The sequence below is a fragment of the Klenkia taihuensis genome (genome assembly GCF_900112525.1).
Taxonomy (GTDB): domain Bacteria; phylum Actinomycetota; class Actinomycetes; order Mycobacteriales; family Geodermatophilaceae; genus Klenkia; species Klenkia taihuensis.
Genome location: NZ_FOMD01000001.1, coordinates 1415365 through 1473035, shown reverse-complemented (window position 1 = coordinate 1473035; position 57671 = coordinate 1415365). Strand labels below are relative to the sequence as shown.

The 57671-nt window shown below is 74.2% G+C and carries 45 protein-coding genes and 2 tRNA genes (2 of these 47 only partly in view); 9 read left to right on the top strand and 38 right to left on the bottom strand.

From position 1 onward, the window contains the following. The 8 genes from galT to BM158_RS07215 all read right to left on the bottom strand — a co-directional run. Positions 1–10, bottom strand: partial view of a galactose-1-phosphate uridylyltransferase gene (gene galT, locus BM158_RS07250; protein ID WP_091555865.1) — the 5' portion only. Its footprint begins 1064 nt before the window's first position; only the first 10 of its 1074 coding nucleotides appear in the window; the start codon lies at positions 8–10; its stop codon lies off the left edge, out of view. A 35-nt stretch (positions 11–45) separates the two neighbouring features. After that, entirely contained in the window at positions 46–837 is a 792-nt protein-coding gene (locus BM158_RS07245; protein WP_091555863.1) for an SDR family NAD(P)-dependent oxidoreductase, read from the bottom strand. Between the two features lie 72 nt (positions 838–909). After that, a complete protein-coding gene (locus tag BM158_RS07240) occupies positions 910–2088 on the bottom strand; it encodes an LLM class flavin-dependent oxidoreductase (RefSeq protein WP_091555861.1) in 1179 nt (392 codons plus the stop codon). Between the two features lie 129 nt (positions 2089–2217). Continuing rightward, positions 2218–2290 (bottom strand) — tRNA-Glu (locus BM158_RS07235). A gap of 45 nt (positions 2291–2335) precedes the next feature. Further along, positions 2336–2407: transfer RNA gene (locus tag BM158_RS07230), tRNA-Gln, on the bottom strand. A 65-nt stretch (positions 2408–2472) separates the two neighbouring features. After that, entirely contained in the window at positions 2473–3654 is a 1182-nt protein-coding gene (locus BM158_RS07225; protein ID WP_091555859.1) for a CPBP family intramembrane glutamic endopeptidase, read from the bottom strand. Further along, positions 3651–5129 (bottom strand): glutamate--tRNA ligase, encoded by a 1479-nt coding sequence (gltX, locus tag BM158_RS07220; protein WP_091555856.1) that lies wholly within the window; start codon positions 5127–5129, stop codon positions 3651–3653. The genes BM158_RS07225 and gltX overlap by 4 nt, the downstream gene beginning before the upstream one ends. Beyond that, a complete protein-coding gene (locus BM158_RS07215; protein WP_091555855.1) occupies positions 5126–5929 on the bottom strand; it encodes a fumarylacetoacetate hydrolase family protein in 804 nt (267 codons plus the stop codon). The genes gltX and BM158_RS07215 overlap by 4 nt, the downstream gene beginning before the upstream one ends. A gap of 54 nt (positions 5930–5983) precedes the next feature. Between BM158_RS07215 and BM158_RS07210 the strand changes: the two genes are divergently transcribed. Then, on the top strand, positions 5984–6379 hold the full coding sequence (locus BM158_RS07210; RefSeq protein WP_091555853.1) for a VOC family protein: 396 nt from the start codon (positions 5984–5986) through the stop codon (positions 6377–6379). Here BM158_RS07210 and cimA read toward each other — a convergent pair. From cimA to serA, 4 genes are all read right to left on the bottom strand, one after another. Then, positions 6369–7955, bottom strand: a complete 1587-nt coding sequence (cimA, locus tag BM158_RS07205) for a citramalate synthase (RefSeq protein WP_091555851.1) — start codon at positions 7953–7955, stop codon at positions 6369–6371. The two genes, BM158_RS07210 and cimA, sit on opposite strands and share 11 nt — an antisense overlap. 182 nt (positions 7956–8137) lie before the next feature. After that, a complete protein-coding gene (locus BM158_RS07200; protein WP_091555849.1) occupies positions 8138–9160 on the bottom strand; it encodes a 3-isopropylmalate dehydrogenase in 1023 nt (340 codons plus the stop codon). Between the two features lie 96 nt (positions 9161–9256). Further along, positions 9257–12712 carry a S8 family serine peptidase gene (locus BM158_RS07195; protein ID WP_091555847.1) on the bottom strand — a complete coding sequence of 1152 codons (3456 nt, stop codon included), beginning with the start codon at positions 12710–12712 and terminating at the stop codon, positions 9257–9259. A 451-nt stretch (positions 12713–13163) separates the two neighbouring features. Continuing rightward, a complete protein-coding gene (serA, locus tag BM158_RS07190; protein ID WP_091555846.1) occupies positions 13164–14765 on the bottom strand; it encodes a phosphoglycerate dehydrogenase in 1602 nt (533 codons plus the stop codon). Positions 14766–14886: 121 nt separating this feature from the next. Here serA and BM158_RS22010 point away from each other — a divergent pair, with 121 nt between their 5' ends. Together BM158_RS22010 and BM158_RS07180 are read left to right on the top strand one after the other, a co-directional pair. After that, entirely contained in the window at positions 14887–15678 is a 792-nt protein-coding gene (locus tag BM158_RS22010) for a hypothetical protein (protein WP_207506222.1), read from the top strand. A 10-nt stretch (positions 15679–15688) separates the two neighbouring features. Beyond that, positions 15689–16081 (top strand): hypothetical protein, encoded by a 393-nt coding sequence (locus BM158_RS07180; RefSeq protein WP_131801988.1) that lies wholly within the window; start codon positions 15689–15691, stop codon positions 16079–16081. A 55-nt stretch (positions 16082–16136) separates the two neighbouring features. Here the strand turns inward: BM158_RS07180 and ilvC are convergent, their stop codons facing one another. The 5 genes from ilvC to ilvD all read right to left on the bottom strand — a co-directional run bounded on the left by ilvC (position 16137) and on the right by ilvD (position 24315). Beyond that, positions 16137–17165, bottom strand: coding sequence for a ketol-acid reductoisomerase (gene ilvC / locus BM158_RS07175; protein ID WP_091555841.1), 1029 nt, complete (start codon positions 17163–17165; stop codon positions 16137–16139). 42 nt (positions 17166–17207) lie between these two features. After that, positions 17208–17732 carry an acetolactate synthase small subunit gene (ilvN, locus tag BM158_RS07170; protein WP_091065858.1) on the bottom strand — a complete coding sequence of 175 codons (525 nt, stop codon included), beginning with the start codon at positions 17730–17732 and terminating at the stop codon, positions 17208–17210. Further along, a complete protein-coding gene (locus BM158_RS07165; protein WP_091555840.1) occupies positions 17732–19627 on the bottom strand; it encodes an acetolactate synthase large subunit in 1896 nt (631 codons plus the stop codon). The genes ilvN and BM158_RS07165 overlap by 1 nt, the downstream gene beginning before the upstream one ends. 262 nt (positions 19628–19889) lie before the next feature. Beyond that, entirely contained in the window at positions 19890–22547 is a 2658-nt protein-coding gene (locus BM158_RS07160) for a putative bifunctional diguanylate cyclase/phosphodiesterase (RefSeq protein WP_131801987.1), read from the bottom strand. A 70-nt stretch (positions 22548–22617) separates the two neighbouring features. After that, positions 22618–24315: a dihydroxy-acid dehydratase gene (gene ilvD / locus BM158_RS07155; protein ID WP_229827589.1), complete on the bottom strand. Its 1698-nt coding sequence runs from the start codon at positions 24313–24315 to the stop codon at positions 22618–22620. Positions 24316–24391: 76 nt separating this feature from the next. Here ilvD and BM158_RS07150 point away from each other — a divergent pair, with 76 nt between their 5' ends. Then, positions 24392–24754 carry a PH domain-containing protein gene (locus BM158_RS07150; RefSeq protein WP_229827590.1) on the top strand — a complete coding sequence of 121 codons (363 nt, stop codon included), beginning with the start codon at positions 24392–24394 and terminating at the stop codon, positions 24752–24754. Here the strand turns inward: BM158_RS07150 and BM158_RS07145 are convergent. Then, the gene (locus BM158_RS07145) at positions 24748–25698 is read right to left on the bottom strand and encodes a 2-hydroxyacid dehydrogenase (protein WP_091555834.1); all 951 of its coding nucleotides are present in this window, start codon (positions 25696–25698) and stop codon (positions 24748–24750) included. The genes BM158_RS07150 and BM158_RS07145 overlap by 7 nt on opposite strands. A gap of 69 nt (positions 25699–25767) precedes the next feature. On the opposite strand from BM158_RS07145, the gene BM158_RS07140 reads away from it, so the two are divergent. Next, positions 25768–26913: a PQQ-dependent sugar dehydrogenase gene (locus BM158_RS07140; protein WP_229827591.1), complete on the top strand. Its 1146-nt coding sequence runs from the start codon at positions 25768–25770 to the stop codon at positions 26911–26913. A gap of 153 nt (positions 26914–27066) precedes the next feature. Here the strand turns inward: BM158_RS07140 and gatB are convergent, their stop codons facing one another. Genes gatB through gatC form a run of 4 tightly spaced genes read right to left on the bottom strand, consistent with a single transcriptional unit; the run spans position 27067 to position 30573 of the window. Then, positions 27067–28569 (bottom strand): Asp-tRNA(Asn)/Glu-tRNA(Gln) amidotransferase subunit GatB, encoded by a 1503-nt coding sequence (gene gatB, locus BM158_RS07135; protein WP_091555832.1) that lies wholly within the window; start codon positions 28567–28569, stop codon positions 27067–27069. Next, complete coding sequence (locus BM158_RS07130) at positions 28566–28751, bottom strand: hypothetical protein (RefSeq protein ID WP_091065842.1); 186 nt, start codon at positions 28749–28751, stop codon at positions 28566–28568. The genes gatB and BM158_RS07130 overlap by 4 nt, the downstream gene beginning before the upstream one ends. Then, entirely contained in the window at positions 28748–30265 is a 1518-nt protein-coding gene (gene gatA / locus BM158_RS07125; RefSeq protein ID WP_091555829.1) for an Asp-tRNA(Asn)/Glu-tRNA(Gln) amidotransferase subunit GatA, read from the bottom strand. The genes BM158_RS07130 and gatA overlap by 4 nt, the downstream gene beginning before the upstream one ends. After that, complete coding sequence (gene gatC, locus BM158_RS07120) at positions 30262–30573, bottom strand: Asp-tRNA(Asn)/Glu-tRNA(Gln) amidotransferase subunit GatC (RefSeq protein WP_091555827.1); 312 nt, start codon at positions 30571–30573, stop codon at positions 30262–30264. The genes gatA and gatC overlap by 4 nt, the downstream gene beginning before the upstream one ends. Positions 30574–30769: 196 nt before the next feature. Between gatC and BM158_RS07115 the strand changes: the two genes are divergently transcribed. Then, positions 30770–31429 carry an ACT domain-containing protein gene (locus tag BM158_RS07115; RefSeq protein WP_091555825.1) on the top strand — a complete coding sequence of 220 codons (660 nt, stop codon included), beginning with the start codon at positions 30770–30772 and terminating at the stop codon, positions 31427–31429. On the opposite strand, the gene ligA is transcribed toward BM158_RS07115, so the two are convergent. From ligA to BM158_RS07055, 12 genes are all read right to left on the bottom strand, one after another. Further along, a complete protein-coding gene (gene ligA, locus BM158_RS07110) occupies positions 31426–33714 on the bottom strand; it encodes an NAD-dependent DNA ligase LigA (protein ID WP_207506220.1) in 2289 nt (762 codons plus the stop codon). The two genes, BM158_RS07115 and ligA, sit on opposite strands and share 4 nt — an antisense overlap. A 36-nt stretch (positions 33715–33750) precedes the next feature. Beyond that, positions 33751–34791, bottom strand: coding sequence for a methionine synthase (locus tag BM158_RS07105; RefSeq protein WP_091555823.1), 1041 nt, complete (start codon positions 34789–34791; stop codon positions 33751–33753). After that, positions 34772–36991 (bottom strand): bifunctional metallophosphatase/5'-nucleotidase, encoded by a 2220-nt coding sequence (locus tag BM158_RS07100; RefSeq protein WP_191328626.1) that lies wholly within the window; start codon positions 36989–36991, stop codon positions 34772–34774. Before BM158_RS07100 ends, BM158_RS07105 begins: the two co-directional genes overlap by 20 nt. Positions 36992–37193: 202 nt before the next feature. After that, positions 37194–38291, bottom strand: coding sequence for a tRNA 2-thiouridine(34) synthase MnmA (mnmA, locus tag BM158_RS07095; RefSeq protein WP_091555821.1), 1098 nt, complete (start codon positions 38289–38291; stop codon positions 37194–37196). After that, positions 38288–39484 (bottom strand): cysteine desulfurase family protein, encoded by a 1197-nt coding sequence (locus BM158_RS07090; protein WP_091555820.1) that lies wholly within the window; start codon positions 39482–39484, stop codon positions 38288–38290. Before BM158_RS07090 ends, mnmA begins: the two co-directional genes overlap by 4 nt. Further along, positions 39481–40857, bottom strand: a complete 1377-nt coding sequence (locus BM158_RS07085; protein ID WP_229827592.1) for an MFS transporter — start codon at positions 40855–40857, stop codon at positions 39481–39483. Before BM158_RS07085 ends, BM158_RS07090 begins: the two co-directional genes overlap by 4 nt. Then, the gene (locus tag BM158_RS07080) at positions 40854–42389 is read right to left on the bottom strand and encodes an ATP-dependent DNA ligase (RefSeq protein WP_091555818.1); all 1536 of its coding nucleotides are present in this window, start codon (positions 42387–42389) and stop codon (positions 40854–40856) included. The genes BM158_RS07085 and BM158_RS07080 overlap by 4 nt, the downstream gene beginning before the upstream one ends. Before the next feature lie 120 nt (positions 42390–42509). Continuing rightward, a complete protein-coding gene (locus tag BM158_RS07075) occupies positions 42510–43472 on the bottom strand; it encodes an electron transfer flavoprotein subunit alpha/FixB family protein (RefSeq protein ID WP_091555816.1) in 963 nt (320 codons plus the stop codon). Positions 43473–43499: 27 nt separating this feature from the next. Then, positions 43500–44279 (bottom strand): electron transfer flavoprotein subunit beta/FixA family protein, encoded by a 780-nt coding sequence (locus tag BM158_RS07070; RefSeq protein WP_091555814.1) that lies wholly within the window; start codon positions 44277–44279, stop codon positions 43500–43502. A gap of 86 nt (positions 44280–44365) precedes the next feature. After that, complete coding sequence (gene cds1, locus BM158_RS07065; protein ID WP_091555812.1) at positions 44366–45496, bottom strand: L-cysteine desulfhydrase Cds1; 1131 nt, start codon at positions 45494–45496, stop codon at positions 44366–44368. Further along, positions 45493–46278, bottom strand: coding sequence for an enoyl-CoA hydratase/isomerase family protein (locus tag BM158_RS07060; RefSeq protein ID WP_091555810.1), 786 nt, complete (start codon positions 46276–46278; stop codon positions 45493–45495). Before BM158_RS07060 ends, cds1 begins: the two co-directional genes overlap by 4 nt. A gap of 53 nt (positions 46279–46331) precedes the next feature. Beyond that, a complete protein-coding gene (locus BM158_RS07055; RefSeq protein ID WP_091555809.1) occupies positions 46332–47132 on the bottom strand; it encodes an ABC transporter ATP-binding protein in 801 nt (266 codons plus the stop codon). A gap of 59 nt (positions 47133–47191) precedes the next feature. Between BM158_RS07055 and glgX the strand changes: the two genes are divergently transcribed. Continuing rightward, positions 47192–49336, top strand: a complete 2145-nt coding sequence (glgX, locus tag BM158_RS07050) for a glycogen debranching protein GlgX (protein WP_229827593.1) — start codon at positions 47192–47194, stop codon at positions 49334–49336. A gap of 7 nt (positions 49337–49343) precedes the next feature. Here glgX and BM158_RS07045 read toward each other — a convergent pair whose 3' ends face one another. The 4 genes from BM158_RS07045 to glgP all read right to left on the bottom strand — a co-directional run bounded on the left by BM158_RS07045 (position 49344) and on the right by glgP (position 55513). Continuing rightward, on the bottom strand, positions 49344–49523 hold the full coding sequence (locus tag BM158_RS07045; protein WP_091065790.1) for a YbdD/YjiX family protein: 180 nt from the start codon (positions 49521–49523) through the stop codon (positions 49344–49346). Continuing rightward, on the bottom strand, positions 49520–51727 hold the full coding sequence (locus BM158_RS07040) for a carbon starvation CstA family protein (RefSeq protein WP_091555806.1): 2208 nt from the start codon (positions 51725–51727) through the stop codon (positions 49520–49522). Before BM158_RS07040 ends, BM158_RS07045 begins: the two co-directional genes overlap by 4 nt. Positions 51728–51765: 38 nt before the next feature. After that, positions 51766–52755: an FHA domain-containing protein gene (locus BM158_RS07035; RefSeq protein ID WP_091555804.1), complete on the bottom strand. Its 990-nt coding sequence runs from the start codon at positions 52753–52755 to the stop codon at positions 51766–51768. A gap of 208 nt (positions 52756–52963) precedes the next feature. Then, positions 52964–55513 carry an alpha-glucan family phosphorylase gene (gene glgP, locus BM158_RS07030; protein ID WP_091555802.1) on the bottom strand — a complete coding sequence of 850 codons (2550 nt, stop codon included), beginning with the start codon at positions 55511–55513 and terminating at the stop codon, positions 52964–52966. Positions 55514–55608: 95 nt separating this feature from the next. Between glgP and BM158_RS07025 the strand changes: the two genes are divergently transcribed. Next, the gene (locus BM158_RS07025) at positions 55609–57612 is read left to right on the top strand and encodes an alpha-1,4-glucan--maltose-1-phosphate maltosyltransferase (protein ID WP_091555800.1); all 2004 of its coding nucleotides are present in this window, start codon (positions 55609–55611) and stop codon (positions 57610–57612) included. A 38-nt stretch (positions 57613–57650) separates the two neighbouring features. Beyond that, on the top strand, positions 57651–57671 hold the 5' portion of the coding sequence (gene treS / locus BM158_RS07020; RefSeq protein WP_091555798.1) for a maltose alpha-D-glucosyltransferase. Its footprint extends 1812 nt past the window's final position; the window shows 21 of its 1833 coding nt (coding positions 1–21); it begins with the start codon at positions 57651–57653; the stop codon falls past the right edge of the window.

The following is a 57671-nucleotide window of genomic DNA, read 5'->3' as shown; positions in this document are numbered from 1 at the left end:
TGCTGATCACGATTGTGAACGTTAACAGCCCCACCCGGCCCGGCCTCAGATCGTGGCGACCGACCCGCTGTCGACGCGGTAGTTGCTGCCGTTGACGAAGCTGGCCCGCTCCGAGCAGAGGAACGCGATGACCGAGGCGACCTCCTCGACCCGGCCGCGGCGGCCCAGCTCCATGCCCGGCCGCTCCTCCTCCAGGAAGGACTCGACGGCCTCGTCGAAGCTGGTGCCGTTCTCGTCGGCCCGCTTCTCCATCATCTTGTCCGTCATCGGGGAGGCGATGAACGCCGGGGACACCGCGTTCACCAGCACGCCCTCGGACCCGTAGGTCTTGGACAGGCCCTTGACCAGCGACAGGACGGCGGCCTTCGCCGCGCAGTAGGGCAGCTCGTCGACGTAGGGCTGGACGGCGTCCTCGCTGGCGAGCAGGACGACGCGGCCCCAGCCGGCCGACCGCATGCCGTCGACGAAGGCTCGGACCACGCGGACGGCGGCGAAGAAGTCGATCTCGAGGGTGTCCCGCCACCCCTGCTCGTCGATCTCGTGGAACAGGCCCTGCGCGCCGGTGATCCCGGCCGCGTTCACCAGGATGTGCGGGTCGCCGATCGCCTCGGTCACCGCCGCCCTCAGCCGCTCCACGTCGGCGGCGTCGGTGAGGTCGGCGGCCACCGCGGTGACGTCGCCGACCAGCTCGGCGGCGGCCTTCTCCAGGGCATCGGGGTCCTGGTCGCTGATGACGACCCGCACCCCCTCGGCCAGCAGGAGACGCGCGGTCTCCTTCCCGATGCCGGAGTCGGCTCCGGTGACGAGGGCCGTGCGTCCGCTGATGCCGAGGTCCACGAGTTGCTCCCGAGGTGTGGGCACCCGGGTTGGGTGCGTCCGGGGGCTCCTCTGCCCCCGGACGCAGGGGTCTCAACCCTTCGCGGCCACCTCGGCCTGGTAGCGCTCGGTCATCGTCGCCACCGCCTGCAGCTGGGCGGCGGCGTAGTCCTCCCGCTTGCCGGCGGCCCGCTCCTTGGCGTCCAGCGTGGCCCGGGCATGGGTGACCTGGCCACCCTGGAAGTGCGGGAACACGTGCTGGGCGATGAGCTCGTAGGAGCGCCTGGTCGCCTCGGGGTTGGCCCACTCGTGCGCCAGCAGCAGCATCGCGCCGAACCCGCCGGACTGGTCCCACAGCTTCTGCACCTGGGCGCGGGCGTCCTCGACGGTGCCGATGGCGCCGATCCCGGCGTCGTTGATGAAGTCGATCATCTCCTTGACGTCGCCGCCCTCGACCGCCATCTGCGGGAACGCCGCGGTCTTCTGGAAGTACCGGAACCACTGCTCGATGCCGTGCTGCACGTCGGCGTAGGCCTGCTCGCGGGTCTCGGCCACGTGCATCAGCCCGACCAGCCGCCAGTCGCGGCGGGACACCGTCTGCCCGTGCGCCGCAGCCCGCTCCTCGACCACGCCCCAGTGGTGGGCGAGGGCGTCGAAGCCGTCGGGGCTGAGCGTGGCGCCGATGGACAGCAGCCCGACGCCGTGCGTGCCCGCCTGCTTGGGGCCCGTCGGCGAGGCGACCGCGGCGACCGCGACGTCGAACAGCGGCTCGCTGTAGGGCCGCAGGTGCAGCCGGGCGTCGACGAGGGTGTGCGTGCGGGTGGTCGCGGTGACCGTCTCGCCGTGCAGCAGCCGCATGATGATGTCGAGGTTCTCGGCCAGCAGCTCGCGGGTGGCCGTGGGGTCCAGGCCCAGCATCATCGAGTCGGTGGGCAGCGAGCCCGGGCCGCAGCCCAGCATCACCCGGCCGCGGGTGAGGTGGTCCAGCAGCACCATGCGCTCGGCCACCCAGAGCGGGTTGTGGTAGCTGATCGAGGTGACGCCGGTACCCAGCTTGATCCGCCTGGTCCGTTCCGCGGCCGCGGCGATGAAGATCTCCGGCGAGGCGATGATCTCGCTGCCCGCGGAGTGGTGCTCGCCGATCCAGGCCTCGTCGTAGTCCAGCCGGTCGAGGTGGGCGACGAGCTCGAGGTCGCGCTGCAGCGCCGTCGTGGGGTTCTCCCCCGCCGGGTGGAACGGGGCCAGGAAGATGCCGAACCGGAGCCTGCTCATGGACGCCTCCGCGCTGAGGTGGGTGAGACGTCGATCACAGCCCACCGCACGGGACGGCGTCAACGCCCCGGGCAACCCCCCGCAACGCAGAGGACCCCCGGCCCTGGTGGGCCGGGGGTCCTCGTGGTGTAGCCCCGAAGGGATTCGAACCCTCGCTACCGCCGTGAGAGGGCGGCGTCCTGGGCCGCTAGACGACGGGGCCAGAACGTGCAGTGCAGATAGTACAGAGGAGGTGGAGCGTTCCTCGCTGGGGTACCAGGACTCGAACCTAGACTAACGGAACCAGAAACCGTCGGGCTGCCAATTACCCCATACCCCATGGGCTGTGCTGTTGTGCGGGCCTCGCGGCGCCGTCGGAGACACTACCCGATGCCCGGACGGCGTTCACGCACCCCCCTCGCGGGACCACCGCGCGTCGGGCTCGGGCGCGGTGGACCGCGGGGCCGGCGGCGGCAGCGGCGGGGCCGGGACCCACGTTGGCTGCCAGGCCACCGGCGCCCGGCGCAGGTCCACCGCGGGGCTCAGCAGCTCCGGCTGCAGGGCGGGGCGGGCCCGGGCGACCAGGGCCACGTAGGCGCCCATCGCGACGGTGTCCAGCAGCACCACCAGCAGGGCGACACCGGTCGAGGGCAGCGCGGTGCCGGTGTCGCCGCCCAGCGCGCCGGCCAGGACGAAGACCACCACGTTGTTGACCGCGTGCAGCACGATCGCGGCCTCCAGGCCGCCGGTGAGCCGGGTGACCCAGGACGCGGCCAGACCGAAGACGAACCGGTCGAGGAACGTCAGGACGTCGGGCGGGGCGTGCGCGGCGGAGAACAGCGCGGCGGTGAGGACGGCGGCGACCACCGCGCCGGTGCGCTCGGTGCGGAACCAGGCCGCGATGGTCTGGCTCAGGTAGCCGCGGAAGACGAACTCCTCGGCCGCGGACTGCAACGGGGTGGTCAGCAGGACGACGACCAGCAGCCACACGTAGCTGCCGTCGGGCCCGGTGATCGTGACCGGCCCGTCGGTGAGCGAGATGCCGATGGTGACCGCGACGCCCACCCCGATGGTGGCCAGCGCCCGCCAGGTCAGCGGCCTCAGCAGCCGCCACCGGACCCGGCCGCGCACCGAGCCCGACCAGCCGCGGCCCATGCCGTGCGCGACCGCCCAGGCGGCCCAGACGATCGGGATGGCCACGATCAACGAGGCGTTGGTGACCAGCAGGACGCCGGGGTCGGTGAGCTGCAGCAGGTCGGCGACCGGCACCACCCCGGTGAGCACCACGACGAGGACCACCAGGACGGCGGCCACGGCGTAGAGGACGGCGAACATCAGCAGGCCCAGCAACGGCCGCCACCACGCCCAGTCGCGGGCGCGCATCAGCCAGGCGTAGGGCTGCGGGGTGTCGAAGGGCGGCGCCCCGGGCGGGGTGACCGGGCGCCCGGCCGCCCGCGGCGGGGGCGGCGGGACCGGGGGCGGCGGGGCCTGCACCCACGCGCGCGGCACCTGGGCCTGGGCGCCCCAGGGCCGCGTGGGCGGCGGACCGCCGTAGGACCAGCCCGGCCCCGCACCCGGCCCGGTCACCGCGCCGCGACCTCCCGTGCGGCGGCGAGCCGGGCCAACGACGCCTCGCGGCCGAGCAGCTCCATCGACTCGTAGAGCGGCGGGCTGACCGTGCGGCCGCTGATCGCGACCCGGACCGGGCCGAAGGCCTGCCGGGGCTTGCGGCCCAGCTCCTCGACCAGCGCCTGCCTCAGCGCGGCCTCGATCGCCTCCGTCGTCCAGTCCGGGAGGGCGGTGAGCGCCGCGGTGGCGGCGTCCAGCACCTCGACGGCGTCCGGGCCGGTGAGCTGCTTGGCCACCGCGGCCTCGTCGTACTCGGGCTGGTCGCGGAAGAGGAACCCGAGCAGGCCGACCGCCTCCGACAGCACGACCATGCGCTCCTGGGCCAGCGGCGCGATGGTGTCCAGCACGCGCTGCTGCTCCGGCGTCGGGGTGGCCTCGACCAGCCCGGCGTCGGCCAGGTAGGGCGTCACGCGGGTGACGAACTCCGCCACCGGCAGTGCGCGCAGGTGGGTGGCGTTGATCGCCTCGGCCTTCTTCAGGTCGAAGCGGGCCGCGTTGGGGCTGACCCGGCGGACGTCGAACGCCTCGACCATCTCGGCGGGTGAGAACACGTCGCGGTCCTCGGCGATCGCCCAGCCGAGCAGGGCCAGGTAGTTGACCAGGCCCTCGGGCAGGAAGCCGCGCTCGCGGTAGAGGTCCAGGTTCGACGTGGGGTCGCGCTTGGACAGCTTCTTGTTGCCCTCGCCCATCACCAGCGGCAGGTGGCCGAAGCGGGGGGCGCCCTGGGCCAGGCCGACGTCGGTCAGCGCGCTGTAGAGCGCCAGCTGCCGCGGGGTGGAGGACAGCAGGTCCTCGCCGCGCAGCACGTCGGTGATGCCCATGAGGGCGTCGTCGACCGGGTTGACCAGGGGGTAGAGCGGCTGGCCGCCGGCCCGGGCGAGCACGAAGTCGGGGACGGCGCCGGCGGCGAAGGTGACCTCGCCGCGGACCAGGTCGTCCCAGGACAGGTCGGTGTCGGGCATCCGCAGCCGCAGCACCGGCTGGCGGCCCTCGGCGCGGAACGCGGCCTTCTGCGCCTCGGTGGTCTCGCGGTCGGCGCCGTCGTAGCCCTGCTTGGGGTCCTGCCCGGCGGCGACCCGGCGGGCGGCGACCTCCTCGGGGGTGGAGAAGGACTCGTAGGCGTGCCCGGCCTCGACCAGCTTGGCCAGCACGTCGCGGTAGATCTCCCCCCGCTCGGACTGCCGGTAGGGACCGTGCGGGCCGCCGACCTCGGGGCCCTCGTCCCACTCCAGGCCCAGCCACCGCAGGCTGTCCAGCAGGTGCCGGTAGGACTCCTCGGTGTTGCGCGCCTCGTCGGTGTCCTCGATGCGGAAGACGAACGCACCGCCGGTGTGCTTGGCGTAGGCCCAGTTGAACAGCGCGGCGCGCATGACGCCGACGTGCACGGTGCCCGTGGGCGACGGGCAGAAGCGGGTGCGGACGGGTGCCGTCATCGGGCGGTGGAGGTGGTGTCGGCGCCGGTGACGGAGTTGGTGAGCTCGCCCAGGCCCTCGATCGCGACGGTGACCGAGCCGCCGGCGCGCAGCGGGCCGACGCCGGCCGGGGTGCCGGTGAGCACGACGTCGCCGGGCAGCAGCGTCATGATCTGCGAGATGTAGGAGATGAGCGTCGGGATGCCGAACAGCAGCTGGCTGGTGCGGCCGTCCTGGCGCAGCTCGCCGTCGACGGTGCAGGTGACGCCGAGGTCGGCGGGATCCTTGCCGATGCCGGGCAGGTCGGTCTCGATCCAGGGGCCGATCGGGCAGAAGGAGTCGAAGCCCTTGGCCCGGGTCCACTGGTTGTCGGCGCGCTGCATGTCGCGCTCGGTGACGTCGTTGCCGATCGTGTAGCCGAAGATGCTGGCCGCGGCCTGCTCCTCGGTGACGTGCCGGGCGCCGCGGGCGCCGATGACCACGGCCAGCTCGGCCTCGTGGTGCACGTTGGTGCTGCCCGGCGGGATGCGGATCGCGTCGCCCGGGCCGATCACCGAGGTGGAGGGCTTGAGGAAGATCAGCGGCTCCTCGGGGGCGTCACCGGTCTTCATCTCCGCGACGTGGTCGGCGTAGTTCTTGCCGACGCAGACCACCTTGCTGGGCAGGATCGGCGAGAGCAGCCGGACGTCGGCGGCGGCGTGCCGCTGGCCGGTGAAGCTGATCTGGCCGAAGGGGTGGCCCTCGATCTGGGCGACCTGGCCGTCGCCGTCGAGGACGCCGAAGGACATGCCGGTGGGTGAGGCGTAACGGACGATGCGCACGGGTCGAGGCTACTGATGTGCGGCCGGGCACGCGGCGGGCCATGATCGGGCGGCATGGCAGCCCGGATCACGTCGGTCGTCGTCAACTGCTCCGATCCCGGCGCGCTGGCCGGGTTCTGGGCGCGGGTCCTCGGCTGGCAGGTGCAGGAGGCCGACGACGAGCTGGTCAGCATCGGACCGCCCGGACAGCCGGAGAAGGGCCCGCTGCCGGTGCTGGACTTCATCCGGGTGCCCGACCCGACCCCGGGCCGGCGCCGCCTGCACCTGGACCTCAACGCCACCGACCGCGACCAGGAGGCCGAGCTCGACCGGCTGCTCCAGCTCGGCGCCACGAGGGTGGACGTCGGCCAGGGCCCGATCGGCGAGGACATGACCTGGCACGTCCTCGCCGACCCGGAGGGCAACGAGTTCTGCCTGCTGCGCTCCCGGGTCGAGCCCGTCAGCGGCTGACGACGGCGTAGGTCAGGGCGTCGACCAGGGCCAGCCAGGAGGCCTCGACGACGTTCTCGTGCACGCCGACGGTGGTCCACTCCCCCGACTTGTCCGCGGTGTCCACCAGCACCCGGGTGGTGGCGCTGGTGCCTCCGGTCCAGCCCAGGATGCGCACCTTGTAGTCGCTGAGCGCGACGTCGGCCAGCTGCGGCCAGCGGCCCACCAGCGCCGCCCGCAGCGCGTTGTCCAGGGCGTTGACCGGCCCGTTGCCCTCGCCGACCGCGACCACCCGTTCGGTGCCGCCCTCGCCGTCGGGCAGCCCCACCTTGACCACGGCCTCGCTGACCACCTGGCCGTCGGTGCGGTGCTCGACGGTGGTCCGCCAGCTCTCCAGCTCGAACAGCGGCGCGGGGGCGCCGGGCAGCTCGCCGCGCAGCAGCAGCTCGAAGGAGGCGTCGGCGGCCTCGTAGGACCAGCCGCGGGCCTCGCGCTCCTTGACCGCGGTGACCACCCGGCCGACCGCGGCGTCCTGGCCGGTGAGGTCGACGCCGAGCTCGCGGCCCTTGAGCTCGACCGAGGCCCGGCCGGCCATCTCGGTGACCAGGATGCGCATGTCGTTGCCGACGGTCGCCGGGTCGAGGTGGTTGTAGAGCTCGGGGCTGACCTTGATGGCGCTGGCGTGCAGGCCGGCCTTGTGCGCGAACGCCGAGGCGCCGACGAAGGGCTGGTGGTCGTCGGGGGTGAGGTTGGCGAGCTCGGCGATGGCGTGGCTGACCCGGGTGAGCTCGGGCAGGCACTCGGCGGGGACGACGGGCAGGCCCATCTTGGTGACCAGGTTGCCGATCAGGGTGAAGGTGTTGGCGTTGCCGGCGCGCTCGCCGTAGCCGTTGGCCGTCCCCTGGACCTGGGTGACCCCGGCGTCGACCGCGGCGAGGGAGTTCGCGACCGCGCAGCCGGTGTCGTCCTGGCAGTGGATGCCCAGCTGGCCGCCGACCCGGGCGCGGACGTCGGTGACCACCCGGGTGACGTCGGCGGGCAGCATGCCGCCGTTGGTGTCGCACAGGACGCCGACCTCGGCGCCGGCGTCGAAGGCGGCCTGCAGGACGGCGACGCCGTGGTCGGGGTCGGCGGCGTACCCGTCGAAGAAGTGCTCGCAGTCGACGAACACCCGCCGGCCGTGCCCGACGAGGAAGGCGACGGTGTCGGCGACCATCGCCCGGTTCTCCTCGGGCGTGGTGCGCAGCGCGTCGCGCACGTGCCGGGGGTCGCTCTTGGCGACCAGGCAGACCACCGGGGCCTGCGAGTCCAGCAGCGCGCGCACCTGGGCGTCGTCCTCGACGGCGACGCCGGCCTTGCGGGTGGCGCCGAAGGCGACCAGCACCGCGTGCCGGAGCTGCAGCTCGGTGCGGGCGCGGGCGAAGAACTCGGTGTCCTTGGGCAGCGCGCCGGGCCACCCGCCCTCGATGTAGGAGACCCCGACGGAGTCCAGCAGCCGGGCGACGGCGAGCTTGTCGGCCACGGAGTAGGTGATGCCCTCGCGCTGCGCACCGTCGCGCAGCGTGGTGTCGAAGACCTCGACGGGGGTGCTGGTCATGGGGGGTGCTCCTCGCGGGACGGGTCCGGGCACAAAAAAACCTCCCGGGGTACGGGAGGTGGGCGCGCAGTCGGGGGTGACTGCGCGCTAGGTGATGGTGATCGTGCCGGTGGTGTGCATCGCCGCAGATGATGGCACCCCGCCCCGGGAGCTGTCGAGCAGGTCCCGGGGCCGGGCGGGCGTCAGCCGCCGGCGAGGGCGGCCAGGCGGTCGCCGACCTCGGCGGTGCGCAGCGGCTGGGCCGCGTCGCGGGTGGACAGGTCGAAGGCGACGGCGGCGTTGACCTTGCGGGCCTGGTCCGCACGGCCCAGGTGCTCCAGCAGCAGGCCGACCGACAGCACGGTGGCGGTGGGGTCGGCGATGCCCTGCCCGGCGATGTCGGGGGCCGAGCCGTGCACCGGCTCGAACATCGAGGGGTTGGTGCCCGAGGCGTCGATGTTGCCGCTGGCGGCCAGGCCGATGCCGCCGGTGACCGCGGCGGCGACGTCGGTGACGATGTCGCCGAAGAGGTTGTCGGTGACGATGACGTCGTAGCGGGACGGGTCGGTGACGAAGAACATCGAGGCCGCGTCCACGTGCTGGTAGGCGACGGTGACCTCGGGGAACTCCGCGGCGACCTCCTCCACGGTGCGCGACCACAGCGACCCGGCGTGGGTGAGCACGTTGGTCTTGTGGATCAGCGTGAGGTGCTTGCGGGGGCGGGCGACGGCGCGCTCGAAGGCGTAGCGGGCGACCCGCTCCACGCCGAAGGCGGTGTTCACGCTGACCTCGGTGGCCACCTCGTGCGGGGTGTCCCGGCGCAGCACGCCACCGTTGCCGGTGTAGGGGCCCTCGGTGCCCTCGCGGACGCAGAGCATGTCGATGGTGCCGGGGGCGGCCAGCGGGCTCTCGACGCCGTCGTAGAGCTTGGCCGGGCGCAGGTTGACGTGGTGGTCGAGCTCGAAGCGCAGCTTGAGCAGCAGGCCGCGCTCGAGGATGCCGGCGGGCACCCCGGGGTCGCCGACCGCGCCGAGCAGGATCGCGTCGTGGCCGCGCAGCTCGTCGAGCACGGCGTCGGGGAGCAGCTCCCCGGTGCGCCGCCAGCGTGCCGCGCCGAGGTCGTAGTGGGTGGTCTCGACGTCGGGGGCGACCTCGCCCAGGACCTTGAGGCCCTCGGCCACCACCTCGGGGCCGATGCCGTCTCCAGGGATCACTGCCAGGCGCATGGGCTCAGAGGCTAGTGCCCGGGCCCGGACGCACCGGCACCCCCCGCGGGAGTGCGTCGCAGGGGGTGCCGGGTCGTGCGCGGGTGGTGCGGTGGATCAGCCGGTGGTGTCCGCCGGCTGGTCCGTGGCGGGCGCGTCCGAGGCCGGCGGGGCCGGCGGCTCGGTCACCTGCGCGTCGGGCGCCGGCTGGGCCGGGGCCTCCTCGGCCGGCGGGACGGTGACGACCGTGGAGTCGGCACCCCCCGCGACCGCGATCGGCACCGACTGGGTGCGGCCGGCCGCGCTGGAGTTCTGGCTCAGCACGACCATGGCGCCCTTGTCACCGCCCACCGCGGTGTCCAGCGCGTAGGACGCGGCGTCCTGGGTGACGGCGATCTGCGTGCCGTCGGTCGCCGGGACCATCAGCGCCGTCCCGTCCTCGGTGCTGAAGGACAGCCCCGGGGCGGTCGGGTCGAAGCTCATCGCCTGCGGCGCGAGCTCGGGCCCGGTCGGCGTGCTCACCGTGCCGACGTCGTCCACCGTGCCGTTGTAGCTGGCCGACTGGACGCCGAAGGTGATCCGGCCGGTGTCGGCCGGCAGGACCGACAGCGGCACCCCGAAGACCTGCACGTCGGAGTCGTAGGCGTTGGTGTCCACGAGGCCGTCGTAGAGGTTCATCGGCGCCACGTAGGGCTCGTCGCCGGCGCCGACCAGGTTGTAGTCCCGGTCGGTGACGACGACCAGCGGGACGTCGTAGTCGGTGATGCGGGTGGTGGTGACCTGGTAGTCCCAGACCCCGTCGCCGCTGGTGTCCATGAAGACGCCGTAGTTCACGGCCGTCTCCGCGGAGGTGTACTTCCCGTGCGCGGAGACCGCGAAGTACAGCCCGGCGTCGTCGTACTGCAGGGCGTCGGACGCCACGCCGACCCCGGCCAGGTCGACCGAGCGCTCGAGCTCGGTCTTGTAGCAGGTGCTCACCAGACCGGTGTCCGCGTCGCACCTGGGCATCTCCGGGCTGGTGCCCAGCTGCTCGAACGCGCTGACCAGCGAGGTGTAGCTGGTCGGCTCGAACAGGTCGCCGTTGGCCACGGCCTCACCGGACAGGCCGATGGTCGACCCGTCCTCCGACGGGGTCGCCGTCAGCGTGGAGGAGGGCTTCGGGTTGGCGTGCACCGGCACCCGCAGCACCTCGCCCCGGTTGTTGGTCGGGGTGAGCACCACGCGGCCGCTGGCCTCGCCGAGGAACTGCCGGCCGTCGTCGACGACCACGGTCGGGTCGGCGACCTTGAGCAGGTCGTCCTGGGTGGCGGTCATGGTGATCGTCACCGTCCGGCTCTGGCCCGGCGGGATGGTCAGCCGCTGGGCCGACAGCGCGTAGCGCACACCGGGCTGCTGGACCAGCGCGTCGTAGGAGACGCGGTAGACCGCGGCGCGGCTGCCCTTGTTGTCCACCGTGATGGTCTTGGTGGCGCTGACCTGCTCCTGGTCGACCTCGACGACCCCGAAGGACGCCGTCACCACGCCGGACCCGGCCTCGGCGTACGCCAGCACCTCGTTGCGCAGGGCCGACGCGGCGTCGATGCGGCCGGAGCCCACCCGGTTGGGCCCGTACACGTCACCGGTCTGGCCGGGCCCGGTGTACAGGTCGTGGGTGGCGGTGTTCATCAGGTCCGCCTTGACCTCCTCGGTCGTCCACTCGGGGTGCGCCGCGCGGATGAGCGCGGTGACGCCGGCGGTGACCGGGGTGGCCATCGAGGTGCCCGAGAGGCTGGCGCCGCCCGAGCCCTGGCCGACGCCGGCGGAGTAGACGGTCACACCCGGCGCGGTGACGTCGGGCTTGCTGCCGTCCTCCTGGCGCACGCCCCGCGAGCTGAACGAGGCGAGCAGGTCCACCTGGTCGGGGTCGGTGTAGGAGGCCGCGTCCTTGAGGCTGGGCCCGAAGGTGACCGTGACGGTCTGGCCGCCGGCCACCGCGTCGCGCAGGGCGCCGCCGTCGGTGTTGGTCACCAGGATGCCGGGGATCTGCGCGACACCGGTGATGCCGGTCTCGAGCAGGTCGTCGTCGGCGATGATCACGAAACCGGTCGCGCCGGCGTTGACCGCGTTGGTGCCCTTGGTGACCGAGCCGCAGGCGAACCCGTCGGCCTCGATCAGCAGGATCTTCCCGGTGGCGTACCCGGCCGGCAGGGCCGCGCAGGCGCCCTCGTTGCCCGCCGGCGCGTAGACCAGGTCCCCGGTCACGTCGGGCTTGGTGGCCCCGCTCTCGTCGGTGTCGCTGTAGGCCACCGAGCGCAGGCCCGGGCGGGTGCCCTCCACCAGGCCGTCGGGCGAGGTGACCTGCCAGCCGTCGAAGACGCCGTAGCCGTCGTTGCTCGCCGCGACGCCGATGCCGCGCGGGGCGTTGCCCGGCGAACCACCGATGTCGTAGCTGTCACCGGCGTTGCCGGCGGCCAGCACGGCGAGCATGCCGAGCTCCATCGCCCGGTTGATCGCCATCGAGTCGGCGTCGTCGGCCAGGCCGTAGTCCGAGCCCAGCGACAGGTTGACGACGTCGAGGTGGTCGCTCGGGTCACCGTCGCCGTCGGGGTCCAGCGCCCACTCGATGGCCTGCATCGTGACGTCGGTGGAACCGTCGCAGCCGAAGACCTTCAGCGCGTACAGGTCGGCGCCGGGCGCCATGCCCGGGCCGATCCGCAGGTCGCCGGGGACGCCGCCGGTGTAGCCGCCGCGGTAGGTGCTGCCGTCGGCGTTGACGCCGTAGCCGGCCGACGTGCCGGCGACGTGCGTGCCGTGGCCGTTGCAGTCCAGCGGGTTCTCGTCGGGCATGGCCACGGGCTGGTAGGCCGGGCTGGTGGGGTCGGCGTTGTAGCTGTCGCCGACGAAGTCGTGGCCGCCGACCACCTTGGCGTTGGGGTAGACCCCCGCCGGGGCGGGCTGGGCCTCGTAGGCCTGCAGGGTGTCGAACTGGTCGACGCTGCCGCTGCCGCCGAAGTCGGTGTGCGTGTAGTCGATGCCGGTGTCGATGATGCCGATCGACACCCCCTCGCCGGTGTTGCCGAGGTCCTCCCACGCCTGCACGGCCTGCACGACCGCGGCGGCGCCGGTGTTGGACACCTTCTTGGGGGTGATCGGGTGCACCGCGACGACGTCGGGCAGCGCGGCCAGCGCGTCGTAGTCGGCGGCGTCCGCGCGCACCGCGACACCCGACAGCACGGTCGAGGTCGTGTAGAGCACCTGGGCGTCCGGCACGGCCGCGGGCAGGTCGGCGGCCACCGCGGCGGCGGCGGCCTCGGCGGCGGGCTGGGCCGCGGCGGCCGCGGCACCCGCGGCGGCCTCGCCGGCACCCGGGAGGGTGTCGGTGTAGACCTGCGAGGTCGACGGCGTGCTGGTCTCGACGAAGAACGAGGCCGGGCCGCTGTCGGGCAGGCCCGCGGGCCGGGTCCCGGCCTGGCGCGCCTGGAGCTGGTCGCGGACCTGCTGCAGCTGGTCCGGGCTGAGGGAGATCTGCTCCTGCCCGGCGCGCGCTGCGATGTCGGCCGGGGAGGCCAGCGCAGCGCCGGCACCCCCGGTCATGGTGAGGGCCGCCGCGATCGCGACGACCCCGCCCCGGGCGAGGACGCGGTGGCGTCCCTCCCCGGAGGAGGTGGTTGTCCTGGGAACCACGTTCACCCCTGTCGGCGTTGGGAGTCCTGGTCCTGCGCACCGTTGCGCGGACCCGCCCAACGCTGGTCGTGAGCAACGCTTCGGACCATGGCCCGAACGGAGCAGCCTGCGTGGTCCGTCCGCCGATTCTGTGAGCGCGTCGCGCACGTCGTGTGACGCCCAGGTGGCGGACCGGACGGTCGGCCCAACGTCGAGCGCATCCGGGGGAACGAGGTTGCTCCGGGTGCCGAGTGGCCCAGCGCTCAACCAGTCCCACCTGGCAACCACCTGACGGCGGCCCACCCGCGACCTGGGCCCGGACGCGCCGCGGCGCCGGTCCCCGTGGTGGGGACCGGCGCCGCGGTGCGTGCTGCCGGGTGGATCAGGTCGGGTTGAGGTCGGCCGAGCGGGCCTCGCGCGCGCCGATCTGGCCGGCGATGTCGGCGAGCAGCTCGCCGGTCACCTCGCTGTCCACGGTCACCGCCATGAGGGCGTCGCCGCCCTGGGTGGTCCGGCTGACCTGGGCGCCGGCGATGTTGATGCCGGCCGCGCCGAGCGCCGCACCGACGGTGCCGACGACGCCGGGCCGGTCGGCGTAGGTGAAGAACAGCAGGTAGCCCTTGGCCTCGAGGTCGATCTCGAAGCCCATGACCTCGGTCAGCTTGGGCACCTGGTTCTTGCCGTACAGCGTCCCCGAGACGGTGACCTCGGCGCCGTCGGCCATGGCCCCGCGCACGCTGATCAGGTTGCGGTAGTGCGGGCTCTCCACGTCCGAGGTCAGCGAGACCTCCAGGCCGCGGGCCTCGGCCAGCAGCGGGGCGTTGACGTAGGAGACCTGCTCCTCGACGACGTCGGTGAACACCCCGCGCAGCACGGCCAGCTGGACGACGGAGACGTCGTACTCGGCGATCTTGCCCAGCACCTGCACCTCGACCGACTGGGCCAGGCCCCCGGCGACGGCGGTGAAGACCCGGCCGAGCTTCTCGGCCAGCGGCAGGCCCGGCCGGACGTCCTCGGCGACGACGCCGCCGGCCTGGACGTTGACCGCGTCGGGGACGAAGTCGCCCTGCAGGGCCAGCCGGACGCTGCGGGCGACCGCCGTCCCGGCCTTGTCCTGCGCCTCGGTGGTCGAGGCGCCCAGGTGCGGGGTGACCACGACGTTGGGCAGCGCGAACAGCGGGCTGTCGGTGCACGGCTCCTTGGCGTAGACGTCGATGCCGGCGGCGCCGACCTGGCCCGAGCGCAGCGCGTCGGCCAGCGCGGCCTCCTCGACCAGGCCGCCGCGCGCGGCGTTGACGATGATCACGCCCTTCTTCGTCATCGCCAGCTGCTCGGCCCCGATCATCCCGAGGGTCTCGGGGGTCTTGGGCAGGTGGATGGTGATGAAGTCCGACTCGCGGAGCAGCTCCTCCAGCGACACCAGCCGGACGCCGAGCTGCGCGGCGCGGCCGGGCTGGATGTAGGGGTCGTAGGCGATCAGCGTCACGCCGAAGGCGGCCAGCCGCTGCGCGACCAGGACGCCGATGCGGCCCAGGCCCACGACGCCGACGGTCTTCTCGGTGACCTCGACGCCGCTGAACTTCGACCGCTTCCAGGTGCCCTCGCGCAGCGAGGCGTCCGCGGCGGGGATGTGCCGGGCGGCGGCGAGCAGCAGCGCGACGGCGTGCTCGGCGGCGCTGACGATGTTGGAGGTCGGGGCGTTGACGACCATGACGCCACGGGCGGTGGCGGCGGGGACGTCGACGTTGTCCAGGCCGATGCCGGCGCGGGCGACCACCTTGAGGTTCGGCGCGGCGGCCAGGGCCTCGGCGTCGATGGTGGTGGCGCTGCGCACCATCACCGCGGCCGCGTCGGCCAGGGCGGGGAGCAGCGCGGCACGGTCGGCGCCGTCGACGTGCCGGACCTCGAAGCCGGAGCCGAGCACCTCCAGGGCGCTGGGGGCGAGCTCCTCGGCGACGAGGACGACGGGCGCAGGCGTGGTCACGGGTGGACAGCCTAGGACCCGCGGGGGTGAGCGCCTGCTTGCCCCTCCCCCGGCGGCCCGCCATCCTGGCTGTTCAGCACCGGCGTTCCTCCGCAGCGCCGGTCCCGCGCGGAGGAGTGCAGTGAGCGAGCAGCAGGGCGAGCAGGGCCGGTCGGAGACGTCGCCGTACGGGTCGTCGTACGAGCCGCCGTCCTACGGGCAGCAGCCCTACGAGCAGCAGACCTACGGCCAGCAGCAGTCCTACGGGCAGCAGGGCCACGAGACCCAGCAGTACGGCCAGCAGCCGGGCTACGCCCAGGGCCACGGCCAGCAGGGGTACGCCGCGCAGGGCTACGGCCAGGGGTACGGCCAGGGTTACGGCCAGGGTTACGCGCAGCCCTACGGGCAGGGCTACGGCTACGCCCCCGCGGCGCCGGCGAAGCCGGGCGCGGTGATCACCTCGGCGGTGTTCGGGTTCATCTTCGGCGCCATCGGCGTCCTGTTCTCCCTCGCGCTGCTCATCGGCGGGGCAATCGTCGCCGGGGCCGGGGCCGGCGCGGGGAGCCTGGACGACGAGATCCCCGGCTTCGGCTCCCTGGTGGGCGGGGCGGTCGGTGCCATCACCGGCGTGATCGTGGTGGTCGGCCTGCTGGCCCTGACCTGGACCGTGCTCACCATCTGGGGCTCGGTGTGGGCGCTGACCGGGCGCAGCCGGGTGCTGCTCATCGTCGCCGGGTCCATCTCCATCGTGGTCACCGGCTTCGGCCTGGTGGGCAACCTGTCCAACCTCGGCAACGAGTTCGGCTCCACCAGCGGCGGCGACGTCGTGCTGAGCCTGGCGTTCTTCGCCGCCGCGGTCGCCATCGTCGTGCTGCTGTGCATCCCGGCGTCGGCGCAGTTCTTCGCCGCGCACCGCGCGCGCCGCGGCCGCTGAGCCCGGCGCCGTGACCGGACCCGCAGCCGGCCACCGGCCGCCACCCACCGTGGTGGCCGCGGTGGCCCTCGCCGGGCTGCAGGCGGTGTTCTGCCTGCTGCCCGGCCTCAACGGCCTGAGCTTCGGCCTGGCCGGCGGCAGCGCGCTGGCCTTCCTCGTCGGCGGGCTGTACCTGGTGCTGTCGGCGGCCACCGTGCTCGGCTCGGTGCGCCTCTACCGCGGCCTCGACGTCCGCCTGCTGGCGCTGGCCGGCGCCGCGCTGGTCGTCGTGTGGCTGGTCAACCTGGTGCTCGCGGTCGGCGTGGCCGGGACCTTCGACGTCCTGTCGGTGCTGCTGCTGGGCCTCGCGGTCGGCGTCGTGGTGCTCACCCGCAAGCCCGAGGTGCGCGCCTGGGCCGCCTGAGCCGGGACGGCAGAAGGGCCCCGCACCGGCCGGTGCGGGGCCCTTCTGCGTCACGTCAGGACCGCTGGGCAGTGCCCGTGTAGTCGTCCGACGCCGAGACCCAGCTCATCAGCCCGCGCAGCTGACGGCCGGTCTCCTCGATCGGGTGCGCCTCGGCGGCGGCCCGCTTGGCCTTGAAGTCCGGGGCGCCGGCGTCCTGGTCGGCGATGAACTTCGCGGCCCAGGTGCCGTCCTGGATGTCCTTGAGGACCTCGCCCATCGTCTCCTTGACGCGGGCGTCGACCACGCGCGGACCGGAGGTGTAGTCGCCGTACTCCGCGGTGTCCGACACCGACCAGCGCTGCTTGGCGATGCCGCCCTCGTACATGAGGTCGACGATCAGCTTCAGCTCGTGCAGGCACTCGAAGTAGGCGATCTCGGGCTGGTAGCCGGCCTCGGTGAGGGTCTCGAAACCGGCCTGCACCAGCGCGGACATGCCGCCGCACAGCACGGCCTGCTCGCCGAACAGGTCGGTCTCGGTCTCCTCGGCGAAGGTCGTCTTGATGACGCCGGCGCGCGCACCGCCGATGGCCTTGGCGTAGGACAGCGCCAGCGCCTGGGCCGAGCCGGAGGCGTCCTGCTCGACGGCGATCAGGCAGGGCACGCCCTTGCCGTCGCTGAACTCGCGGCGCACCAGGTGGCCGGGGCCCTTGGGGGCGACCATGGCGACGTCGACGCCGGCCGGGGGCTTGATGTAGCCGAACCGGATGTTGAAGCCGTGGCCGAAGAACAGCGCGTCGCCGTCCTGCAGGTTGGGCTCGATCGACTCGGTGTACAGCGACCGCTGCACGTGGTCCGGCGCCAGGACCATGATCAGGTCGGCCTCGGCGGCCGCCTCGGCGGGGGTGACGACGCGCAGGCCCTCGGCCTCGGCCTTGGCCCGGGACTTCGACCCCTCGGGCAGGCCGACGCGCACGTCGACGCCGGAGTCGCGCAGCGACAGCGAGTGGGCGTGGCCCTGGCTGCCGTAGCCGATGACGGCGACCGTGCGCCCCTGGATGATCGAGAGGTCGGCGTCGTCGTCGTAGAAGATCTCGGCGGCCATGCGGTGGGGCTCCTTCTATCTCTGTGGTGAGGGTGGGGCGTTTCAGGCGGAGCGTTCGACCGGGCGCAACGTACCGGCGCCGCTCATCGAGCGGGGTCCCCGGGCCAGGGCGACGGTGCCCGACTGGGCCATCTCCTTGATCCCGAGCGGGGCCAGGACGGCCAGCAGGGCCTGCAGCTTCTCGGTGGTGCCGGTGGCCTCGACGGTCACGGTGTCGGCGTTGACGTCGATGACCTTGGCCCGGAACAGCTCGACGGTCTGCAGCACCTGGGCGCGGTCGGCCAGCGGCGCGCGCACCTTGACCAGCAGCAGCTCGCGCTGCACCGAGGCGCCGTCCAGCTCGACGATCTTGATGACCTCGACCAGCTTGTTGAGCTGCTTGGTGATCTGCTCCAGCGGCTGGCTCTCCACGTCGACCACGATCGTCATGCGCGAGAGGTCGGGGTTCTCGGTGGGGCCGACGGCCAGGGACTCGATGTTGAAGCCGCGGCGGCTGAACAGCGCCGAGACGCGGGCCAGCACACCGGACTTGTTCTCGACCAGGACCGACAGGGTGTGGCGCGTCATCAGACCGGTCCCTCCGTGAAGACCGGGCGGACGTCCCGCGCGGCCAGGATGTCGTCGTTGCTGGCGCCGGCGGCGACCATCGGCCAGACCTGCGCGTCCGAGCCGACGACGAAGTCGATGACCACCGGGCGGTCGTCGATCGCCATGGCCTCCTCGATCACCTTGTCGACGTCCTCGGCGCGCTCGCAGCGCAGCCCCACGCAGCCCAGCGCCTCGGCCAGCTGCACGAAGTCCGGGATGCGGATGGGCTCGATCTCCCCGCCGCCGGAGCCGCGGTTGTGCAGCCGGGTGTTGGAGTAGCGACCCTCGTAGAACAGGGTCTGCCACTGCCGGACCATGCCGAGGTTGCCGTTGTTGATCAGCGCGACCTTGACCGGGATGCCCTCGATGGCGCAGGTGGCCAGCTCCTGGTTGGTCATCTGGAAGCAGCCGTCGCCGTCCACGGCCCACACGGTGGCCTCGGGTCGGCCGGCCTTGGCCCCCATGGCGGCGGGGACGGCGTAGCCCATCGTGCCCAGGCCGCCGCTGTTGAGCCAGGTGCCCGGCTTCTCGTACTTCACGAACTGCGCGGCCCACATCTGGTGCTGGCCGACGCCGGCGCAGTAGACCGCGTCGGGCCCGGCGATCTCGCCCAGCCGCTCGATGACGTACTGCGGGGAGAGCGCGCCGTCCTCGGGCAGGTCGTAGCCCAGCGGGTAGGTCTCCCGCCAGCGGTCCAGCTGCGCCCACCAGCCCGACAGGTCCGCGCGGCCCTCCTTCTCCTGCAGCGCGGTGATCGCGGCGACCAGCTCGGTGATGGTCTCCTTGGCGTCGCCCACGATCGGGACGTCGGCCTTGCGGTTCTTGCCGATCTCGGCCGGGTCGATGTCGGCGTGCACGACGGTGGCGCCGGGCGCGAAGCTCTCCAGCTTGCCGGTGACCCGGTCGTCGAAGCGGGCGCCCAGGGCGACCAGGACGTCGGCCTTCTGCAGCGCGGCGACGGCGGTGACGGTGCCGTGCATGCCGGGCATGCCCAGGTGCTGGGCGTGGCTGTCGGGGAAGGCGCCGCGGGCCATCAGGGTGGTGACGACGGGGGCGCCGGTCAGCTCGGCGAGCTCCCGCAGCACCTCGCTGGCACCGGCCTTGAGCACGCCGCCGCCGACGTAGAGGACCGGCTGGCGCGCGGCCTGGATGACCGCGGCGGCCTCGCGGACCTGCTTGCCGTGCGGGCGGGTGGTCGGCTTGTAGCCGGGCAGGTCGATCCTCGGCGGCCAGCTGAAGTCGGTGGTCGCCTGCAGCACGTCCTTGGGGACGTCGACCAGCACCGGGCCGGGGCGGCCGGTGGAGGCCAGGTGGAAGGCCTCGGCGATCCGCTGCGGGATCTCGGCGGCGTCGGTGACCAGGAAGTTGTGCTTGGTGATCGGCATCGTGATGCCGCGGATGTCGGCCTCCTGGAAGGCGTCGGTCCCGATGAAGCCGCTGGCGACCTGGCCGGTGATGGCCACGACCGGCACCGAGTCCATGTAGGCGTCGGCCAGCGGGGTGACCAGGTTGGTCGCGCCGGGGCCCGACGTCGCCATGCAGACCCCGACCCGGCCGGTGGCCTGGGCGTAGCCGGTGGCCGCGTGCCCGGCGCCCTGCTCGTGGCGGACCAGCACGTGCCGCACGGAGGAGTCGAACAGCGGGTCGTAGAGCGGCAGGATCGCCCCGCCCGGGAGGCCGAAGACCATGTCGACGCCGACGGCCTCCAGCGAGCGGACGAGGCTCTGCGCGCCGGTGATGCCGGTCGCGGGGGCGCCCGCCGGTCGGGCCGCGTCGGTCAGCGAGCGGTCGGTGGACTCGACGCCGACGGTGGCCGCCGCGGCGGCCTGGGTGGGTGCACCGGGGGTGGCCTGGGCACTGGCGGTGGTGCTCATCTGGGGGGTCTCCCTGGAAGGCGTGGGCGGGCGTGCGGCGGGGCTCTCGTTCGTGCTCGGGATCGGACCCGGCCAACAAAAAACCCCTCGTGCCGGCAGGCACGGAGGGGTGGGCGCGACGGTCGGGTGACCGTCGCGCTAGTCGATGACTACGAGGAGGGCAGAGCGCAGCACGCGGTCACTGTGCGCCGCGGGGCACGCCCGCGTCAACCACCTCGTCCCACCCACTGGGACGAGGCCGACCGCTCCGTGGGACGGGTCCTCAGCTTGCCCCGACCCGGCCGACCTTGCCGGGCCACAGGTGCCCCGCACCGGCGTCCAGGGTGGCCACCAGCGCGGGCAGGCTGAGCGGGCGGGACAGCAGGAAGCCCTGCGCGAACCCGCAGCCCAGCGCGCGCAGCACGGTCAGCTGGCTGGGCGTCTCCACGCCCTCGGCGACGACGTCGATGCCCAGCGTGCTGCCGATGCCGATCACCGATGCGGTGAGCGCCCGCGGGCGGGCGTCCTTGTCCACCCGGGCGAGGAAGGACCGGTCGAGCTTGACCACGTCGACCGCCCAGCGGGTGAGGTGCTCCAGCGAGGAGGCGCCGGCGCCGAAGTCGTCCAGCGCCAGGTGCACGCCCATCAGCCGCAGCGCGGCGAAGTCGGCCGCCAGCGAGGGGCTGTCGACCAGCCCGGTGGAGCCGGTGACCTCGACGACCAGCCGCTGGGCCGGGAAGCCGGTGGCCCCCAGCGCCGCCGCGACGTCGCCGACGACGGTGCCGCTGGCCAGGTGGACCGGCGAGACGTTGACGCCCAGCCGCAGCGGTTCGCCGTGCTCGGGCAGCGCGGCCGCCTGGGTCATGGCCTCGTGCAGCACCCAGCGCTGCAGGTCCCCGACCAGCCCGGCGCGCTCCGCGATCGGGATGAACTCCTCGGGCTCGAGCTCCCCGAAGGCCGGGTGCACCCAGCGGGCCAGCGCCTCCACGCCGGTCACCCGCTGCTCGGTCAGCGACACGATCGGCTGCCAGGCCAGGGCCAGCTCGCCGCGGGCGCGGGCACCGACCAGGTCCTCGCGCAGCCGCTCGCGGCGGTCGCGGGCGGCGGCCAGCGAGTGCTCCCAGCGGCGCACCGACCCCGGCCCGGCCTGCCGTGCGCTGCGCACGGCCAGCTCGGCCCGGTCCAGCGCGGTCTCGGCGCCCAGCCCGGCGACCAGCGGCACCAGGCCGACGGCGGCGGACAGGTCGACCAGGCCGAGCTGGGTGACCACGGGCTGCTCGACGACCGACAGGCAGCGGGCGGCGACCCGGTCGGGCTCGTCGCCGGTGCCGTGGGCCAGCACGGCGAACACCTCGGCACCGACCCGGGCCACGAGGTCGTCGCCGCGCACGGTGCCGCGCAGCCGGCGGCCGACCTCGACCACCGCGACGTCCACGACGTCGCGGCCGACGTTCTCGCGGGCGTCGTCGAGCCCCTCGAGCTCGAACAGCAACAGGCTGACCTCGGCCTCGTCGCCGGCCGCGGCCAGCTCCTCGGCCAGGGCGATGACGTGCGCGGCCCGGTTGGGCAGCCCGGTCACCGGGTCGGTGAAGGCCAGCGACCGCAGCTCGTCCTCGGCGTGCAGCCGGACGGTCACGTCGCGGCAGTGCAGCACCAGGGCCCCGACGGCGGCGTCGGCGCGCAGGTCGGTCACGCCGGCCTCCCACACCTGCCAGCTGCCGTCGGCGGCGGGCAGCCGGAAGCTGCACAGCCCGCCCAGGGTCGCGCCGTCCCCGTCGTCGGCGAGCCAGGCCCGCACGGTCTCGACGTCCTGCGGGTGCACGCGGTCGGTGACCGGGTGCCCCACGAGCGGGCGGCCGGCGGCGTCGGCCGGGCCGGCCAGCGCCGGGGCGGCCCAGGTGATGGCGCGGTCCTCGTCGAGGACCAGGACGGCGTCGCTGCTGGCCCGGACCAGCTTCCGGAAGTAGGCCTCGCTGCGGCCGAGCCGGCCGGCGAAGCGCATCTCGTCGCCGACCACGACCACGCGGTGCACACCGGTCAGCGCCAGGCCGGTCGCGACGGCGACCAGCGCGGCCGGGGTCGGGGTGGCCACGAACAGCGCGGAGGCCAGCACCAGGACGGCGGCCAGGACCATCACCGCGTGCGGCAGCAGCTGGCCGGCCAGGGTGATGCCGGCGGCCAGCCGGCCGTCGCCACCGGGGCGGCCGTCGGTCGCGGTGCCCGGGTCGTGCGCGGCGGCCAGGGCGAGCAGCACCAGGCCCGCGACGAACAGCGCCCGGCTGCCCAGACCCAGCAGGCCGAAGCCGCCGGTGGACCCCAGCACGGCCAGGCAGTCCGCGACGGCGACCGCGGCGAGCCCGGCCAGGGTGGTGCCCGCGGTGGTGCGGCGGGCGGGTCCGGCGGCGGTGAGGAAGACCAGGCCGGCGGCCAGCAGCACGGTGGCGGCCAGGCAGCTGGCCTCCAGGCCGGCGCGCGCGGCGGCGTCCAGGGGCACGCGGCGCAGCACGGGCCCGACGACGAGCAGCTGGGCCAGCACGAAGGCCGCGGTCCAGAACAGGGCGCTCTCGACCAGCAGCCGGGCCCCGCCGGCGCGCAGCCGGTCACGGCCGAGCAGGACCAGGACGGCGACCGCGCCGAGCAGGTGGGGCAGCACCGAGGCGGCGGTGCGGGGCGGGTCGACCGCGCCGGGGGCGGGGCCGACCAGCTCGGCGGCCGTGGCCACGACGACGCCCAGCACGAGGGCGCGGGAGACCAGCACCCAGCCGCGCGCGGGGGCGTCCCGGCCGACCCGGGCGAGGACGGCGGCCGTGCTCAGCGCGGCGAGGACCACCACCCCGTCGGCGGCGAGCCGGTGGGCACCGGTGGGCAGCAGCCAGGTGGCACCGAGCAGCGCGAGGCACAGCAGGCCCACGAGGGGTGTCCGGCGCCGGGTGCGTTCCACCTCAGCCAGGTCGGCAGTCCCGGCCGGCTGCAGGAGCCGGCCGGGACGGAGGTCACCCGCACGGGTGGCCTCAGCTGCAGATGGCGCCCTGCGCGGCCGAGCCGACGAGCTTGGCGTACTTGGCGAGCACCCCGCGGGTGTACCGCGGCGCCGGGGGCGCCCAGCCCTCCCTGCGGCGGGCCAGCTCGTCGGCGTCGACGTGCAGGTCCAGGGTGCGGGCGGCCAGGTCCAGCACGATCCGGTCGCCGTCGCGGACGAACGCGATCGGGCCGCCGTCGGTGGCCTCGGGGGCGATGTGGCCCACGCACAGGCCCGTCGTCCCGCCGGAGAACCGGCCGTCGGTGAGCAGCAGGACGTCCTTGCCCAGCCCGGCGCCCTTGATCGCGCCGGTGACGGCGAGCATCTCGCGCATGCCGGGGCCCCCGCGCGGGCCCTCGTAGCGGATGACGACGACGTCACCGGCCTTGAGGGTGCCCTCGGTGACGGCCTCCATCGCGCCGGCCTCCCCGTCGAAGACCCGGGCGGTGCCGTCGAAGACCTCGGCGTCGAAGCCGGCGCTCTTCACCACGGCGCCGTCGGGCGACAGCGACCCGCGCAGGATCGTCAGCCCGCCGGTGCGGTGGATCGGGTCGTCCATCGCGCGGATGATTGCGCCGTCGGGGTCGGGCGGGGAGATGTGCTCGAGGTTCTCGGCCATCGTGCGCCCGGTGACGGTCAGGCAGTCCCCGTGCAGCAGGCCGGCGTCCAGCAGCGCCTTGAGGACGACGGGGACGCCGCCGATCCGGTCGACGTCGGTCATCACGAACCGGCCGAAGGGCTTGACGTCGGCCAGGTGCGGCGTGCGGTCACCGATCCGGTTGAAGTCGTCGAGGGTGAGGTCGACGTCGGCCTCGTGCGCGATGGCCATCAGGTGCAGCACGGCGTTGGTGGAGCCGCCCAGCGCCATGACCACGGTGATGGCGTTCTCGAACGCCTCCTTGGTCATGATCTGGCGGGCGGTGATGCCCTGGCGCAGCAGCTCGACGACGGCCTCGCCGGAGCGGCGGGCGTAGTCGTCGCGGCGGTCGTCGGGGGCCGGCGGGGCGGCGCTGCCGGGCAGGCTCATGCCCAGCGCCTCGGCGACGCTGGCCATCGTGTTGGCCGTGTACATGCCGCCGCAGCTGCCCATGCCCGGGCAGGCGGCCTTCTCGATGGCGGTCAGCTCGTCGCGGGTGATCTTGCCGGCGGCGCAGGCGCCGACGCCCTCGAAGACGTCGATGAGGGTGAGGTCCTTGTCGCCCAGCTTCCCGGGCAGGGTGGAGCCGGAGTAGAGGAAGACCGCGGCGAGGTCGAGGCGGGCGGCGGCCATGAGCATGCCGGGCAGCGACTTGTCGCAGCCGGCCAGCAGCACGGTGCCGTCCAGCCGCTCGGCGAACACCACGGTCTCGACCGAGTCGGCGATGACCTCGCGGGAGACGAGGGAGGCGCGCATGCCCTCGTGGCCCATCGAGATGCCGTCGGAGACGGAGATGGTGCCGAACTCCAGCGGGTAGCCGCCGCCGGTGTGCACGCCCTCCTTGGCGGCCTTGGCCAGCCGGTCGAGGGAGAGGTTGCACGGGGTGATCTCGTTCCAGGACGAGGCCACGCCGATCTGGGGCTTCTCCCAGTCGTCGTCGCCCATGCCCACCGCGCGCAGCATGGCGCGGGCCGGGGCGCGGGTGATGCCGTCGGTCACCTCGAAGGACCGGGGCTTCATGGTGGAGGTGCGGTTCTCGTCCACGGTCGTCACGCCGGGGATGGTATGCCCGGGCGCCTCTGGGACCATCGGCTGCGTGGCTCAGGCAACGACGACGGCACGGATGAGGATGAGCCGGGTGGCCCTGGTGCCGGTGCTGGTGCTGGCCGTCTGCACGCTGCCGGTGGCGACCGCGGCCTGGTGGGGCGCCCCGCTGCTGCTGGTGCCGGTGCTGGTGGCGGCGTGGGTGCTGCGGGTGGGCCTGGACATCGGCCCCGACGGGGTCACCCCGCGCACCCTGCTGTCCGGCCGCACCGTGCCCTGGCCGGAGGTGGCCGGCATCCGGGTGGCCGAGGACCAGTCGCTGTGGTTGGTGCGCACCGCGGGCACCGAGGTCCGGCTGCCGGTGGTGCGGGCCCGCGACCTGCCCCGGCTGGCTGCGGTCTCCGGCGGCCGGATCCCCGACCCGGCCGCCGCGCCGCCCGCTCAGTAGGTCTCGACGACGTTCTGCAGCGGCTCCCCCGCCAGGACGCGCTGCAGCTGCGCGGCGACCGCCTCGGTGGCGCGCCGGCCGGTGTCGGGGACGTTCCCGGCCACGTGCGGGGTCAGCAGCAGCCCCGGCGCCGTCCACAGCGGGTGGCCCTCGGGCAGCGGCTCGGGCTCGGTGACGTCCAGCGCGGCGCGCAGCCGGCCGGCGGTGAGCTCGGCCAGCAGGGCGTCGGTGTCGACGACGACGCCGCGGGCGGCGTTGACCAGCAGCGCGCCGTCCGGCATGGCGGCCAGGAACGCGGCGTCCACCATCCCGGTGGTCTCGTCGGTGACCGGGACGATGACCACGACGACGTCGGCGTCGGGCAGCAGCTCGGGCAGGTCGGCGGTGGACCGGACGCCGTCGCGGGCGGTGCGGGCGACGTAGGTCAGGTCGACGTCGAAGCCGGCCATCATCGCCCCGACGGTGCGGCCGATGTCGCCGGCGCCGACGACGAGCACGCGGGCGCCGACCAGCGAGCGGTCGGTGCGCGGGGACCAGCGGCCGGCGTCCTGCTCGCGGGTGAGGTGCGGCAGGCCGCGCTGGGCGGCCAGGGTCGCGGCGACCACCCACTCCGCGGTCGCCGGGGTGTGCGCGCCGCGGGCGTTGCACAGCACGACGCCGTCGGGCAGCCGGCCGGCGAACTTCTCGGCACCGGCGCTCATCAGCTGCACCAGCCGGAGGTCGGGCAGACCGTCCAGGAAGCCGTCGGGGATGCCCGAGCCGCCGGCGGGGACCCAGACCCGGGCGCGGGCGGCGTCCCCGGTGGGCGGGCCGTCGGCGGGGTCCACCCGGTGCGCGCGGACGCGCGGGGACAGCTGCTCCAGGTGCTCGCCGAGGCGGCGGGAGGGCACCAGCACGTGCAGCTCGGCGTCGTCGGGCAGGTCGATCACGGGGGCGTCGGGCACGCCCCGACGCTAGGGCTGCGCTGCGCGTACGGCGATCCGGGGGGCCGACCGGTGCGTACCCTGGGCGGGGTGACCCGGGGAGCCCGCGCGCTGGTGGCGGCGTCGGCGTGCCTGCTGCTCGCCGCGTGCGGCGGTGGCTACACCCCCTCCGGTCCCTTCCGCGAGGTGCAGGACGCGCCCGGCCCGCAGGTCGGTCCGCCCTCGGCGACCGCACCCGCCCCCGCGCCGGGTGACCCCTCCCCCGGCACCGGGCAGGAGCAGGAGGGCGACCCCAACGTCCTGGCCACCGACCTCGCGGTGCCCACCGGGCTGGTGCTGCTGCCCGACGGCACCGGGGTGGTCGCCGAGCGCGAGACCGGCCGGCTGCTCAAGGTCTTCCCCGACCGCTCCCCCGCCCAGGAGCTGATGGTCGTGCCCGGGGTCGACACCACCGGCGACGGCGGGCTGCTGGGGCTGGCGCTGTCGCCGACCTTCGCCCAGGACGGGCTGTTCTACGCCTACCTGTCCACCGCGACCGACAACCGGGTGGTGCGGTTCCCGCTGGGCGGCACGCCCAACCCGGTGGTCACCGGCATCCCGCGCGGGGAGACCCGCAACGGCGGCGGCCTGGTGTTCGGCGTCGACGGCACGCTCTACGTGGGCACCGGCGACACCGGCGACGCGCGGCTGGCCCAGGACCCGACCTCGCTGGCCGGCAAGGTGCTCGCCTACGACGTGTTCGGCCAGCCGGTGGGTGCCGGGCCGGTGTACAGCTCGGGGCTGTCGGACGTGAAGGGCCTGTGCCTGGGCGCCGACGGCGCGGTCTTCGCCACCGACGACTCGGCCACCGGCGCCGACGAGCTCAACCGGCTGGTGGCCGACGGCGACTACGGCTCGCCGGTGGCCCTGCCGGGCAGCCTGCCCGCGGTGCTGAGCGTCCCCGGCGAGGCGGGCGGGCTGTCGGGCTGCGCGCTGTCGGGCAGCTTCGTCTTCCTCGGTGCGCTGGACGGCCGGCAGGTCGTGCTGGCCACCCTGGGCCCCGACGGCGCGCCTGTCGAGGAGCCGCAGCCGTTCCTGGCCGACGAGTACGGGCGGCTGCGCACGGTGCTGGTCGACCCCGAGGGCGCGCTGTGGATCACCACGTCCAACACCGACGGGATCGGCTCCCCCGCCGAGGACGACGACAAGGTGCTGCGCATCCAGCCGCCCGCCTCGGACGCCACCAGCCCGCTGTAGTCCGACGTCCCCGTCGCCCGGTCACCGTGGCCTCGGGCGGTCACCGTGCAGCGATCCGGTCACGGCGTGCGGTGACCGGATCGCTGCGTCCTGACCGGACGTGAGCCCCGCCGGCGGCCCCGGTGCCGGCTCGGTGCAGTGGCTGCAGCGGGATCACCCGCCGAGCACCCGCTCCTCGAGCATGCGGCGGACGGTGGCTGCATCGGCCTTGCCGCGGGTCTCCTTCATGACCGCACCGACCAGCGCACCCAGCGCCGCGGTCTTGCCGCCGCGGACCTTCTCGACCACGTCGGGGGCGCCGGCGATCGCGGCGTCGACGGCCGCGCCGAGCTCGTCGGAGTCGCCCATCACGGCCAGCCCGCGGGAGTCCACGACCTGGCGCGGGGAGCCCTCGCCGGCCAGCACGCCGTCGAGCACCTGGCGGGCCAGCTGGTCGTTGACGGTGCCCTCGGCGACGAGCTGGGTGAGCTCGGCGACCTGCGCCGGGGTGACGGCCAGGTCGGTGAGCTCGACCCCGGCGTCCTTGGCGCGGCGGGACAGCTCGCCCAGCCACCACTTGCGGGCGTCGGCGGGGTCGGCGCCGGCGGCGACGGTGTCGCTGACCAGGCCGAGGGCGCCGGCGTTGACCAGCCACGCCATCTCGGTGTCGGACAGGCCCCACTCCTCGCGCAGCCGCGCCCGGCGGGCGGCGGGCAGCTCGGGGAGGTCGGCGCGCAGCTGCTCGACCCACGCGACGTCGGGGGCCATCGGCACGAGGTCGGGCTCGGGGAAGTACCGGTAGTCGGTGGCCTCCTCCTTGCTCCGCCCGGCCGAGGTGGACCCGGTGTCCTCGTGGAAGTGCCGGGTCTCCTGCAGGATCCGCTCGCCGTCGTCGAGCAGCGCGGCCTGCCGGCGCATCTCGTAGCGCACGGACCGCTCGACCGAGCGCAGCGAGTTGACGTTCTTGGTCTCGGTGCGGGTGCCCCACTCCAGCGACCCGACCGGCGCCAGGGAGGTGTTGACGTCGCAGCGCAGGTTGCCGCGCTCCATGCGGACCTCGGACACGCCCAGGGCCAGCAGTATCTCGCGCAGCTCGGCGACGTAGGCGCGGGCGACCTCGGGGGCCTTGGCACCGACGCCGGGGACGGGGCGGGTGACGATCTCGACCAGCGGGATGCCGGCGCGGTTGAAGTCGACCAGCGAGTGGTCGGCGCCGTGGATGCGCCCGGTGGCCCCGCCGACGTGCAGGTTCTTGCCGGTGTCCTCCTCGAGGTGCACCCGCTCGATCTCCACCCGGTAGGTCTCGCCGTCGACCTCGACGTCCAGGTGCCCCGCGGTGCACAGCGGCTCGTCGTACTGCGAGGTCTGGAAGCCCTTGGGGATGTCGGGGTAGAAGTAGTTCTTCCGGGCGAACCGGCACCAGGTGGCGATCCGGCAGCCGAGCGCGAGGCCGATGCGGATGGTGGCCTCGATGGCGGCGGCGTTGGCCACCGGCAGCGCGCCGGGCAGCGCCAGGCAGACCGGGCAGGTCTGGGTGTTGGGCTCGGCGCCGAAGGTGGTCGAGCAGCCGCAGAACATCTTGGAGGCGGTGCCCAGCTCGACGTGGGTCTCCAGGCCGAAGACCGGCTCGTACCGGGAGACGACGTCGTCGAACTCGAGCAGACGGTCGGTGCTCACTTCTGCTCCTTCTTGGCTTCCCGGGCCTCGGCCCGGCCGGTGACCACGGCACCGACGGCGGTGAGGACCCCGAGGACGATGAACACGGCGAACACGGCGCGGCCGGTGGTCGCCCACAGCACGGCGCCGGCGAGGACGACGAAGGCGGTCAGGCCCCACGCGGCCTTGAGGGCGGTGCTCATGCGCGGGCCGCCAGCTGACCCAGGAACGTGCCGCCGCGGGCGGCGTCCTGCGCGGCCTCGAGCGCGGCACCGACCCGGTAGCAGCGGTCGTCGGCGAGCGCGGGCGCCATCACCTGCAGCCCGACGGGCAGCCCCTCGGAGAGCCCGCACGGCACGGAGATCGCCGGCAGACCCGCGAGGCTGGCCGGCAGCGTGCACAGGTCGGCGGCGTACATGGCCAGGGGGTCGTCGACCCGCTGCCCGATCGGGAAGGCGACGCTGGGCGAGGTCGGGCTGACCAGCACGTCGACGCCGTCGCCGAAGGCGGTGAGGAAGTCGCGGCCGATGAGCGTGCGGACCTTCTGCGCCTGGCCGTAGTAGGCCTCGTAGTAGCCGGCCGACAGGGCGTAGGTGCCGAGGATGATCCGGCGCTTGACCTCGGGCCCGAAGCCCTGCTCGCGGGTCAGCGCCATGACCTCGTCGAGGTCGCGGCTGCCGTCGTCGCCGACCCGCAGGCCGTACCGGACGCCGTCGAAGCGGGACAGGTTGGACGACGCCTCGCTCGGCGCGATCAGGTAGTAGGCGGCCAGCGCCAGGTCGAAGCTGGGGCAGGACACCTCGCGGACCTCGGCGCCCAGCGCGCGCAGCTGCTCGACCCCGGCCCGGAAGGCCTCGAGGACGCCGGGCTCGTAGCCGTCGGTGTGGCCCTCACCGCCGAGCTCGCGGACGACGCCGACCACGGTGCCGGTCAGGTCGCCCTGCGCGCCCTGCTGCGCCGCGGCGACGTAGGGGGCGGCCGGGGCGTCGATGGAGGTGGAGTCGCGCGGGTCGTGCCCGCCGATGACCTCGTGCATGAGCGCGGCGTCGGCGACGGTGCGGGCCATCGGGCCGGCCTGGTCGAGGCTGGAGGAGAACGCGATGAGCCCGTAGCGGGACACCGAGCCGTAGGTGGGCTTGTGCCCGACCAGGCCGGTGACGGCGGCGGGCTGGCGGATCGAACCGCCGGTGTCGGTGCCGACGGCCCACGGCGCGAGGAACCCGGCGACCGCGGCCGAGGACCCGCCGGACGAGCCGCCGGGGATGCGGTCGTGGTCCCACGGGTTGCGGGTCGGGCCGTAGGCGGAGTTCTCGGTGGAGGAGCCCATCGCGAACTCGTCCATGTTGGTCTTGCCCAGCAGCACGGTCCCGGCGGCCTTGAGGCGCGCGGCGACGGTGGCGTCGTAGGGCGGCCGCCAGCCCTCGAGGATGCGCGAGCCGCTGGTGGTGGGCACGCCGTCGGTGACGACGACGTCCTTGAGCGCGACGGGGACGCCGGCCAGCCGGCCCAGCTCCTCGCCGGCGGCGCGGGCGCGGTCGACCTCGGCGGCGGTGGCCAGCGCGGTCTCGGTGTCGACGTGCAGGTAGGAGTTCAGCGCGCCGTCGGTGGCCTCGATGGCGTCCAGGTGCGCGCGGGTGACCTCGACGGCGCTGGTCTCCCCGCCGGCGAGGGCGGCCTGCAGCGCGGTGACGTCCAGGCGGGTCAGGTCGCTGCTCACGCCTCCTCCCCCAGGATGCGCGGCACGCGGAACCGGTCGTCCTCGGCCGCCGGGGCACCGGCCAGCACCTGCTCGCGGGGCAGGCTGGGGGTGACCACGTCGGGCCGGTGCACGTTGGTCAGCGGCACGGCGTGCGTGGTGGGGGTGACGTCGGCCGTCGGCGCGTCCTGCACCCGGGCGACGGCGCCGAGCACGACGCCGAGCTGCTCGGCGAAGCGGTCGAGCTCCTCGTCGGTGACGGCGAGGCGGGACAGCCGCGCCAGGTGGGCGACGTCGTCTCGGGACAGGCTGTGTGCGTCCGTGCTCATGCGGTGGCGGGACCCCAGTGTCGATCTGCTCGGTGGACGGCGGGGAGCACGCGGCTCCCCGACCCGGGAAGTCTACGTGGGGCGGACCACGGCCCCGGTCCGCGAGGCGGGTTGACCTCGACGGGGGTCGGTGCGGCAGGCTGGCGGCGCCCACGATCGACGGAGATCGACACCCGGCGGTCCTGCGGAGGTGCCCGTGTCCTACCTGCTCCGGCTGGTCGTGCCCGACCGGCCCGGCATCCTCGGCGCCGTCGCCACGGCGCTCGGCCTGGCCGGGATCGACATCGTGTCGGTGGACGTGCTCGAGCGCGGCGACGGCATCGCGGTCGACGACGTCGTGGTGGAGCTGCCCGAGGACCGGGTGGTCGACGGCATCATCACCGCTGTCATGACGGTGCCGGGCGTGCAGGTGGAGTCGCTGCGGCCCTTCGCCGGCGCCCTGGACACCCACCGGGAGCTGCAGCTGCTGGAGTCCCTGGGCCGGGCGGGCCGCGGGACGGCGTCGCTGCTGGCCGACGAGCTGCCGCGGGTGCTGCACGCCGGGTGGGCCGTGGTGCTGTCCGGCTCACCGGACGGCGTCGCGGTGCACGCCGCCTCCGAGGCCGCGCCGGACCTGTCGGGCGTGGACCTGCCGTGGCTGCCGCTGACCGCGCCGGTGCTGCTGCCCAGCGAGGCGGACTGGGTGCCCACGCTGTGGCGGGAGATGGCCGTGGAGATGATGGCCGCCCCGTTCGACGGCGGCGCCGTGGTGCTGCTGGGCCGGTCGGGCGGGCCGGCGTTCCGCCGCTCGGAACTGCTGCGGCTGGCCCACCTGGCGGGGATCGCCGCGACCGTGGCCCAGCTGCCCCCGGTCTAGCTCCCGGCGTCCTGCTCGGCGGGCGCGTCCTCGGCCGCCCCGTCCTCGCCAGCCCCGTCCTCGGCAGCCACGTCGTCGGCGGGCTTCTTCCTGCGTGCGGCGCGCTTCTTCGGCGCCGGTGCCTCGGTGGCTGCACCCTCGGGCGCCGGCTCGGGCTCGCTGCCGTCGCCGATCGTGGCGACCGCCCGCGCGGCCTCCGGGCCCTGGTCGAGCAGCACGGCGAACCCGTCGTCGTCCAGGATCGGCGCCTTGACCTGCACGGCCTTGTCGTACTTGCTGCCCGGGTCGGCGCCGACCACGACGAAGCCGGTCTTCTTGGACACCGAGCCGGTGACCTTGCCGCCCCGCTCCTGGATGGCGGCGATGGCCTGGTCGCGGCTGTGGTCGCGCAGCGACCCGGTGACCACGACGGTGACGCCGGTGAGCGGCCCGGGCCCGGCATCGGAGGCCTCGTCCTCCATCCGGACGCCGTCGCGACGCCACTTCTCCACCACGCCGAGGTGCCAGTCGACGCCGAACCAGTCGCGGACGGCCGCGGCGATGGTCGGGCCGACGCCGTCGGCGGCGGCGAGCTCCTCCTCGGAGGCGGCCATCACCCGGTCCATGGACCGGAACTCGCGGGCCAGCGCCTGGGCGGCGGTGGGGCCGACGTGCCGGATCGAGAGCGCGACGAGCACCCGCCAGAGCGGGACGTCCTTCCGGGTCTGCAGGTTGGTCAGCAGCCGCTGCCCGTTGGCCGAGAGCGTGCCGTCCTTCTTGGTGAAGAAGTCGGCGGTGGCCAGCTGCTCGGCGGTGAGGGAGAAGACGTCGCCCTCGTCGCTGAGCAGTCCGCTGGCCAGCAGCGAGGTGGCGGCCTCGTAGCCCAGGACCTCGATGTCGAAGGCACCGCGGCCGGCGACGTGGAACACCCGCTCCCGCAGCTGCGCGGGGCACGACCGGGCGTTGGGGCAACGGATGTCGGCGTCGCCCTCCTTCTCGTGCCGCAGCTCGGTGCCGCACTCGGGGCAGTGCGTGGGCATGACGAACTCGACCTCGTCGCCGGTGCGCACGTCGACGACCGGGCCGAGGATCTCGGGGATGACGTCGCCGGCCTTGCGGATGACGACGGTGTCGCCGATGAGCACGCCCTTGCGGACCACCTCGCTGGCGTTGTGCAGCGTGGCCAGCTGGACGGTGGAGCCGGCGACCTTGACCGGCTCCATGTAGCCGAAGGGAGTGACCCGGCCGGTGCGGCCCACGTTGACCCGGATGTCCAGGAGCTTGGTGGTGGCCTCCTCGGGCGGGTACTTGAACGCGATCGCCCAGCGCGGGGCCCGGCTGGTGGAGCCGAGCCGACGCTGCAGCGCGACCTGGTCGATCTTGACCACGACGCCGTCGATCTCGTGCTCGACGGAGTGCCGCTGCTCGCGGTAGCGCTCGATGTAGGCCCACACGGCCTCGAGGTCGGGCACCACCTCGTAGCGCTCGCTGGTGGGCAGGCCGAAGGACTTGAGCTTCTCGTAGGCCTGCGACTGCCGCTCCAGCTCGAAGCCCTCGCGGGCGCCGATGCCGTGCACCAGCAGGCGCAGCGGCCGGCTGGCGGTGACCCTGGGGTCCTTCTGGCGCAGCGACCCGGCGGCGGCGTTGCGCGGGTTGGCGAAGGGAGCCTTGCCGGCCTCGACCTGGGCGGCGTTGACCTCGGCGAAGGCGGCGACCGGGAAGTAGACCTCGCCGCGGACCTCGACCAGCTCGGGGACGTCGTCCCCGGCCAGCTGCTGGGGGACGTCGGCCATCGTCGCCACGTTGGCCGTGACGTCCTCGCCGGTGGTGCCGTCGCCGCGGGTGGCCGCACGGACGAGCCGGCCGCGCTCGTAGACCAGGTCGATGGCCAGCCCGTCGATCTTGAGCTCGCACAGGTAGCCGGCCCCGGCGGCGCCGTCGCGGTCGGCGCGGGCGGCCCAGGCCGACAGCTCGTCGGAGCTGAAGGCGTTGTCCAGGCTCTGCATGCGCTCGAGGTGGGTGACCGGCGAGAAGGTGGCACCGAACCCGCCGTTCACCTTCTGGCTCGGCGACTCGGGGGTGACCAGGGCCGGGTGGTCGGCCTCGAGCGCCTTGAGCTCGCCCATGAGCTCGTCGTACTGGCCGTCGCTGACCAGCGGGGCGTCCTTGACGTAGTAGGCGAAGGCCAGGCGGTCGAGCTCCTCGGACAGCGCGCGGTGCCGGTCGCGGGCGGCCTCGGGCACCTCGGTGACGTCGGCGCGCTCCTGCTCGGCCTCGACCTGGGGTGCTGCGTCGTCCGTGATCACGCTGTGCACGGTAGCCCGGGGGTACGACAGGGGAACTCAGTCCGGCAGGAGGTACTTCGCCGCCTCGCGGACGTGCGCCATCGCCGCGCGGGCGTAGCCGGGGCTCGCGCCGGCGAGCCCGCAGGTGGGGGTCAGCGTCACCGCGGTGTGCAGCTGCTCGGCCGGGAAGCCGAGCCGACCCCACCACTGCTGCAGGCGGGTGGCGGTGGCCTTGGGGGCGGGCAGGGCGGTGTCGGTGCCGGGGACGACGCCGAGGAACAGGTGGGTGCCCTCGTCGACCGCGGTGCCGACGGCGTCGAGGTCGGTGACCAGGCCCAGGTCGAACCCGACGGCGTCGGCGCCGGCGGTGCGCAGCAGCGCGAGCGGCACCTGCCGGGCGCAGCAGTGCACGGCGACCGGCAGGTCGAGGGCGTCGAGGAAGCGGGTGAGCTCCTCGGTGGCCACGGGTTCCTCGACGGCGGGCAGCTTGCCGAAGCCGCTGGCGGTGGGCAGCCCACCCTGCAGCACCGCGGGCAGGGCCGGCTCGTCGACCTGGACGACGACCGTGGCGCCGGGCAGCCGGGCGGCGACCTCGGCGGCGTGCGCGCGCAGGCCCTCGGCGAGGGACTGGGCGAGGTCGCGGCGGGCGCCGGGGTCGACGACGGCGCGGTCACCGCGGGTGCGCTCGAGCATGGAGGCGAGCGTCCAGGGCCCGGCCGCCTGCACCTTGAACGGGCCGGTCCAGTCGCCGGCGACCTCGTGGAGGGCGTCGAGGTCGCGGGCGAGGAACTCCTGGGCCCGCTGCAGGTCCCTGCCCGGGCGGGGCACCAGCCGCCAGCCGGCGGGGGTCAGGTCGACGGAGAGGTCGACCAGCAGGGCGGCGGTGCGGCCGGTGATGTCGGCGCCGGCGCCGCGGGCGGGCAGCTCGGGCAGGTGCGCGAACCCGGGCAGCTCCCCCACCACGAGCCGGACGGCCTCCGCCGGGTCCGTGCCGGGCAGCGACCCGACGCCCGAGGCCGGCCCCCACGGTGACGTGGGGACCGGCCTCGGGTCGGTGGTGCCGGCGTGCTCGGTGCTGCTACTGCTGGGTGATGCCACGCCCGCGACGGTAGCCCGCCACGGTGGCGACCCCGCCGGCCAGCAGCAGGCCGACGCCGAGCGCGGTCAGCTGCCCGGTGGCCGCCCCGGTGTTCGCGAGCTGACCGGTCCCGATGCCGTTGCCGGGGTTGGCGACCGGCTGGGTGACGGGGGTGCCGGTGCCGGTGCCGCCGCCCGGGGTGCCCGCGCCGCCGCCGGTGCCCGGGGTCGGCTCGGCCGGGCAGGTGTACCCGGCCGCGGCGACGCCGAGCGCACCACTGACACCGGTCGCGGACGCGGAGCCGCCGTTGTCACCGGCGCCGCCGCCACCGCCGGCCGGCGGGGTGAGCGGGGCCGAGGCCCACGTGCCGCCGGTGACGGGGGTGGCGTGGAACCCGTTGGGCGCCGTTGCCGAACCCGACGGCGGCGTGTAGTTCGGGTTGCGGCCGAGGAAGTCGATGAAGGTGTCGACATCGACCGGACCCGTCACGGGCTCCGTGCCGAGGGTGAAGGCGGTGAACGTGTCGCCACCCGTCGCCAGGAACGAGTTCTCGACCACGCGGTAGGTCGCGGTCGGGCTGACCGGGACGAACGTCCCCGTCGCCGGGTCCTGGACCTCGATCGACGTGGGGTCGACGCGGTCGTAGGCCGGCCGGGCGGCGTCGTAGTCGTACCGGAAACCCTCCGAGGTGCCCATGAACAGCTGGGTGCTGCGCGCCGGGGTGATGAACTGCTGCTCCAGGACCAGCCGCAGCTGCTCGCCGGTCAGCGTCACCGCGTTGACGTAGTTGCCGAACGGCTGGACGGTGAACGCCTCGTTGTAGGTGACCGGTCCGGCGTCGATGTTGGCGCGGACACCGCCGGGGTTCATGAACGCGACGACGGGGACACCACCGAACTCGGCCGCGGGGTCGTCGTAGGCACCGGCCGGGTCGTCCTGCAGCGCTTCCAGCTGCGCCTGGGCGATGGTGTTGGCCAGCGGGGACTCGGCGGTGCGCGCCGAGTCGCGGTTGACGGCGACGGCCGTGGTCCCCACCTGCTGGTTGCCCACGGTGGCAGCCTGGGCGACCCAGTAGTCGACGATCGCCGTCGTGGCCGGGTCGTCGGCCAGCGACTGGAGGACCGGCAGGTTGGTCGCCGTGTAGGTGCCGCAGAGCCGGTCGACGTCGCCGGTCGCGCCGTCGACGACGAACCGGATGTCCCCGAGCTCGCGGCCGTAGTAGCCGGCCTGGGCCACCAGGCGCGGCTGACCTGCCGGGTCGGTCAGGTAGCAGCTGTAGTTCTGGTGCGTGTGCGCCGAGAGCACGATGTCCACGGCCGCGTCCGTGCGCTCGTTGATGTCGACGATGGGCCCGGTCAGCTCGCCGCATCCGGACACCGCCGCAGGGGTCTCGGGCTCACCGCCCTCGTGGACGAGCGCAACGATGGCCTGGACGCCCTGGGCCTGCAGCTGCGGCACGTAGCGGTTGATGGCGTCGGCCTCGTCGATGAAGTCGACGTCCGCGATGCCGGTCGGGGCGACGATGGTGTCGGTCGTCTCGGTCACGACGCCGATGACGCCGACACGCTGGCCGCCGCCCACGTCGAGGACCTCGTACGGCGGCAGCATCGGGGTGGTGGTGCCCTTGACCACGACGTTCGCGGCCAGGTAGGGGAAGTCGGTCCCGGCGAAGGGCTGACGCGCGCTGTCGTCGAAGCAGTAGTCCGACGGCAGGCCGACGTCCTCGCAGGCGGTGATGCCGTCGGTGAAGGTGCCGTCCGTCGCGCCCGAGATGCGCCGCAGCTCGTCGGTGCCGCGGTCGAACTCGTGGTTGCCGACCACGGACACCGCCATGCCCATCGAGTTCAGGACCTCGATGGTCGACTCGTCCCGGAAGGCGGCGGACTCGAACGGGGAGGCCCCGACCAGGTCCCCCATGCCGATCAGCGCGGAGGAGGCCGCGGCACCGCCGGCCGCGGCGAACGAGGCCCGGGCGTCGGCGACCAGGGTCGCGATGTTCGCGGCGCCGCCGACCAGGGTCGACTGGCCGTCCACCGTGATCTGGCCGTCGCGGTTGTCCGCCGCAGGGGTGGCGATGCGCCCGTGCAGGTCGTTGAGGGTCAGGAACTGCACCGGTACGTCGGCGGCAGCTGCCGGGGCGGCGGACGCCGCGGTGGGCAGCGCGACCAGGCCGGCCGAGGCCACCAGGGTCGCGGCGAGGGTGAGGCGCGTTCGGCGCAAGGGTCCTCCAGGAACTGGCTCGGCCGAACCGTGCGTGACGGAACGGTCACAGAGCATGACTAAGTAGCGCGGCGAACCTTCTCGCCCCGGCGAACCTAGCCCGCGCCCCTGACGAAACCAAGACTCCGCTGAGAACCGACGCCGATCGTTCACCGGCCGGAAACGCGGCCCGGGAACACCGCCCGGTCGCGCCGCGACGGGGTCAGGCGACGGGGGTGCGGCGGGCGGCCCGCGCGACCGCGGCCTGGCCCAGCACCTTGTCCCCGCGCTCGGCGTCGGGCTCGTACAGCACCGCGGACTGCCCCGGCGCCACCCCGCGCTGCACCTCGTGCAGCACCAGCACGAGGCCGCCGTCGTCGTCCCCGGTGACCGTGCACGGCACGCCGGCGCCGTGCGCACGCAGCTGCACCACCGCCCCGAACGGCAGCGACGGCGCCGGGCCGGTCCAGGTCGGCGCGCCGGTGCGGACCTCGTCCACCCCGGCCAGGTCGGCGGTCCCGACGGTGACGGTGCGGCTGACCGGCTCGATGCCCAGCACGTAGCGCGGCCGCTGGTCGCCCACCGCGATGCCCAGGCCCTTGCGCTGGCCGATCGTGAAGCCGTGGGTGCCGGTGTGCTCCCCCACCACCGCACCGGTCGCGGCGTCGACCACCGGTCCGGGTGCCGCACCCAGCCGGCGGTCCAGGAAGCCGCGGGTGTCGCCGTCGGGGATGAAGCAGATGTCGTGGCTGTCGGGCTTGGTGGCCACCGCGTAGCCGCGCTCGGCCGCGATCTCGCGGACCCGTTCCTTGGTCATCGACCCCAGCGGGAACACCGCGCCGGCCAGCTGCCCGGCGGTGAGCACCCCGAGCACGTAGCTCTGGTCCTTGGCCGTGTCCACCGAGCGGCGCAGCTCGCCGCCGGCCAGCCGGGCGTGGTGGCCGGTGACGACGGCGTCGAAGCCCAGCGCCTGCGCCCGGTCCAGCACCGCGGCGAACTTGATCTTCTCGTTGCACCGCAGGCACGGGTTCGGCGTCCGGCCCGCCGCGTACTCGGCGACGAAGTCGTCGACGACGTCCTCGGCGAACCGGTCGGCCATGTCCCACACGTAGAACGGGATGCCGAGCTCGGCGGCGACCCGGCGGGCGTCGTCGGCGTCCTCGACGCTGCAGCAGCCCCGCGACCCGCTGCGCAGCCGCTGCCGCTGCCGCTGCTGGGACAGCGCCAGGTGCACGCCGGTCACGTCGTGCCCGGCCTCGACGGCGAGCGCGGCGGCGACCGCGGAGTCCACCCCGCCGCTCATCGCGGCGATGACCCTCATGCCGACCGCCGCCCCAGGCCCGCCCGCCGTGCGCGCTCGACGACGGGGCCGATGACGTCGAGCACCGCGTCGACGTCGGCGGCGGTCGAGGTGTGGCCCAGGCTGAACCGCAGCGAGCTGCGCGCCCGGTCGGGGTCGGCGCCGGCGGCCAGCAGCACGTGGCTGGGCCGCGCGACACCCGCGCTGCAGGCCGAGCCGGTGGAGCACTCGACGCCGTTGGCGTCCAGCAGCATCAGCAGGGCGTCGCCCTCCGCGCCGGGGAAGGACAGGTGCGCGTTGCCCGGCAGGCGGCCCGGCCCGCCGGCCACGACGGCGTCCAGCGGCGGACCGTTGAGCTGCACGTCGGGCACCCGCTCGACCACGCCGGCGACCAGCCGGTCGCGCAGCGCGGCGACCCGGGCTGCCCGCTCGACGCGGGAGGCGACGCTGGCGGTGGTGGCCACCGCCAGCCCGACGATCGCCGCGACGTCGAGGGTGCCGGAGCGGACGTCGCGCTCCTGGCCGCCGCCGTGCAGCAGCGGGGTGCACTCGGCGTCCCGGCGCAGCACCAGCACCCCGGCACCCATCGGGCCGCCGAGCTTGTGCCCGGTCATCGTCAGCGCGTCGACACCGCTCGCGGCGACGTCCACCGGTACCTGGCCGACCGCCTGCACGGCGTCGGTGTGCAGCGGCACGCCGACCTCGTGCGCCACCGCGGCGAGGGCCGCCAGGTCGCTGACCGCGCCGATCTCGTTGTTGGCCCACATGACGCTGGCGACGGCGACGTCCGTGCCGTCGCCGAGCGCCTCGGCGAGCGCGCCGGGCCGCACCGCGCCGGTGGGGTCGACGTCCAGCCAGGTGACCTCGGCGCCGTCGTGCTCGACCAGCCACTCGACGCTGTCGAGCACGGCGTGGTGCTCGGCCGGGCTGACGACGACGCGGGTGCGCCGCGGGTCGGCGTCCCGGCGGGCCCAGAACATGCCCTTGACGGCGAGGTTGTCGCTCTCGGTGCCCCCGCCGGTGAACAGCACCTCCGACGGCCGGGCGCCGAGCGCGGCGGCCAGCCGCTCGCGGGACTGCTCGGCGGTGCGCCTGGCCTCGCGGCCACTGGCGTGCAGCGACGAGGCGTTGCCCACCCGGGCCAGCTGCTCGGTCATCGCCGCGACGGCCTCGGGGAGCATCGGCGTGGTCGCCGCGTGGTCGAGGTACGTCATGACTGAGCCAGCGTAGGCGCGTCCTGGGCCACCGGGGTCGCCGGGACCCGGGCCCGGCCGGCGACGGCGCAGCCCACCGCGGCCACCGCGGTGCACCCGGCGACCCCGGCGAGGACGGCGGCCGGCAGCGGCAGCAGGCCGGCCGTGGCCGCGCCGACCAGCACCCCGACCGCCCCGATGCACAGCGCGGCCGCGGTGACGTCGGCGATCTGCAGCGACGCGGAGTCCGCGCCCCGCCGGTGCTCGGGCGACTGCTCCAGCAGCAGCACCCCGACGCTGGACATGCCCAGCCCCATGCCCAGGCCGGCGACCGCCCAGGTGGCGTAGACCGGCCAGCCGTGCAGCCCGCCGACGGCGACCAGCGCCGTCCCACCGACCCCCACCACGACGAAGGCGAACCCGGCCTGCAGCAGCCGGACCCGGCTGAGGTCGGGGCGCCGGCCCTGCAGCGCGCTGGCCAGCGACCAGCCGACCGCACCCGCGGTGAGCGGGACCCCGGCCGCGGTGGGGGTGAACCCGTGCAGCTGCGACAGCGAGAGCGGGATGAGCGACTCCACGCCGAAGAACGCCCCGGCCAGCAGCCCGCGGGAGGCGACGACGGTGGGCAGGCCGCGCGCGGCGCGGGCGGTGCCGCGGGGCAGCAGGTGACCCAGGCCCAGCACCAGCGCGACCAGCCCGGCGGCGGCGACCGGGACGGCGAGCAGGTCCAGCCGCTGGCCCGCGTACTGCAGCGCCGCGACGCCGACGCCGGACAGCAGCGCCCACCAGCGGCGGGTCCGGTCCACCCGGGCGGTGCCGTCGGGGACGGCGAGGCGGCGCAGCGCGGGCAGCACGAGCGCCAGGCCCGCGGCGACCAGCGGCAGGATGCCGAGGAACACCAGCCGCCAGGTGGCCACCGAGGTCAGCAGGCCGGCCAGCAGCGGCCCGACCAGCGCGGGCACCACCCACGCCGCGGAGAGCGCGCCGAACAGCGCAGGCCGCAGCCGGGCGTCGAAGGCGGCACCGGCGACCACGTAGATCGACACGGAGATGAACCCGCCGCCCAGGCCCTGCACGGCCCGGCCGAGGACGAACAGCGGCATGTCGACGGCCAGGCCGGAGGCGACCAGCCCGGCGGCGAAGACGCCCACGCCCCACAGCAGCGCGACCCGCGGCCCGCGCCGGTCGCCGAGGTCGCCGCCGAGCACCATGCCGACGACCTGCGCGACGAGGAAGGTGGTGAACGGCCAGCCGTACCAGGCCAGGCCGTCGAGCTCGGCGACCGCGGTGGGCAGCACCGTGGCCACCGCCATCGCCTCGAACGCCACGAAGGTGACCAGGGTGACCAGCCCGGCGGTCGTCAGCCGGTGCCGGCCGTCGAGGATGCCGCTCACCCGTCGGTCAACCCGCCCCCGGCCGACCCTCTTCCCGGCAGCAGCGCCCGGACGGCGTCGATGGTGTCGGCGTCGGCGGGGCCCTTGTCCGGGCGGTAGCGCAGCACCCGGGCGAACCGCAGCGCGACACCGCCGGGGTACCGCGGGCTGCGCTGCACGCCGTCCAGCTCGATCTCCACGACCAGCTCCGGGCGCATCGCCACCGCACCGCCCTCGGTGGCGGTGACCAGGTCCGGGAAGGTCGCGGTCTGCCAGGCGAGCAGCTCGTCGGTCATGCCCTTGAACGTCTTCCCGACCATCACCGGGGCGCCGCCGTCGGGGTCGCGGGCGCCGAGGTGGATGTTCGACAGCGACCCGGTGCGCCGGCCGTAGCCCCACTCGGCGCCGACCACGACGAGGTCGAGGGTGTGCACCGGCTTGACCTTGCGCCAGGCGCTCCCCCGCCGGCCGGCGGCGTACGGGCTGGCGAGCACCTTGACCACGACGCCCTCGTGGCCGGCCGCCAGGGCCGCGTCCTGGAAGGCGACCGCCTCCTCCGGCGTCGGCCGGACCACCCCGGGCATGCGGTGCTCCCCCGCCTCCCGCTCGAGCACCTCGCGGCGGACCGACAGCGGCTCGTCGACCAGGTCGGTGCCGTCGGCGTGCAGGCAGTCGAAGAAGAACGGCCGCAGCAGCAGCTCGCCGGTCTCGGCACCGAACCGGGCCGCGGTCTCCTGGAAGGGCCGCGGCCGGCCGTCGTCGGTGAGCGCCAGGGTCTCCCCGTCGAGCACCAGCCGCTGCGCGGGCAGCGCGCGGACCACCTCGACCAGCTCGGGCACCCGCGCGGTGACCTCCTTGAGCGACCGGGTCCAGACGCGGACGTCGTCGCCGTCCTTGTGGACCTGGATCCGGGCGCCGTCCATCTTCTGCTCGACCACCACGTCGCCGTCCCCCAGCGCGTCGGCGAGGTCCTCGGCGGGCGAGGCGAGCATCGGGCGCAGCGGACGGCCGACCTCCAGCCGCACCGCCTCCAGCGCCGCCGCTCCCCCGCCCAGCGCCAGCTCGGCGACGGCCGGCAGCTCCCCGGACAGGAAGAACGCCCGGCGGACGGCGGGGGCGGGTGCGTCGGCGGCCGCGGCGACGGCGTCGAGCACCACGCCCTCCAGGGCACCGTGCCGCAGCTCCCCGCCGAGCAGCCGCAGCAGGAAGGACTGCTCGTCGGCGGTGGCGGCACCGAACAGGTCGGTGAGCAGCCGGGCGCGGCGGGCGGTGGAGCCGCTGCCCGCGACCGCGGCGAGCTGGTCGAGGGCGGCCTCGACGGCGGCGACGGTGAGGGTGGGCTCGCCGGCCGGGGCGGCGTCGACGCCGGAGAGGGTGCGCCAGCCGGCGCCGAGCTTGCCCTGGCGGGGCGCACCCGACAGCCACGCGGTGACCGGGCCGACCTCGTCGGGACCGGCGGCGCGGAGCAGGTCGGCGACGGCGTCCCGCTTCGCCGTCCGGGCGCGGGTGGCGCCGACCGCGGCGGAGGTGGTCACGACGTCGGCGAGCAGCACCGGCCCATCGTCACCCGGCGCGTCCTCCTGCGCGAAAGTCCGTCCTCCCTCAGCAGCGCTGGTGAGGGAGGACGGACTTCGACCAGGGGACCTGATCCACGCTGGGCCCGCGGGGAGGGGCTACTTGCGGGCGGTGATCTGCTCCGTCGCGGCCGGCACGACGGTGTTGAGGTCGCCCACGACGCCGAAGTCGGCGAGCTCGAAGATCGGCGCCTCGGGGTCCTTGTTGACCGCGACGATGCTCTTCGAGGTCTGCATGCCGGCCCGGTGCTGGATGGCCCCGGAGATGCCGACGGCGATGTAGAGCTGCGGCGAGACGGTCTTGCCGGTCTGGCCCACCTGGAAGCTGTGCGGGTAGAAGCCGGAGTCGACCGCGGCGCGGGAGGCACCCACGGCCGCGCCGAGGGAGTCGGCCAGGCCCTCGATGATCGAGAAGTTCTCGGCCGAGGCGACCCCGCGGCCACCGGAGACCACGATCGCGGCCTCGGTGAGGTCCGGGCGGTCGGACTTCTGCTCGACCACCCGGTCGACCACGCGGGTCTGCTTGGCGGCGTCGGAGACCGAGACGGCGATGGTCTCCTCCTCGCCCGCCGCGGCCGAGGCCTCGGGGGCGACGGAGTTGCCGCGCAGGGTGTAGATCGGGGTCCCGGTGGTGACCTTGGCGTGCACGATGGTCGCGCCGGCGAAGGCCACCTGGGTGGCGGTGCCGTCGGCGGCGATCTCGGTGACGTCGGTCAGGAAGCCCGAGCCGGTCTTGATCGCCAGGCGGCCGGCGATCTCCTTGCCCTCAGGGGTGGAGGGGATGACGACGGCGGCGGGCGAGCGGTCGGCGACCAGCTGCGCCAGCACCTCGGCCTTGGGGGCCACGAGGTAGGCGTCGATGTCGTCGGACTCACCCACCAGCACCTTGGCCGCGCCGTACTCGGCGAGGACGTCCTTGACCGGCGCCGCGGTGCCGGGGGCACCGAGGACGACGGCCGAGGGCTCGCCCAGCGCCCGGGCGGCGGTGAGCGCCTCGAGGGTGGTCTTGCGGACGCCGGAGCCGTCGGGGGCGGTCTCGACGAGGACCAGTACTTCAGCCATGACTGCGTTCTCCTCAGGTTCCGGTGCTCAGACGAGCTTCTGCTCGGCCAGGTAGCCCACGAGCTTCTCGGCGCCGTCGCCCTCGTCGGTCACCTTGACGCCCTCGCCCTTGGGCGGGCGGCCGGCGAAGTCCAGCACCTGGCTGGTGGCGGTGGCCAGGCCCACGGAGCCGGCGTCGACGCCGAGGTCGGCCAGGGACTTGGTCTCCACCGGCTTCTTCTTGGCGGCCATGATCCCCTTGAAGGAGGGGTAGCGCGGCTCGTTGATGGTGTCCCAGGTGCTCACGATGGCCGGGGTCTGCGCCTCCAGGGCCCAGAAGCCGCCGTCGGTCTGGCGCTCCACCTTCAGCGTCGAGCCCTCGACGGTGAGCTTGCGGGCGCCGGACAGGTGCGGGATGCCCAGCCGCTCGCTCAGCAGCGCCGGCATCACCGAGACGCGGCCGTCGGTGGACTCGGCACCGCAGATCACCAGGTCGTACTCCAGCTGCGACAGCGCCGCGGCGATGACCGCCGAGGTCTGCACCGCGCAGGAGCCGTGGATGGCGGTGTCGGAGACGTGCACGGCCTTGTCCGCACCCATCGACAGGGCCTTGCGGATGGCGTCGGTGGCGCCGTCGGGGCCGACGGTCAGCACGGTGACCTCGCCGCCCTGCGACTCCTTGACCGTCAGCGCCTCCTCGATGGCGTACTCGTCCATCTCGTTGATGACGTTGTCGGCACTGGCGCGCGCGACGGTGTTGTCCGAGCTGTCCAGCTGGCGCTCGGTGCCCGAGTCGGGCACCTGCTTGACCAGGACGACGATGTTCATCGCACCTCCGCGAGTGGGTTCAGGGTGCGGACGTGAGCCCGCACACGCACTGATGATTCACGTTACTCGTGGGTAACGTCGGGGCGTCAGACGGTCGGGGAGTGAGACCAGTCACCGCTGACCGTGAACCGCTCCAGGGTCCGGCGGTGCGGTTCCAGGTCCAGGCCCTGCTCGGCCAGCCAGGCGTCGGAGTAGTAGGTGTGCGCGTACCGCTCGCCGCCGTCGCACAGCAGCGTCACCACGCTCCCCCGCCGTCCGGCGGCCACCAGCTCGGCGACCAGCTGGAAGGCGCCCCAGAGGTTGGTGCCGGTCGAGCCGCCGGCCCGGCGGCCGGTCACCGTCTCCAGGTGCCGCATGGCCGCGATCGACGCCGCGTCGGGCACGCAGAACATCCGGTCGACGATCGTCGGCACGAAGGAGGGCTCCACCCGGGGCCGGCCGATGCCCTCGATGCGGGAGGGCCGCCCCACCGCCGCGGGGTCGCCGTCCCGCCAGCCGGGGAAGAACGCCGACCCTTCAGGGTCCACGACGGCCAGCCGGGTGGGCAGCCGCCGGTAGCGCAGGTAGCGGCCGATCGTCGCGCTGGTGCCCCCGGTGCCGGCGCCGACGACCACCCACTCGGGCACCGGGTGCTCCTCGGCGGCCAGCTGCTCGAACACCGACTCGGCGATGTTGTTGTTCCCCCGCCAGTCGGTGGCCCGCTCGGCGTGGGTGAACTGGTCCAGGTAGTGCCCGCCGGTCTCGGTGGCGATCCGGCGGGCCTCGTCGTAGACGGTGCCGGCGTCGGCGACCAGGTGGCAGCGACCGCCGTGGAACTCGATGAGCGCGATCTTCTCCGGGCTGGTGGAGGCCGGCATGACCGCGACGAACGGCAGGCCCAGCATCCGGGCGAAGTAGGCCTCGCTGACCGCCGTCGACCCGCTGGAGGCCTCCACCACCGTCGAGCCCTCGCCGATCCAGCCCGAGCACAGCGCGTGCAGGAACAGCGAGCGGGCCAGCCGGTGCTTGAGGCTGCCGGTCGGGTGGGTGGACTCGTCCTTGAGGTAGAGCTGCACCCCCCACTCCGGCGGCAGCGGGTAGACCAGCAGGTGGGTGTCGGCGCTGCGCCGGGCATCGGCCTCGACGAGCGCGACGGCCCGCTCCACCCAGGCCCGCCCCGCCTCGTCGCAGCGGTCGAGCTGCGCGGGGCGGTCGAGGTGGGCGGGCCGGTCGCTCATCGGCCGCTGAAGGTGGCCTTGCCGGGCCCCTCGGAGAGGAAGGAGGCCATGCCGGTCTTCTGGTCCTCGGTGTCGAACAGCCCGGCGAACAGCTCGCTCTCCAGCGCCAGGCCGTGGTCGATCGCGCCGTCCAGGCCCTCGTCGATCGCGCGCTTGGCCGCGGCCAGCGCCAGCGGCGGGCCGGCGGCGAACTTGCGGGCCATCGCGACGCTGGCGGCGTAGACCTGGTCGTCGGGGACGACGGCGTCCACCAGCCCCAGCTCCAGTGCCTCCTCGGCACCGACGTGCCGGCCGGTGAACACCAGGTCCTTGGCCTTGGCCGGACCGACCAACCGGGCCAGTCGCTGGGTGCCGCCGGCGCCGGGGATGACGCCGAGCAGGATCTCGGGCTGGCCGACCTTGGCCGACTCCCCCATGACCCGGAAGTCTGCGCACAGCGCCAGCTCGTAGCCCCCGCCCAGCGCGTAGCCGGTGATCGCGGCGATGACCGGCTTGGGCACGCGGGCGACCTCGCGGAACGAGCTGGTCAGCTCCCGGCCCCACGCCACCATCGACGAGCCGGTCAGCTGCGACATGGCCTTGATGTCGGCGCCCGCGGCGAACACCCGCTCGCCGCCGTAGATGACCACCGCGCGGACGTCGGCCCGGCTGCCGGCCTCCTGCGCGGCGGTGCGGACCTCCCAGTGCAGCTGCTCGTCGATCGCGTTCATCTTCGGGCGGTCCAGGCGGATGGTGCCCACGCCGTCCTCGACCTGCAGCGTCACGAACTCCGGCTCGGCCATGCGTCGTCCTCCAGCGTCCTCGATGGGTTCGACACCGACCTTATGCAGGGGCGTCAGCCGGCGCGGCGGGCGGTGAAGCGGCCGCGCACCCGGCCCAGCGCCAGGGGCAGGCCGAAGGTCTCGCCGAGCAGCTCGGCGGTGAGGACGTCGTCCACCGGGCCGGCCGCGACCACCGAGCCCGCGCGCAGCAGCATCGCGTGCGTGTAGCCGGGCGGGATCTCCTCGACGTGGTGGGTGACCAGCACCTGCGCCGGGGCGTGCGGGTCGCGGGCCAGGTCGGTCAGCCGGGACACCAGGTCCTCGCGGCCACCCAGGTCCAGGCCCGCGCCGGGCTCGTCGAGCAGCAGCAGCTCGGGGTCGGTCATCAGCGCGCGGGCGATCTGGGCGCGCTTGCGCTCGCCCTCGCTCAGCGTGCCGAAGGCCCGGTTCGCGTAGGGGCCGACACCCCACCGGTCCATGAGCAGCGCCGCGCGGGTCAGGTCGTGCACGTCGTAGCGCTCGCGCCAGCGGCCCATCACGGCGTAGCCGGCCGAGACGACGACGTCGCCGACCCGCTCGGCGGGGCCGATCCGCTGGGCCAGCGCCGCGCTGGTCAGCCCGATCCGGGGCCGCAGCTCGAAGACGTCGACCGCACCGAGGGTCTCCCCCAGCAGCTCGACCGTGCCGCGGGTGGGGTGCAGCTGCGCCGACGCCAGCTGCATGAGCGTGGTCTTGCCCGCGCCGTTGGGCCCGAGCAGCACCCACCGCTCGTCCTCCCGGACGGTCCAGTCGACCGAGCGCAGCAGGGTGGCGCTCCCCCGCACGACGTCGACACCGGAGAGCTGGACGACCACGGAGCTGGGCACGGACCCCATCCAACCAACCCGCTCCCGGCATCCCCCGGGAACACCCGGGTGTCGGGCACGATGACTGCGTGGCGAATCGAGCAACGGGGCCGTCGGTGGAGGTGTGGCCGGGCAGCCCGGCCCCGCTCGGCGCGCACTGGGACGGCACCGGCACCAACGTCGCGCTGTGGTCCGCGGGTGCCTCGGCGGTGGACCTCTGCCTGTTCGACCCCGACGGCACCGAGCACCGGCAGCGGCTGCAGGAGACCACCCACCAGGTGTGGCACGGCCGGCTGCCCGGTGTGGGCCCCGGCCAGCGCTACGGCTACCGGGTGCACGGCGGTTACGACCCGTCCTCCGGTGCGCGGTACAACCCGGCCAAGCTGCTGCTGGACCCCTACGCCCGCGCCGTCGACGGCGACCTGACCCTGGACCCGTCGCTGTTCGGCTTCCCCGAGGGCCACCCGGACGCCGGCACCCCCGACGACCGCGACTCCGCGCCGCACGTGCCGCGCGGAGTGGTCATCCACGACTCCTTCCCCTGGGACGGCGACGCCGCGCCGCGCACCCCGTGGTCGGACACCGTCATCTACGAGGTGCACGTCAAGGGCGCCACCGTGCGCCACCCCGACGTCCCGCCGGCGCTGCGCGGGACCTACGCGGGGCTGGCGCACCCGGCCTTCGTCGAGCACCTGCTGTCCCTCGGCGTGACCGCGGTCGAGCTGCTGCCGGTGCACCACTTCGTCTCCGAGCCGCACCTGCTGCGCCGCGGCCTGACCAACTACTGGGGCTACAACACGCTGGGCTACTTCGCCCCGCACGCCGCGTACTCCTCCGCCGGCACCGGCGGCGGCCAGGTCACCGAGTTCAAGGCGATGGTCAAGGCCCTGCACGCCGCGGGCATCGAGGTCATCCTCGACGTGGTCTACAACCACACGGCCGAGGGCGACCACACCGGCCCGACCTTGTCGTTCAAGGGCATCGACAACGGCGGGTACTACCGCCTCGGCGCGGGCGCGCCCGCCCGCTACACCGACTACACCGGCTGCGGCAACACCCTCGACGTCCGCCGTCCCCAGGTGCTGGCGCTGCTCATGGACTCCCTGCGGTACTGGGTGACCGAGATGCACGTGGACGGCTTCCGCTTCGACCTGGCCTCGGCGCTGGCCCGCTCGATGCACGACGTCGACCGGCTGTCGGCCTTCTTCGACGTGGTGCACCAGGACCCGGTGGTCAGCCAGGTCAAGCTGATCGCCGAGCCGTGGGACGTCGGCGAGGGCGGCTACCAGGTGGGCAACTTCCCGCCGCTGTGGACCGAGTGGAACGGCAAGTACCGGGACACCGTGCGCGACGTGTGGTCCGGCCAGCACGTCGGGGTCCGCGACCTGGCCTACCGGCTGACCGGGTCCAGCGACCTCTACCGCTCCGACGGCCGCCGTCCCTTCGCGTCGGTGAACTTCGTGACCGCGCACGACGGGTTCACCCTGCGCGACCTCTACAGCTACGAGCGCAAGCGCAACGAGGCCAACGGCGAGGACAACCGGGACGGCGAGAGCCACAACCGCGGCTGGAACTGCGGCGTGGAGGGCCCGACCGACGACCCGGAGGTGACCGGGCTGCGGGCCAAGCAGGTGCGCAACGTGCTGGCCACGCTGCTGCTGTCCACCGGCGTCCCGATGCTGACCGCCGGCGACGAGCTCGGCCGCACCCAGCTGGGCAACAACAACGCCTACTGCCAGGACTCGGAGATCTCCTGGCTGGACTGGGGCGACATCGACGCCGACCTGTGGACCTTCACCTCCCGGCTGGTGGCGCTGCGCCGGTCCTCCCCCGCGCTGCGGCAGGAGGCGTTCTTCGACGGCCACGAGGTGCCCGGCTCCGGCGGCACCCGCGACCTGGCCTGGTTCGCCCCGGGCGGCGGGCTGATCACCAACGAGGAGTGGTTCGACACCGGGCTGCAGACCATCGGCATGTACCTCGACGGCCGCGGCATCCGGCACCGCGACCAGCGCGGCCGGCCGGTGGTCGACGACTCGTGGCTGGTCTGGCTGCACGCCGGCCCGGAGGACGTCGAGGTCACCCTGCCCGGCGCGCCCTGGGCCGACGGCTACGAGTTCGCGGTCTCCACGGAGTGGCCCACCGGCGCCCCGGACCGCGCCGTCGTCGTCGCCCCCGGCCCCCTGGTCATGCCCTCGCGCACCGTCTGGGCGCTGCGGGTCCTGCGCCGGCCCTAGCGGGGGCTCAGCAGCACCTCTCGTGGGCGTGGGCCGCCGCGACGTCGGTGCGGTGCCGCTCGAACGCGCGGCGGGTCATCGGCACCCGGCCGTCGGCGGCGCAGGCCGCGACGTGCCGGTCGTAGCGGTCCTCACCCGTCAGCGCCCGCAGGTACCAGCGGACGGCGGCGCCCCAGCGGCGGATCACTGCTGCCCCGACGGCTCGCGCTCCGCGGCCAGCCGGGCCCGCTCGGCGTCCAGCAGCGCCCGCTCCTGCGCGGTCGGGAAGAACCCGGAGGGCTCCACGATCCGGGAGGGCTCGGCCGGCACCTCGGTGGTGGGCAGGCCGCCGGCGCGGACCGCCCGCACGCAGACCACCGCGGCGTTGGCCACCACGACCAGCGCCAGCAGCGCGAACACCGACTGCAGGACGCCGTTGACGGTGGAGTTGGTGACCACCTGCGCCATCGCGGCCTCGTCGGTGGCCGGGGCGAGCACCTCACCGCGGGCCAGGGCATCGGCGTACTGCGCGCGCTGGGCGAAGTAGCCGACCTTGGGGTCGCCGGAGAACACCTTCTGGAACGACGCGGTCATGGTGATGAGCAGGACCCAGGCGAGGGGCACGGCGGTGACCCAGACCCAGCGCAGCTTGCCGTGCTTGACCAGCAGCGTCGTGCACAGCGTGAGCGCGATGGCGGCCAGCAGCTGGTTGGCGATGCCGAACAGCGGGAAGAGCTGGTTGATGCCGCCCAGCGGGTCGGTGACGCCGATGTAGAGGATGTAGCCCCAGGCGCCGACCACCACGGCCGAGGCCACCCAGCTGGCCGGCCACCAGGTCAGGTCGCCGAACCGCTTCCACACGTTGCCGACGGTGTCCTGCAGCATGAACCGGCCCACGCGGGTGCCGGCGTCGACGGCGGTGAGGATGAACAGCGCCTCGAACATGATCGCGAAGTGGTACCAGAAGGCCTGCAGCCCGCCGCCGAACGCGGTTTGGAAGATCTCCGAGATGCCGTAGGCCAGCGTCGGCGCGCCGCCGGTGCGGGAGACGAGCGTGGCCTCCTCGATGGTGTCCGCGGCGGCCTGCAGCTCGGCCGGGCTGATGGTGAAGCCGAGGTTGGCCACGAACGCCGACGCGCCCTCGACGGTGCCGCCGGTGGCCCCGGCCGGGGCGTTCATCGAGAAGTACAGCGCCGGGTCGAGGATGCACGCGGCGATGAGCGCGCTGATGGCCACGAAGGACTCCATCAGCATGCCGCCGTAGCCGATCACCCGGACCTGGCTCTCCTTGGCGACCATCTTCGGCGTCGTGCCCGAGGAGATCAGCGCGTGGAAGCCCGACAGGGCGCCGCAGGCGATGGTGATGAAGACGAACGGGAACAGGGAGCCGGCGAACACCGGGCCGTCGCCGGCGAGGGCGAAGCTGCTCACCGCGTCGTTCTGCAGCACCGGCATCGCGATGACCAGCCCGACGGCCAGCAGCACGATGACGCCGATCTTCATGAACGTCGACAGGTAGTCGCGCGGGGTGAGCAGCAGCCAGACCGGCAGCACCGAGGCGACGAAGCCGTAGACCACCAGCGCGATGACCAGCGTGGTCTTGTCCAGGGTGAGCGCGTCGCCCAGCGCGGTGCCGTCGACCATGCCGCCACCGATGATCGCGGCCAGCAGCAGGACGACGCCGATCGCGCTGGCCTCGAGCACCCGCCCGGGCCGGATCACCCGCAGGTAGACACCCATGAGGAGCGCGATCGGGATGGTCAGCGCGATGGAGAACACGCCCCACGGCGACTCGGCCAGGGCGTTGACCACGATGAGCGCCAGCACCGCCAGGATGATGATCATGATGGCGAAGACCGCGACCAGCGCCGCGACGCCGCCGACGACGCCGATCTCGGCGCGGATCATCTGGCCCAGGCTCTGCCCGTTGCGCCGCATCGAGAAGAACAGCACGACCATGTCCTGCACGGCACCGGCGGCGATGACGCCGACGATGATCCAGACGGTGCCGGGCAGGTAGCCCATCTGCGCGGCGAGCACCGGGCCGACCAGCGGGCCGGCGCCGGCGATCGCGGCGAAGTGGTGGCCGAAGAGCACCCGGCGGTCGGTGACCTCGAAGTCCCGGCCGTTCTCCAGCCGCTCGGCCGGGGTGGCCCGCCGGTCGTCGACCCGCAGCACCTTGTGCGCGATGAACTTGGAGTAGAAGCGGTAGGCGATCGCGTAGCTCGACAGCGCGGCGAACAGGATCCACAGCGCGCTGACGCTCTCCCCGCGGGACAGCGCGAGCACCGTCCAGCAGGTCGCCCCCACCAGGGCGACCAGCGTCCACACGACGACGCCCTGCGCGGTCGGGCGGCGCCGGCGGCGCGCCGGGTCGGACGGTGGGACGGCGCGCGCTGTGTCCGTGGTCACGCGCGCGACCCTAGCCCCCCTCACAGGGGGCGCACAGGCTACTGCTCGGCGGCCTGCTCGAAGGTGATGACGGTCCAGCCCAGCAGCAGCCGGTCGCCGTCGGAGAGCGCGTGCGCCACGCCCGGCTCCAGCTGGGTCCACTCGGTGGCCTCGGGGCCGGCGACGTGGGTGCCGTTGAGCGAGCCCAGGTCGACCAGCGACACCTCGCGGCCGGCGCGCTGGATGGCGGCGTGCGCCGAGGAGAGCACGTTCTGGGTGTCGGCGATCGGGACCGGCTTGGCCGTGCCCGAGGTGACCAGCTCGTGGCCGTCGGGGCGGCGGCCCAGCACCAGGTCGCTGTCGACGTCCACGACCATGCCGTCGTCGAAGCGCAGCACGGGGGCGGCCGGCGGGTCGGGCTGCCAGAAGGCGGTGGCGGCGCCGGCCTGCGCGGCCGGCTGCGGCTCGGAGACCGGCGCGGCGGCCGGTGCGCTGAAGCCGGAGTCCGAGCCGGCGGAGAACCGCTCGGCACCGGTGGAGCCCTGCGCGGCCGGCGCGGGGACGGCGACCGAGGCGGGGGTGGCCGCGGCCAGCTGCAGGGTGGCGCCGCTGCCGGGCACGGTGCCCTCGACGAGGTCGTAGGCCACGCCCGGCGGGACCGGCGAGGGCGAGGAACCCGGGCCGACGTAGAGGCTGGAGCCGAGGTCGAAGCCGCTGGCCAGCGTGCACCCGCCGCCGCTGGGCCGACCCGACACCGGGACGCCGTCCACGGCCGGCTGGCCCTTGCCCGACCACAGCGCGACGCCGGAGCCTGAGCCGTCGGCGGCGTCGGTGAGCACCAGGGCGAAGGAGGCACCACCGGAGGCCAGCGAGCCGACCTGGTCGGCGACCGCGGTCAGCACCCGGTCGGCGCCCGGACCGGCGAGCCCCAGGCAGGCGTGCAGCGTCGCGACGAGGGCCGGCGAGCCGGGGGCGTCGACCCACAGCAGGCCGCCGGCGCGGCGGGCGACGACGTCGTTCCCGGGGAGGACTTCACAGCGGTCGGGCATGTCGGCCAGCGTAGTGATCTCCCGGTGCCGAACGCCGCCGCGCGAGGCAGCCACGCCGGAGCGTGACGACCGACATGCCCCCTCGGTCACCACCAGTCACATCGGTCTCACCGAGTGGTCATGACGGGGGCGGATCGTCTCGTCCTGTGCGCGCGGTCGGGACCGTTGCGCGGGCCGGGTGGACGATCCGCCCCCGTGGTGTCCAGTCTCAGGCGTTGGTGACCACGCCCAGCTCGGCCGGGGTCGCCAGCGCCGGCGAGGACGGCAGCACCCGCACCGTGTAGCCGAAGGCACCGGTGCGCTCCAGCGGGACGGTGGCGGTGAACCAGTGCCGCGACCCCTCGCTGGCCTCGTGCGCCATCGCCACCGCGGTGACGTCGTGCAGCCCGTCGGCGTCGTCGACCCGGCCGTAGGCGGCCTGCACCAGCACGTCGCCGGTGACCAGGCCCGGCAGCTCCACCTCGGCCCGCAGGTCGATCGTCGAGCCGATCTCCGGGGTGTCGCCCACCCCGGTGGCCTCGACGTGGGCCACCCGCACCCCGCCCCAGTTGCTCAGCAGGTGCGAGCGCCACGCGGCCTGCTCGCGCGCCACCTGGTAGCCGCCCTCGGCCAGCGACCGGGCCGAGCCCGCCGCGGGCACGTAGAGCTGCTGCACGTAGTCGGCGACCATCCGGCTGGCCAGCACCTTGGGGCCGAGGTCCTTGAGGGTGTGCTTGACCATCTCGACCCACCGGGTGGGCACGCCGTCCCGGTCGGTCTCGTAGAACCGCGGCAGCACCTGCTTGTCGAGCAGGTCGTAGATGGCCGAGGCCTCGACGTCGTCGCGCCGCTCGGGGTCCTCCACGCCGTCGGCGGTCGGGATCGCCCAGCCGTTCTGGCCGTCGAACCACTCGTCCCACCAGCCGTCCTTGATGGACAGGTTCAGCCCGCCGTTGAGCGCGGACTTCATCCCCGACGTGCCGCAGGCCTCCAGCGGCCGCAGCGGGTTGTTCAGCCAGACGTCGCAGCCCCAGTAGAGGTAGCGGGCCATGCCGATGTCGTAGCCGGGCAGGAACGCGATGCGGTGCCGGATCTCGGGGTCGTCGGCGAACTTCACCATCTGCTGGATGAGCTGCTTGCCGCCGTCGTCGGCCGGGTGGCTCTTGCCCGCGATGACCAGCTGCATCGGCCGCTCGGGGTCCAGCAGCAGCGCCTTGAGCCGGGCCGGGTCGCGCAGCATGAGGGTCAGCCGCTTGTAGGAGGGCACCCGGCGGGCGAAGCCGATGGTGAGCACGTCGGGGTCGAACACCGAGTCGGTCCAGCCGAGCTCGGCCTCGGACGCCCCGCGCGACAGCGCGGTCTCGCGCACCCGGCGGCGCACCTCCTCGACCAGCCGGCCGCGCAGCAGCCGCCGGGTGCTCCACAGCTCGCCGGCGTCGATGCGGTCGACCTGGTCGAACCAGACCGGGCCGTCGACGTCGGCGGGGTCGCCCTGGCTGGAGGTCTGGGTGCCCAGCTCCACCAGCTCGCGGGCGGTCCAGGTGGCCGCGTGCACGCCGTTGGTGATCGAGGAGATCGGCACGTCCGCCTCGTCGAAGCCCGACCACAGCCCGCCGAACATGTCGCGGCTGACGTGGCCGTGCAGCTGGCTCACGCCGTTGGCGCGCTGGCCCAGCCGCAGGCCCATGTGGGCCATGTTGAACTTGGTCGGGTCCTCCTCGGCGCCCAGCGGCAGCAGGTCGTGCACCGCGACGCCGAAGCCGGCGAAGTAGCGCTCGATCAGCGCCCGGGGGAAGCGGTCGATGCCGGCCGGCACCGGGGTGTGCGTGGTGAACACCGTGCCGCCGCGGACGGCCTGCAGCGCCTCGGCGAAGGACAGGCCGTGGGACTCGGTGAGCTCGCGGATGCGCTCGACGCCCTGGAAGCCGGCGTGGCCCTCGTTGGCGTGGAAGACCTCGGGCTGCGGGGTGCCGGTGAGCGAGCAGTAGGCCCGCACCGCGCGCACGCCGCCGATGCCCAGCAGCATCTCCTGGCGCAGCCGGTGGTCCTCGCCGCCGCCGTAGAGCCGGTCGGTGACCCCGCGCTCGGCGGGGGCGTTCTCCTCGATGTCGCTGTCGAGCAGCAGCAGGGCGACCCGGCCGACCTGCGCCCGCCACACGTGGGCGTGCAGCACGCGGCCCTCGGGCAGCGGCACGGTGATGACGACGGCGTTGCCCTCGGCGTCGCGCAGCAGCTTCACCGGCAGGCCGTGCGGGTCCAGCGCGGGGTAGTGCTCCAGCTGCCAGCCGTCGGCCGACAGGCCCTGGGAGAAGTAGCCGGCGCGGTAGAACAACCCGATGCCGATCAGCGGGACGCCGAGGTCGGAGGCGGCCTTGAGGTGGTCACCGGCCAGGATGCCCAGGCCGCCGGAGTAGTTGGGCAGCACCTCGGTGATGCCGAACTCGGCGGAGAAGTAGGCGATCGACGCCGGGGCGTCGGCCCCCAGCGACTGGTACCAGTGCGGGGCGTCGAGGTAGTCCTGCAGGTCGTCGGTGACGTCGGAGAGCCGGCGCAGGAACCTGCGGTCCTTGGCCAGGGCGGCCAGCCGCTCCGCCGAGACCTCGCCGAGCACCCGGACCGGGTCGTGGCCGCAGCTGACCCACAGGTCGGGGTCGACGGCCTCGAACAGGTCGCGCGTCTCGGGGTGCCAGGACCAGCGCAGGTTCATCACCAGCGGGGCCAGCGGGAGCAGCGCCTCGGGGAGCGCTGCGCGGACGGTGAGTCGTCGGAGTGCTCGCACGTCACGAGCCTATCGACCAGGTACCACGTCCCCGGCCCGACCGCGGGCCCCCGGCCGAGGTGCCCGCCGACCCCGGCGCCGATAGCGTGACGGGGGTGACCGGCCGCGCTGATCTCCGTCTGGGCATCACCGACATCGACCCCGTCGTCGCCTGCGGGTCCTTCTCCGCCCGCGCCGTCGTCGGCGAGCACCTACCCATCACCGCCACCGTCTTCCGCGAGGGCCACGACGCCGTCGCGGCCAACGTCGTCTGGAGCCCGCCGGCCACCCCCGGCAAGCGGGCCACCCGGCCGCCGCTGCGGCGGATGCACCGGTACTCCGACCAGCCCGACCGGTGGACCACCACCGTCGTGGCCGACCGCGAGGGCCTGTGGACCTTCCAGGTCGAGGCCTGGGACGACCCCATCGGCACCTGGCACCACGCCGTCGAGGTGAAGGTGGACGCCGGCCAGGGCGCCGCCGACCTCGCCAACGACCTGGAGGAGGGTGCCCGGCTGCTCGACGAGGTCGGCCGGGCCGTCCCGAAGGAGCACCGCACCGCCGTCGCCGCGGCCGCCACCGCACTGCGCGACGAGACGCTCGAGCTCCCGGCCCGGCTCGCCCCGGCGCTGGCCCCGGCGATGACCGACCTGCTGCACGCCCACCCGGTGCGCCGGCTGGTCACCCGCTCCCCCCGCTACGAGGTGTGGGTCGACCGCGAGCGGGCGCTCTACGGCTCCTGGTACGAGTTCTTCCCCCGCTCGGAGGGCCCCGTCGTCGACGGCGTGCCCACCCACGGCACCTTCGCCGACGCGGCGCAGCGGCTGCCGGCGATCGCGGCCATGCAGTTCGACGTCGTCTACCTGCCCCCGATCCACCCGATCGGCACGGTCAACCGCAAGGGCAAGAACAACACCCTGACCACCGTCGAGGGCGACGTCGGGTCGCCGTGGGCGATCGGCAGCGCGGACGGCGGCCACGACGCGGTGCACCCCGAGCTGGGCACGATGGCCGACTTCGAGGCCTTCGTCGCCCGCACCCGGGAGCTGGGCATGGAGGTGGCGCTGGACTTCGCGCTGCAGGCGGCCCCCGACCACCCGTGGGTCACCGAGCACCCGGAGTTCTTCACCACCAAGCCCGACGGCACCATCGCCTACGCGGAGAACCCGCCGAAGAAGTACCAGGACATCTACCCGATCAACTTCGACAACGACCCGGCCGGCATCTACGCCGAGGCCCGCCGCGTGCTGCAGGTCTGGATCGACGCCGGGGTCAAGGTCTTCCGGGTCGACAACCCGCACACCAAGGCCATCAACTTCTGGCACTGGCTGATCTGGGACGTCAAGAAGAGCCACCCGGACGTGCTCTTCCTCGCCGAGGCCTTCACCAAGCCCGCGATGATGCACCAGCTGGCCCGGGTCGGGTTCACCCAGAGCTACACCTACTTCACCTGGCGCACGGAGAAGTGGGAGATCGAGCAGTACGGCCGCGAGCTGGCCGGCACCGCGCACTACATGCGGCCCAACTTCTTCGTCAACACCCCGGACATCCTGCACGCGTCGCTGCAGTTCGGCGGCCCGCCGATGTTCAAGATCCGCGCGGTGCTGGCGTCGATGATGAGCCCGACCTGGGGCGTCTACTCCGGCTACGAGCTCTACGAGCACGTGGCGCTCAAGCCGGGCAGCGAGGAGTACCTCGACACCGAGAAGTTCCAGCTGCGCCCCCGCGACTACGACGGCGCGCTCGCCCAGGGCCGCTCGCTGGCGCCCTACCTGACCCGGCTCAACCAGGTCCGGCGCGAGCACCCGGCGCTGCAGCAGCTGCGCACGCTGCGCTTCCACGACGTCGACAACGAGAACCTGATCTGCTTCTCCAAGACCGACCCGGCCTCCGGCGACGCCGTCCTGGTCGTGGTGTCCCTGTCCAGCCAGCACACCCAGATCGGCACCACCGCGCTGGACATGGGCGCCCTGGGCCTGGAGTGGTCCGACCGGTTCACCGTGACCGACCAGATCACCGGCGCGCAGTACGAGTGGGGCCAGTTCAACTACGTCGAGCTCGACCCCTACCGCGAGCCCGCGCACGTCTTCACCGTCACCCGCCACGCCCCGCTGGGCTGAGCGCACCCGACCCCGAGAACCGAGGACCGAGCTCCCCCATGACCGTCCCCGCCCAGCAC

Coding starts and splice junctions, on each gene's coding strand:
- BM158_RS07150 (WP_229827590.1), top strand. CDS start 24,392: ATGAGCCGGGTGGCCCTGGTGCCGGTGCTGGTGCTGGCCGTCTGCACG.
- mnmA (WP_091555821.1), bottom strand. CDS start 38,291: ATGAGGGTCATCGCCGCGATGAGCGGCGGGGTGGACTCCGCGGTCGCC.
- cds1 (WP_091555812.1), bottom strand. CDS start 45,496: ATGAGCGACCGGCCCGCCCACCTCGACCGCCCCGCGCAGCTCGACCGC.
- ilvN (WP_091065858.1), bottom strand. CDS start 17,732: ATGACGCGCCACACCCTGTCGGTCCTGGTCGAGAACAAGTCCGGTGTG.
- BM158_RS07035 (WP_091555804.1), bottom strand. CDS start 52,755: ATGCCCGACCGCTGTGAAGTCCTCCCCGGGAACGACGTCGTCGCCCGC.
- cimA (WP_091555851.1), bottom strand. CDS start 7,955: ATGACCAGCACCCCCGTCGAGGTCTTCGACACCACGCTGCGCGACGGT.
- gatC (WP_091555827.1), bottom strand. CDS start 30,573: ATGAGCACGGACGCACACAGCCTGTCCCGAGACGACGTCGCCCACCTG.
- BM158_RS07200 (WP_091555849.1), bottom strand. CDS start 9,160: ATGCGCCTGGCAGTGATCCCTGGAGACGGCATCGGCCCCGAGGTGGTG.
- BM158_RS07195 (WP_091555847.1), bottom strand. CDS start 12,712: ATGACCGGGGGTGCCGGCGCTGCGCTGGCCTCCCCGGCCGACATCGCA.
- BM158_RS07240 (WP_091555861.1), bottom strand. CDS start 2,088: ATGAGCAGGCTCCGGTTCGGCATCTTCCTGGCCCCGTTCCACCCGGCG.
- BM158_RS07070 (WP_091555814.1), bottom strand. CDS start 44,279: ATGAACATCGTCGTCCTGGTCAAGCAGGTGCCCGACTCGGGCACCGAG.
- BM158_RS07075 (WP_091555816.1), bottom strand. CDS start 43,472: ATGGCTGAAGTACTGGTCCTCGTCGAGACCGCCCCCGACGGCTCCGGC.
- BM158_RS07165 (WP_091555840.1), bottom strand. CDS start 19,627: ATGAGCACCACCGCCAGTGCCCAGGCCACCCCCGGTGCACCCACCCAG.
- BM158_RS07060 (WP_091555810.1), bottom strand. CDS start 46,278: ATGGCCGAGCCGGAGTTCGTGACGCTGCAGGTCGAGGACGGCGTGGGC.
- BM158_RS07055 (WP_091555809.1), bottom strand. CDS start 47,132: ATGGGGTCCGTGCCCAGCTCCGTGGTCGTCCAGCTCTCCGGTGTCGAC.
- ilvC (WP_091555841.1), bottom strand. CDS start 17,165: ATGGCCGCCGAGATCTTCTACGACGACGACGCCGACCTCTCGATCATC.
- BM158_RS07090 (WP_091555820.1), bottom strand. CDS start 39,484: ATGACGTACCTCGACCACGCGGCGACCACGCCGATGCTCCCCGAGGCC.
- gltX (WP_091555856.1), bottom strand. CDS start 5,129: ATGACGGCACCCGTCCGCACCCGCTTCTGCCCGTCGCCCACGGGCACC.
- BM158_RS07210 (WP_091555853.1), top strand. CDS start 5,984: ATGGCAGCCCGGATCACGTCGGTCGTCGTCAACTGCTCCGATCCCGGC.
- BM158_RS07130 (WP_091065842.1), bottom strand. CDS start 28,751: ATGAGCACCGCCCTCAAGGCCGCGTGGGGCCTGACCGCCTTCGTCGTC.